46 protein-coding genes (1 of these 46 running past the window's edge) are annotated in these 57,671 nt (G+C 67.6%); 20 read left to right on the top strand and 26 right to left on the bottom strand.

Annotation, left to right across the window (positions count from 1 at the left end; translation table 11 throughout):
- Positions 1 to 656, top strand: the 3' portion of a protein-coding gene (penR, locus tag ACTRWB_RS37345; protein ID WP_446904869.1) for a beta-lactamase transcriptional regulator PenR. The gene continues 235 nt to the left of window position 1, outside the view; 656 of the gene's 891 nt are visible here — the last part of the coding sequence; its start codon lies beyond the left edge, outside the window; its stop codon occupies positions 654 to 656.
- Positions 657 to 1,156: 500 nt separating this feature from the next.
- Here the strand turns inward: penR and ACTRWB_RS37340 are convergent, their stop codons facing one another.
- Together ACTRWB_RS37340 and ACTRWB_RS37335 are read right to left on the bottom strand one after the other, a co-directional pair.
- Positions 1,157 to 1,408 (bottom strand): hypothetical protein, encoded by a 252-nt coding sequence (locus ACTRWB_RS37340; RefSeq protein ID WP_048245793.1) that lies wholly within the window; start codon positions 1,406 to 1,408, stop codon positions 1,157 to 1,159.
- A gap of 161 nt (positions 1,409 to 1,569) precedes the next feature.
- Positions 1,570 to 3,792, bottom strand: coding sequence for an amylo-alpha-1,6-glucosidase (locus ACTRWB_RS37335; protein WP_446904868.1), 2,223 nt, complete (start codon positions 3,790 to 3,792; stop codon positions 1,570 to 1,572).
- A 134-nt stretch (positions 3,793 to 3,926) separates the two neighbouring features.
- On the opposite strand from ACTRWB_RS37335, the gene ACTRWB_RS37330 reads away from it, so the two are divergent.
- A complete protein-coding gene (locus ACTRWB_RS37330; protein ID WP_446904867.1) occupies positions 3,927 to 4,250 on the top strand; it encodes a hypothetical protein in 324 nt (107 codons plus the stop codon).
- Positions 4,195 to 4,692 (top strand): DUF2946 domain-containing protein, encoded by a 498-nt coding sequence (locus ACTRWB_RS37325; RefSeq protein WP_446904866.1) that lies wholly within the window; start codon positions 4,195 to 4,197, stop codon positions 4,690 to 4,692. Before ACTRWB_RS37330 ends, ACTRWB_RS37325 begins: the two co-directional genes overlap by 56 nt.
- A gap of 1,363 nt (positions 4,693 to 6,055) precedes the next feature.
- On the opposite strand, the gene ACTRWB_RS37320 is transcribed toward ACTRWB_RS37325, so the two are convergent.
- On the bottom strand, positions 6,056 to 15,586 hold the full coding sequence (locus tag ACTRWB_RS37320) for an autotransporter-associated beta strand repeat-containing protein (protein ID WP_446904865.1): 9,531 nt from the start codon (positions 15,584 to 15,586) through the stop codon (positions 6,056 to 6,058).
- Here ACTRWB_RS37320 and ACTRWB_RS37315 point away from each other — a divergent pair.
- Positions 15,585 to 15,725 (top strand): hypothetical protein, encoded by a 141-nt coding sequence (locus ACTRWB_RS37315; RefSeq protein WP_164992049.1) that lies wholly within the window; start codon positions 15,585 to 15,587, stop codon positions 15,723 to 15,725. The genes ACTRWB_RS37320 and ACTRWB_RS37315 overlap by 2 nt on opposite strands.
- Before the next feature lie 593 nt (positions 15,726 to 16,318).
- Here ACTRWB_RS37315 and ACTRWB_RS37310 read toward each other — a convergent pair.
- Both ACTRWB_RS37310 and mreB read right to left on the bottom strand, forming a co-directional pair.
- A complete protein-coding gene (locus ACTRWB_RS37310; protein WP_446904864.1) occupies positions 16,319 to 16,978 on the bottom strand; it encodes a YdcF family protein in 660 nt (219 codons plus the stop codon).
- Between the two features lie 228 nt (positions 16,979 to 17,206).
- Entirely contained in the window at positions 17,207 to 18,241 is a 1,035-nt protein-coding gene (mreB, locus tag ACTRWB_RS37305; protein WP_048245785.1) for a rod shape-determining protein, read from the bottom strand.
- Positions 18,242 to 18,511: 270 nt separating this feature from the next.
- Here mreB and ACTRWB_RS37300 point away from each other — a divergent pair, with 270 nt between their 5' ends.
- A complete protein-coding gene (locus ACTRWB_RS37300) occupies positions 18,512 to 20,923 on the top strand; it encodes a patatin-like phospholipase family protein (protein ID WP_446904863.1) in 2,412 nt (803 codons plus the stop codon).
- A 51-nt stretch (positions 20,924 to 20,974) separates the two neighbouring features.
- Here ACTRWB_RS37300 and ACTRWB_RS37295 read toward each other — a convergent pair whose 3' ends face one another.
- Both ACTRWB_RS37295 and ACTRWB_RS37290 read right to left on the bottom strand, forming a co-directional pair.
- Positions 20,975 to 22,105 carry an ATP-binding protein gene (locus ACTRWB_RS37295; RefSeq protein WP_419688939.1) on the bottom strand — a complete coding sequence of 377 codons (1,131 nt, stop codon included), beginning with the start codon at positions 22,103 to 22,105 and terminating at the stop codon, positions 20,975 to 20,977.
- A 64-nt stretch (positions 22,106 to 22,169) separates the two neighbouring features.
- Positions 22,170 to 22,880: a response regulator gene (locus ACTRWB_RS37290; protein WP_048245782.1), complete on the bottom strand. Its 711-nt coding sequence runs from the start codon at positions 22,878 to 22,880 to the stop codon at positions 22,170 to 22,172.
- Between the two features lie 219 nt (positions 22,881 to 23,099).
- Here ACTRWB_RS37290 and ACTRWB_RS37285 point away from each other — a divergent pair, with 219 nt between their 5' ends.
- Positions 23,100 to 24,014, top strand: a complete 915-nt coding sequence (locus tag ACTRWB_RS37285) for a glutaminase (RefSeq protein WP_048245780.1) — start codon at positions 23,100 to 23,102, stop codon at positions 24,012 to 24,014.
- A gap of 169 nt (positions 24,015 to 24,183) precedes the next feature.
- Here the strand turns inward: ACTRWB_RS37285 and ACTRWB_RS37280 are convergent, their stop codons facing one another.
- The 4 genes from ACTRWB_RS37280 to ACTRWB_RS37265 all read right to left on the bottom strand — a co-directional run bounded on the left by ACTRWB_RS37280 (position 24,184) and on the right by ACTRWB_RS37265 (position 27,296).
- Positions 24,184 to 24,741 (bottom strand): hypothetical protein, encoded by a 558-nt coding sequence (locus ACTRWB_RS37280; RefSeq protein WP_446904862.1) that lies wholly within the window; start codon positions 24,739 to 24,741, stop codon positions 24,184 to 24,186.
- Between the two features lie 853 nt (positions 24,742 to 25,594).
- Positions 25,595 to 25,960, bottom strand: a complete 366-nt coding sequence (locus ACTRWB_RS37275; RefSeq protein ID WP_446904861.1) for a hypothetical protein — start codon at positions 25,958 to 25,960, stop codon at positions 25,595 to 25,597.
- Positions 25,961 to 26,134: 174 nt separating this feature from the next.
- The gene (locus tag ACTRWB_RS37270; protein WP_446904860.1) at positions 26,135 to 26,536 is read right to left on the bottom strand and encodes a hypothetical protein; all 402 of its coding nucleotides are present in this window, start codon (positions 26,534 to 26,536) and stop codon (positions 26,135 to 26,137) included.
- Between the two features lie 358 nt (positions 26,537 to 26,894).
- Positions 26,895 to 27,296 carry a hypothetical protein gene (locus tag ACTRWB_RS37265; RefSeq protein ID WP_446904859.1) on the bottom strand — a complete coding sequence of 134 codons (402 nt, stop codon included), beginning with the start codon at positions 27,294 to 27,296 and terminating at the stop codon, positions 26,895 to 26,897.
- A 549-nt stretch (positions 27,297 to 27,845) separates the two neighbouring features.
- Here ACTRWB_RS37265 and ACTRWB_RS37260 point away from each other — a divergent pair.
- The gene (locus ACTRWB_RS37260) at positions 27,846 to 28,361 is read left to right on the top strand and encodes a hypothetical protein (RefSeq protein WP_446904858.1); all 516 of its coding nucleotides are present in this window, start codon (positions 27,846 to 27,848) and stop codon (positions 28,359 to 28,361) included.
- A 104-nt stretch (positions 28,362 to 28,465) separates the two neighbouring features.
- Here ACTRWB_RS37260 and ACTRWB_RS37255 read toward each other — a convergent pair whose 3' ends face one another.
- The gene (locus ACTRWB_RS37255; RefSeq protein WP_446904857.1) at positions 28,466 to 28,852 is read right to left on the bottom strand and encodes a VOC family protein; all 387 of its coding nucleotides are present in this window, start codon (positions 28,850 to 28,852) and stop codon (positions 28,466 to 28,468) included.
- 185 nt (positions 28,853 to 29,037) lie between these two features.
- Here ACTRWB_RS37255 and ACTRWB_RS37250 point away from each other — a divergent pair, with 185 nt between their 5' ends.
- Both ACTRWB_RS37250 and ACTRWB_RS37245 read left to right on the top strand, forming a co-directional pair.
- Entirely contained in the window at positions 29,038 to 29,694 is a 657-nt protein-coding gene (locus tag ACTRWB_RS37250) for a cysteine hydrolase family protein (protein ID WP_446904856.1), read from the top strand.
- A 180-nt stretch (positions 29,695 to 29,874) separates the two neighbouring features.
- Positions 29,875 to 30,828 (top strand): fatty acid desaturase family protein, encoded by a 954-nt coding sequence (locus ACTRWB_RS37245; RefSeq protein ID WP_446904855.1) that lies wholly within the window; start codon positions 29,875 to 29,877, stop codon positions 30,826 to 30,828.
- A gap of 33 nt (positions 30,829 to 30,861) precedes the next feature.
- Here the strand turns inward: ACTRWB_RS37245 and ACTRWB_RS37240 are convergent, their stop codons facing one another.
- Genes ACTRWB_RS37240 through ACTRWB_RS37230 form a run of 3 tightly spaced genes read right to left on the bottom strand, consistent with a single transcriptional unit; the run spans position 30,862 to position 34,539 of the window.
- Complete coding sequence (locus tag ACTRWB_RS37240; RefSeq protein WP_446904854.1) at positions 30,862 to 31,989, bottom strand: Rieske 2Fe-2S domain-containing protein; 1,128 nt, start codon at positions 31,987 to 31,989, stop codon at positions 30,862 to 30,864.
- A 13-nt stretch (positions 31,990 to 32,002) separates the two neighbouring features.
- Positions 32,003 to 33,601 carry a GH3 family domain-containing protein gene (locus tag ACTRWB_RS37235; RefSeq protein ID WP_446904853.1) on the bottom strand — a complete coding sequence of 533 codons (1,599 nt, stop codon included), beginning with the start codon at positions 33,599 to 33,601 and terminating at the stop codon, positions 32,003 to 32,005.
- Positions 33,601 to 34,539: a fatty acid desaturase gene (locus ACTRWB_RS37230; protein WP_446904852.1), complete on the bottom strand. Its 939-nt coding sequence runs from the start codon at positions 34,537 to 34,539 to the stop codon at positions 33,601 to 33,603. The genes ACTRWB_RS37235 and ACTRWB_RS37230 overlap by 1 nt, the downstream gene beginning before the upstream one ends.
- A 95-nt stretch (positions 34,540 to 34,634) precedes the next feature.
- Between ACTRWB_RS37230 and ACTRWB_RS37225 the strand changes: the two genes are divergently transcribed.
- A complete protein-coding gene (locus ACTRWB_RS37225; protein ID WP_446904851.1) occupies positions 34,635 to 35,522 on the top strand; it encodes a metal-dependent hydrolase in 888 nt (295 codons plus the stop codon).
- Here the strand turns inward: ACTRWB_RS37225 and ACTRWB_RS37220 are convergent.
- The gene (locus ACTRWB_RS37220) at positions 35,429 to 36,166 is read right to left on the bottom strand and encodes a hypothetical protein (protein ID WP_446904850.1); all 738 of its coding nucleotides are present in this window, start codon (positions 36,164 to 36,166) and stop codon (positions 35,429 to 35,431) included. The two genes, ACTRWB_RS37225 and ACTRWB_RS37220, sit on opposite strands and share 94 nt — an antisense overlap.
- 85 nt (positions 36,167 to 36,251) lie before the next feature.
- Between ACTRWB_RS37220 and ACTRWB_RS37215 the strand changes: the two genes are divergently transcribed.
- A complete protein-coding gene (locus tag ACTRWB_RS37215; protein ID WP_446904849.1) occupies positions 36,252 to 36,542 on the top strand; it encodes a hypothetical protein in 291 nt (96 codons plus the stop codon).
- Here the strand turns inward: ACTRWB_RS37215 and ACTRWB_RS37210 are convergent.
- Positions 36,530 to 37,645 (bottom strand): hypothetical protein, encoded by a 1,116-nt coding sequence (locus ACTRWB_RS37210; protein WP_446904848.1) that lies wholly within the window; start codon positions 37,643 to 37,645, stop codon positions 36,530 to 36,532. The genes ACTRWB_RS37215 and ACTRWB_RS37210 overlap by 13 nt on opposite strands.
- Before the next feature lie 9 nt (positions 37,646 to 37,654).
- The gene (locus ACTRWB_RS37205; protein ID WP_446904847.1) at positions 37,655 to 38,365 is read right to left on the bottom strand and encodes a hypothetical protein; all 711 of its coding nucleotides are present in this window, start codon (positions 38,363 to 38,365) and stop codon (positions 37,655 to 37,657) included.
- 62 nt (positions 38,366 to 38,427) lie between these two features.
- Here ACTRWB_RS37205 and ACTRWB_RS37200 point away from each other — a divergent pair, with 62 nt between their 5' ends.
- Positions 38,428 to 39,888, top strand: a complete 1,461-nt coding sequence (locus tag ACTRWB_RS37200; protein WP_446904846.1) for a fatty acid desaturase — start codon at positions 38,428 to 38,430, stop codon at positions 39,886 to 39,888.
- 67 nt (positions 39,889 to 39,955) lie between these two features.
- Here ACTRWB_RS37200 and ACTRWB_RS37195 read toward each other — a convergent pair whose 3' ends face one another.
- The 3 genes from ACTRWB_RS37195 to ACTRWB_RS37185 form a co-directional block, all read right to left on the bottom strand.
- Positions 39,956 to 40,687 carry a ribonuclease T2 gene (locus ACTRWB_RS37195; protein WP_193099994.1) on the bottom strand — a complete coding sequence of 244 codons (732 nt, stop codon included), beginning with the start codon at positions 40,685 to 40,687 and terminating at the stop codon, positions 39,956 to 39,958.
- Positions 40,688 to 40,933: 246 nt separating this feature from the next.
- On the bottom strand, positions 40,934 to 41,512 hold the full coding sequence (locus ACTRWB_RS37190) for a hypothetical protein (protein WP_129515522.1): 579 nt from the start codon (positions 41,510 to 41,512) through the stop codon (positions 40,934 to 40,936).
- A 94-nt stretch (positions 41,513 to 41,606) separates the two neighbouring features.
- Positions 41,607 to 43,010, bottom strand: coding sequence for an HdeD family acid-resistance protein (locus tag ACTRWB_RS37185; protein ID WP_446904845.1), 1,404 nt, complete (start codon positions 43,008 to 43,010; stop codon positions 41,607 to 41,609).
- Positions 43,011 to 43,359: 349 nt separating this feature from the next.
- Between ACTRWB_RS37185 and ACTRWB_RS37180 the strand changes: the two genes are divergently transcribed.
- The 7 genes from ACTRWB_RS37180 (at position 43,360) to ACTRWB_RS37150 (ending at position 50,947) form a co-directional block, all read left to right on the top strand.
- Positions 43,360 to 44,001, top strand: coding sequence for a hypothetical protein (locus ACTRWB_RS37180; protein WP_446904844.1), 642 nt, complete (start codon positions 43,360 to 43,362; stop codon positions 43,999 to 44,001).
- A 51-nt stretch (positions 44,002 to 44,052) separates the two neighbouring features.
- Entirely contained in the window at positions 44,053 to 44,610 is a 558-nt protein-coding gene (locus ACTRWB_RS37175) for a helix-turn-helix domain-containing protein (RefSeq protein ID WP_446904843.1), read from the top strand.
- A gap of 79 nt (positions 44,611 to 44,689) precedes the next feature.
- Positions 44,690 to 45,271, top strand: coding sequence for an HD domain-containing protein (locus ACTRWB_RS37170; protein ID WP_446904842.1), 582 nt, complete (start codon positions 44,690 to 44,692; stop codon positions 45,269 to 45,271).
- A gap of 55 nt (positions 45,272 to 45,326) precedes the next feature.
- On the top strand, positions 45,327 to 46,055 hold the full coding sequence (locus tag ACTRWB_RS37165; protein ID WP_446904841.1) for a class I SAM-dependent methyltransferase: 729 nt from the start codon (positions 45,327 to 45,329) through the stop codon (positions 46,053 to 46,055).
- A gap of 285 nt (positions 46,056 to 46,340) precedes the next feature.
- Complete coding sequence (locus tag ACTRWB_RS37160; protein ID WP_129515528.1) at positions 46,341 to 47,534, top strand: efflux RND transporter periplasmic adaptor subunit; 1,194 nt, start codon at positions 46,341 to 46,343, stop codon at positions 47,532 to 47,534.
- 2 nt (positions 47,535 to 47,536) lie between these two features.
- On the top strand, positions 47,537 to 49,561 hold the full coding sequence (locus ACTRWB_RS37155) for a MacB family efflux pump subunit (protein ID WP_446904840.1): 2,025 nt from the start codon (positions 47,537 to 47,539) through the stop codon (positions 49,559 to 49,561).
- Between the two features lie 12 nt (positions 49,562 to 49,573).
- Positions 49,574 to 50,947: an efflux transporter outer membrane subunit gene (locus tag ACTRWB_RS37150; RefSeq protein WP_446904839.1), complete on the top strand. Its 1,374-nt coding sequence runs from the start codon at positions 49,574 to 49,576 to the stop codon at positions 50,945 to 50,947.
- Positions 50,948 to 50,977: 30 nt separating this feature from the next.
- Here ACTRWB_RS37150 and ACTRWB_RS37145 read toward each other — a convergent pair whose 3' ends face one another.
- Positions 50,978 to 52,516, bottom strand: a complete 1,539-nt coding sequence (locus ACTRWB_RS37145) for an MFS transporter (protein ID WP_193099984.1) — start codon at positions 52,514 to 52,516, stop codon at positions 50,978 to 50,980.
- A gap of 178 nt (positions 52,517 to 52,694) precedes the next feature.
- Between ACTRWB_RS37145 and ACTRWB_RS37140 the strand changes: the two genes are divergently transcribed.
- Positions 52,695 to 53,615, top strand: a complete 921-nt coding sequence (locus tag ACTRWB_RS37140; RefSeq protein WP_446904838.1) for a LysR family transcriptional regulator — start codon at positions 52,695 to 52,697, stop codon at positions 53,613 to 53,615.
- Between the two features lie 40 nt (positions 53,616 to 53,655).
- Here ACTRWB_RS37140 and ACTRWB_RS37135 read toward each other — a convergent pair whose 3' ends face one another.
- The 4 genes from ACTRWB_RS37135 to ACTRWB_RS37120 form a co-directional block, all read right to left on the bottom strand.
- Complete coding sequence (locus ACTRWB_RS37135) at positions 53,656 to 54,795, bottom strand: enoyl-CoA hydratase/isomerase family protein (RefSeq protein WP_446904837.1); 1,140 nt, start codon at positions 54,793 to 54,795, stop codon at positions 53,656 to 53,658.
- A complete protein-coding gene (locus ACTRWB_RS37130; RefSeq protein WP_446904836.1) occupies positions 54,792 to 55,583 on the bottom strand; it encodes an enoyl-CoA hydratase in 792 nt (263 codons plus the stop codon). Before ACTRWB_RS37130 ends, ACTRWB_RS37135 begins: the two co-directional genes overlap by 4 nt.
- Positions 55,580 to 56,503, bottom strand: coding sequence for a 3-hydroxyisobutyrate dehydrogenase (mmsB, locus tag ACTRWB_RS37125; protein WP_446904835.1), 924 nt, complete (start codon positions 56,501 to 56,503; stop codon positions 55,580 to 55,582). Before mmsB ends, ACTRWB_RS37130 begins: the two co-directional genes overlap by 4 nt.
- Positions 56,500 to 57,671, bottom strand: a 1,172-nt coding sequence (locus tag ACTRWB_RS37120; protein ID WP_446904834.1) for a CoA-acylating methylmalonate-semialdehyde dehydrogenase, incomplete at its 5' end; no start/stop codon positions are given. The genes ACTRWB_RS37120 and mmsB, both read right to left, overlap by 4 nt.

The raw sequence follows: 57,671 nt of genomic DNA, 5'->3' as shown, positions 1-57,671 counted from the left end.
TCAGCCGTATCGAGACGGTGCTCAAGCAGTTCGACGGCGGGCGTTTCCGCGAGGTGCTGACGCTCGGTGTCGTCGGCACCTTCGCCCTAGGCTGGCTAATGCCGCGGTTGAAGCAGTTCGGCGATACGCACCCGTTCGTCGAGCTGCGGCTGCGGACCAACAACAACGTCGTCGATCTTGCCGCCGAGGGTCTCGACTTCGCGATCCGGTTCGGCGAAGGCAACTGGCCGGCGACGCGCAACGAGCGCCTGCTCGACGCGCCGCTCACCGCGCTGTGCGCGCCCGAGATCGCGCGGCGCCTTGCGCAACCGGCCGATCTCGCGAATGAAACGCTGCTGCGCTCGTACCGCACCGACGAATGGCTCGGCTGGTTCGACGCCGCGCAGCTCGAACCGTGGACGGTCAACGGGCCCGTGTTCGATTCGTCGCGGCTGATGGTCGAGGCCGCGATGCAGGGCGCGGGCGTCGCGCTCGCGCCGGCCTGCATGTTCTCGCGCGAACTGCAGCTCGGCCTGCTCGCGCGGCCGCTCGACATCGACGTGCGCGTCGGCGGCTACTGGCTCACGTCGCTGAAGTCGAAACCGCTCACGCCTGCGATGACACTCTTTCGTGACTGGATCGTGACCGAGGCGGCCGACACGGCGCCGATCGAGTGACGCGCGCCGCGTTGTTGTCCACAGAAAGTGTTGGCAAGGATGTGGATATCCTGGGTACCCGGGGCCTAACTCGTTGATCGCGCACGAATTAACGTGCCGACGCACGTATCGGGCAGCCCGTCTGCACGGGCTTCGCGCGCCGGTCGCCGCATGCCGGATCCTCAACTGTCGCGACGCAATCGATTGCAAGTTGTCCACAGATTTTGTTGGCAAGCCTGTGGATATCCCTCAGATCCAGCGCGTAACACATTGATACAAAAGGGGATTCGATACGGGGACCTTGACCGGTCACCGACGTGGCAGCGCAAGGGCTTTTGCACGGTGCGTGCGGCACGCCCGGCCCGGCGCGCGCAGGTTCTCCACAGATTGTGTTGGCAAGCTTGTGGATATCCTGCGCATCGGCCACCTAACTCATTGAGCGCACGGGGTTTTGTGCTTTGTCTGCGGAATCGGGCAGCGCCGGCGCGGCCCATGCGGCAAGCGCCGGCGCCATCCGTGCATCAATGTCGTTCGAGCCCACCGCGCAATTCGCTCGCCTTGTCGCGCAGCGCCTCGTAACCCGAGCGCGCATGCTCGGGCAGGTCGGGATCGCCGATCAGTGCGCCGAGCGTTTCGATCAGGCTGAACAGGATGCCCTTCGCCGCGCCGACCGCGATGCTCTGCGATTCGATCGACTTGTGCAGGTGGTCGACCGCCGCTTCCAGATTCTCGAGCTTCTGCTCGCCGTCGTCGGGCCGGTTGTCGGTCGTCATCGTCTACCTCCGCATCGTTCAAGGGTCATGTCACGATTCTATGCCGCTGCGCGCGAACATGGCGCGACATCGCGCAATGTCCGCGCAGTGCCGCACCAGGGCCTGTTCCCGCTAATAACGCACGTTCCCCTGTTTGGAAAAAATCATTCGTGGGGCTGGCCCTAAAGCACCGCGACCACCTTCACGCGGCCCGGCTGCTCCGCCGACGCGACGACCTGGCCATCGACGCGGCGGAACGTCAGCGATACGGTTTCGTCGCCGACGCGCAGCGCGTCGATCCGCAGCCAGTCGACGCCTTCCGGCAGTGTCGGGCGCTCGACGCGCACCTCGTGGCGCGTCGCGTCGATGCTCACGCCGAGGCACGCCTGCAGCATCATGAACGGCGCGCCGGCCGCCCACGCCTGCGGCAGGCAGGCGACCGGATACGCGGTCGGCGGTTCGCCGCGCCGGCGCGGGAACCCGCAGAACAGTTCCGGCAACCGCATCTCGAAGCTCACCGCCGCCTCGAACAGCGCGCGCAGCAGGTTCACCGCGGCCGTCTTGTCGCCGTAGCGCGCAAGCCCGCGCGCGATGAGCGCATTGTCGTGCGGCCATACCGAGCCGTTGTGATACGCCATCGGGTTGAAGCGCGGCTGGCCGGCCGCGAGCGTGCGGATGCCCCAGCCGGTCTGGAACAGCGCCGAGCCGAGCACGCCGGCGACCGCCGCGCCGCGCTCGGCGTCGGGCAGCCCGAACGCGAGCAGATGGCCCGCGTTCGATGCGAACACGCGGCACAGGTCGCCATGTCCGTCGAGCGCGATCCCGTAGAAATCGCCTTCCGGCATCCAGAACAGCGCGTCGACCTGGTCGCGCAGCGTCTTGGCGCGCAGCGCGTAGCGCGTGGCGTCGGCCGCGTGGCCGCGCCGGTGCGAGCACATCGACATCGCATCGAGCGCCGCGCACGCATAGGCCTGCACTTCGACGAGCGCAATCGGCCCGTCCGGGAAGCGGCCGTCCGCATGGAACACCGAATCGTGGCTGTCCTTCCAGCCCTGGTTCGCGAGGCCGCGCTCCGACGTGCGCTGGTAATCGAGCAGTCCGTAAGGATTGCGGTCGCACTTGTCGATCACCCATTGCGCGGCACGCTCGAGCGCGGGCCACAGCTCGTCGATCAGCGCGTCGTCGCCGGTGCGCTCGACATACGCGCCCGCGAGCACGATGAAGAGCGGCGTCGTGTCGACACCGCCGTAGTACAGCGCGAACGGCACCTCGCCCGTCGCGGCCATCTCGCTGCGGCGGAACTCGTGCATGATCTTGCCGGGCTCCGCATCGCGGAACGCGGAGGTCTCGCGCGCCTGGTGCTCGGCCAGGAACCGCAGCACGCCGCGCGCCAGCGACGGCTGCAGCCACAGCATCTGCAGCGACGTGATCACCGCGTCGCGGCCGAACGGCGTCGAGAACCACGGAATGCCCGCATACGGGTACGGCCCCGTGTCGAGCTGCGTGGTGAGCAGCCCGAGATCCGCGAGCGAACGGTCGAGCCACGCGTCGAACAGCGGATTGCCGGTGTTCACGCGCGCCATCGACTCGCGCCGCGCGCGCATCTCGCGGTGCACGCCGACGAGCGCGGTGCGCAGCGCGACGCGGCCGCAGCCCGGGCTTTCGGCATGCGCCGCGCCGAGCGTCGCGTCGACGGTCAGGTAGATCGACACGCACGCCTGCGCGGCGATCGTCAGCGTGTAGTCGGCACGATCGACCGACAGCGCATCGGGCGCCGGCGAGAAATACACGGTCACGTTGCGCTCGACGCTGTCGAGGCCGTCGTAACGCAACCGCACCGCGCCTGCGTCGACGCGCGGCGCCACCACGGTGCCGCGCTTCGGGCGCTGCGTGCCGCGCACCTCGAACATGTCCTTGAAATCGGCCGCGAACGACAGCGACAGCGGCACCTCGGCTTCGCTCGCGCCGTAGTTCGTCAGCGTCAGCGCTTCGTAAAGCACGTCGCCGGCGAGCACGCGCATCCGTTCGATATGGATCACGCCCTCGGGCGTTTCGTGGCCGCCGAGCGGCGGCAGCGGGCGGTTCGTCAGGTGGGCGGTAAACGACGCGTTGTCGGCGCTCGTCGCGCCCGACAGCAGCGACGGCGCGCGGCCGCCGAACGTCAGACGCCATTTCGACAGCACGCGCATGTCGTCGACGAACAGGCCGTCGTCATGACCGCCGATGTCGCCGAGCGCGTCGCTGACCACGAACGCATCGCCGGATTTCAGCACGTACTGGTTGTTGCGCGCGAGTGCCTGCGGATCGGTCTCGGGCGCGATGAATGCGGGGCCCGACGCTGAGGTCGGGGCAGCGGGCGCGACCTGCGGCGCCTGCGTCGTCGTGGCTTCGGCGTGATTCGGCATCGATGCTCCTGTGTCGAGGCGCAACGCGCGGCGCGCGTCGCGTGTTTCGCACAGGATAGGCCAGAACCGATCACGCGTGCAGCGCCGCTCCAGCGCGTCATTGAGATTCTGTTGACATTGATGGCCGGCCCGCCGTGCGTCGCGAAGAATGGCGCCCTGTTCAGCGACGCCGAGCCGACGCGGCCGTTCGTCATTACAAGACTTCTACCCACCCCATGCAATTCGTTCACTACAAAGACCGCGAGTACGGCGTATTCGCCGTTCAACGCGCCAATCAGCGCTGGGACGGTGTCTACGAACTCCGTACGCGCCATCCCGCTCCGCCACGTGTGCGCCGCTTCATCGTCGCGTCGATGTTCGGCTTCGATTCGAAGCTGAGCGCGATGCACGACGCCGAGCGCAATGCGCGCGCCGATATCGACCACGGCCTCGGCTGCGATCCCCGCACCAGCGACTGACCGTCGCCCTGCCGTGACCGTGCCCTCGTCGCTGTCGTCCGTCGCCCGCCCGATGCGTCGTGCCGCGTGGGTCGCCATCTTCGCCGTACTGCTGAATGCGCTCGCGCCGGCGATCACGTCGGTGCAGGCAGCCTGGCGCGACGACGCGGAAACGACACGGGCCGTGCTGCAACTCGTGCATCTCGCCGACGAGAGTCATGGCGCGCACGCGGATCATGCCGGCACGCCCGCGCACGATACCGGCGCGCACCACGAGCACGGCGACGATACATGCCCGTTTTGCCATGTTCACGCCGGAAGCTTCGGCCTTCCGCCCTTGCCACCGCAAGCGGTGCCCCTCCTCGCGTTCGCCGAACGGCCCCCGGTCGCACGCGCGCGGATGCTTCGTCATGTGCCGCCGTGGCCGCACGCGTTCTCGCGCGGCCCGCCGCAGGCCGGTTGAATTCACGGCCGCGCGGGCGTTCGTTCCGGTCTCGCGTTATCCGGCTGCACGGCGGCTTCTCGCCGCCGCGCACGGGGCACGCCGCGCGCAGTTCATTGCATGCACGAATCATCCATAGGAATCCAAATTGTTTACTCATCGCTTTCCGGCGTTCACGCGCCATGCTCTTTCGGCGGCAACGGCCGTCGCCCTCTCCGCCGGCTTCGCCGCGACGCCCGCCATCGCGCACGAGTCGCCCGTCGCCGGCCTCACGCCGGACAGCCACGCGCCCGCCGGCGTCATGTATGACCACATGCACAAGAAAGGCGGCTGGATGATCGGCTACACGTACTCGCATCAGAACACCGGCGGCGCCGTGAAACGCGACGGTCGAAGCGTCGACGATCATGCGCTCGCGATGGCCGGCTACACGATGAAGCCGACCGGCATGCAGATGAACATGCATATGCTGCACCTGATGTACGCGCCCAGCGACGCGTTCAACCTGATGGTGATGCCGATGTACATGGACATGCCGATGACGATGCAGGGACTGTCCGGCGGACACGGTGGACACGGCAGGCACGGCGGCGGACATGGGACGGGCGGTGGCGAGATGTCGCACGGGGCGTCCGGGCTCGGCGACACGGTCGCCGCAGGCCTGTTCCGGCTGTACGACGACGGCCGTCATCACCTGCATGCCGGCCTCGGCATCAGCATGCCGACCGGCTCCGTGTCGCGCCGCAACGGGGACGGCACGTTCGCCCACTACGGGATGCAGATGGGGACCGGTACCTGGGATGCGATCCCGAGCATCACGTATACCGGCCAGATGCAGCGCTGGAGCTGGGGCGCGCAGGCGCTCGCGCAGTTACCGATGCAGCACGCAAACCGTTCGGGCTACCGTGTCGGCAACCGGTTCGAGGCGAACGCCTGGGGTGCCTTCCGGCTGACGCCGTGGCTGAGCGCGTCCGCGCGCCTGAACTACACCGCGCAAGGTGCGATCCGCGGCACCTACGACGGCCCCGTGCACGTCGCCAGCCCGGACGATCTGCCCGGCAACTATGGCGGCCGCGTGCTGAAGGTCGGCGCGGGCCTGAACGCCGTATTCCGCTCCGGGCCGCTCAAGGGGCACCGGATCGGCGTCGAGTACCTGACGNTGCCCGGCAACTATGGCGGCCGCGTGCTGAAGGTCGGCGCGGGCCTGAACGCCGTATTCCGCTCCGGGCCGCTCAAGGGGCACCGGATCGGCGTCGAGTACCTGACGCCCGTCACGCAGAACCTCAACGGTTATCAGCTCGAGCAGCGCGCTGCGTTATACGCCAACTGGTCGATCGCGTTCTGATGGCCGGGGCGGCGGGCCTGCCCCGCCGCCCCGCGCCGGTCAGAACTTCCACAGGATGTTGCCGAGCACCGCGTTGTCGCGCACGCCGCTGCCGTACTGGCCGCTGTACGTGAGGCCGAGCGTCAGGCGCTTCGTGATGTTCGCGTCGATGCCGGCTTCGAGCACTGCGCTGTCGCGGGCAATCGGCACGCCCGACACCTGGAACGACGTGCCGCCGCCCGCGAACGTGAACGCCGACGACGGGTGCACATTGCCGAACGCGTGCCGCCAGCCGACCGTCCCGCGCGCGGTGAACGTACCGCTCGCGATCGAGCCGATCTGCGACGCCGCGCGCAGGCCGAGCGTCGAGAAGCCGACGTGGGTCGTCTCGCCGCCGGCGCGCAGCGCGGCCGCGCCACCGCTTTCCGTATAACCATCGGTATGCAGGTTCACATACGCGATGCCCGCGAACGGTTCGATCGCGACGGGCCCGACCGGCAGCGCGTAGCCGACTTCGCCGAACACCTGCGCCGAATTCGCGTCGTAGCCGGCCGAGTCGTGATCCGAGAAGCCCGCGAAGCCCGGATTACGGTCGCTGTTGATCCGGTACCACGTGTACGACGCGCCGCCGCGCACACCGAGCGCACCGTACTGCGCGCCGCCGTACAGCGACAGGTAGTAGCTGTTCACCGACGCCGACGAGCTCTGGTCGTTGTCGAGCGAGCTGTGCGTGACGCCCGCGGCCAGACCCGCACGCCACTTGTCGTTGAGCGCCATGTCGGCACCGGCGATGAAGCCCGTCATGCTGCGGTTGATCGTCGACGCGTTGCCGTCGCCGGTGAGCCGGCTGCGGCCGCCGAACGCCTGCCCCCACACGACCGGCTGATAAGGCGTGCCGCCGTAGCAACCGTCGCGCGAACCGATCCGGCGTTCCGGCGGCAGCGTCGGGTCGACCGCGCCGGCCGTGTTGTCGCCGCACAGCGCGGCGCCGCCCGACGACAGCGCGGCGAGCGGGCCCGATCCGGGCGCGAGACCCTGGCGAACGCGATCGGTCACCGCATCGCGCACATAACGACTGTCGAGCAGCAGCATGCTCTTCATGCTCGCCTGCAGTTCGCCGTCGAGCAGCCCGTACGCACGGCGCGCGGTGCCCGCGTCGGTCGTCAGCACCGCGTCGTACAACGGGTTGCCGGCGCCGAGCCCGCCGAGCGCGGTCGCAACCGAACGCTGGTTGGGCGTCGTTGCCACGTCGGGCAACGAGGTGCCGTTCTGGAGCAGTTCAAGGTACACGTGGTTCTGATCGTAGGTCAGCTTCGGCATCAGGAACGCGTAGTTCGCGTTCACCTGGCTGAACGCGCCCTGCACGCCGGACGACGCAGTCAGGATCGTGTAGGTCGTGCTCGGCTGGTAGCCGCTCTGGTTCGCGAGCACCTGCACGGTGCCGCCGTTCAGCGCCGCCGTGCCGCTGGCCGCGAGGCTACCGCTTTGCTGCGGCGTGGCCGCGACCCGGAACGTCGAACCCGGCTGGAACGTGACGTTGCCGGACACGTTCAGCGCCGCGCCCGGCTGCGATGCGGCCGCCGTCGCGCCGCCCTGCACCACGAGGCCGCCGATCGTGCCGGTGCCCGTCAGCGTCGCGCCGTTCTGCACGGTCACGATCGACGGGCCGAGCGAACCGTTGACGGCGAGCGTGCCCGCGCTGACCGTGGTCGGGCCGCTCAGCGTGCTCGTGCCCGTCAGCGTCAGCTGCCCGCTGCCGGCCTGCGTCAGCGAACCCGTGCCGGAGATCGCGCCGCCGAACGACAGGTTGTCCGAGCGGTTGAAGACCAGTGCGCCCGCATCGGCGACGTTGCCGGCGATGCTGCCCGACGCGCCGCCGTTGCCGATCTGCAGCGTGCCGCCGGCGATCGTCGTGCCGCCCGCGTAGTTGCTCGTGCCGGTCAGCACGAGCGTGTCGCTGCCGCTCTTGGCCAGCGCGCCGGCGCCCGTCAGCGTGCCGCCGAAGGTGCCGCCGCCCGCGACCGTGAGCGTGCCCGTGCCGGTGTCGAGCGTGCCGTTCGCCGCACCGCTCAGCCCGTCGAGCGTCACGTTCGTGCTGCCGAGCGCGAGGCTGCCGCTGTTCAGCGTGAGGCCGCCGGTGCCGAGCGCCTGGCTGTTGCCGAGCACGAGCGAGCCGCCGTTGACCACCGTGCCGCCCTGGAACGTATTGCTGTTGTTCAACGTCAGCGTGGCCTGGCCATCCTTGACGAGACCGCCCGCGCCCGACACGACGCCCGACAGCGTCAGGTCCTGCGTGCCGCCGATCGTTGCATTCGCATTCAGCGTGACCGCATTCGCGAGATTGACCGCGCTCGTCGTGTCGAGCGTGCTCGCGGCACCGACCGTCACGGCGCCCGTGCCGAGCGCGCCGTTGCTGCCGAGTACGAGCGTGCCGCCCGCGACCGTCGTGCCGCCGCTATACGTGTTGTTGCCCGACAGCGTCTGCGTACCGGTGCCGCCCTTCACGAGTGCCCCCGTGCCGCCGATCGTGCCGCCGAACGACGTGTTCGCCGCGCCGCCGAGCGTCAGCGTGTTGCCGCCGAGCGCAACCGTGGTGCCTGCGACACCGGCGAGGCCGCCGATGGTCTGCGCGCCGGCACCGAGCGTGAAGCCCGCGCCGGACGCCGCGAGGTTGACGGTCGTCGAGCCCGCGAGGCTGCCGCCCGTGCCCATCACGAGGTTGCCCGCGTTGATCGTCGTCGTGCCGCCGTACGTGTTCGCACCCGTCAGCGTCGTCGTGCCGCCGCCCTGCTTCACGATGCCGCCCGTGCCGCCGATCGCGCCGCCGAACGTCTGGTTCGTGCCGTCGCCGAACGTCAGCGTGGTGCCGCCGAGCGCGACGGTCGAACCTGCCACGCCACTCAGCGCGCCGATCGTCTGGTTCGCGCCCGCGGCACTGACGTCGAGCGATGCGCCCGCGCCGTTCACGTTGACCGCGCCCGTCGCCGCAAGGCTGCCGCCTGCGCCGAGCGCCAGCGTGCCTGCATCGATCGTCGTGCCGCCCGTGTACGTGTTCGCACCCGTCAGCGTTTCGGTGCCCGCGCCGGTCTTCGTCAGCGCACCGGTGCCCACGACCGACCCGCCAAACGTCGCGCTGCCGCCGCCGCTGCCGAGCGTCAGCCCGTTCGCGCCGAGCGTGACCCTCGAACCCGCCACGCCACCCAAGGTGCCGATCGTCTGGTTCGCACCGGACGTGCTGATGTCGAACGTCGTGCCCGTGCCGCTCAGGTTCACGGCACTGCCCGCGGCGAGACTGCCGCCCGCGCCGAGCGCGAGCGTGCCGCCGGCGATCGTCGTGCCGCCCGTGTACGTGTTCGCACCCGTCAGCAACTCGGTGCCGTTACCCTGCTTCGTCACGCCCGCGGTACCCGTGATCACGCCGGCAAACGTCTGGCTCGCCGTGCTGCCGAAGGTCAGGCCGTTGCCGCCCAGCGCGACCGTCGAGCCGGCCGCGCCCATCAGTGCGCCGATCGTCTGGTTCCCCCCCGCGCCGCTCAGGTCGAGCGTCGTGCCCGCGCTGCCGAGGTTCACGGTGCCCGACGACGCGATGCTGCCGCCAGCGCCGATCGCCAGCGTGCCGCCGGCGATCGTCGTCGTGCCCGTGTACGTGTTCACGCCGGTCAACGTTTCCGTGCCGCTCCCTTGCTTGACGACCCCACCCGTGCCGGCGATCGTGCCGCCGAACGTGCCGTTCGTGGCGTTGCCCAACGCCAGCGTGTTGGCGCCGAGCGTCACGTTCGAGCCGGCCACGCCGTTCAGCGCACCGATCGATTCGTTGCCGGCCGCGCTGATGTCGAGCGTCGTGCCGTTGCCGGTCAGGTTCACCGCGTTGCTTGACGACAGGCTGCCGCCCGCACCAATCGCCAGCGTGCCGCCCGCGATCGTCGTGTCGCCCGTAAAGGCGTTCGCGCCCGTCAGCGTTTCGGTGCCGCTGCCTTGCTTCGTGATCCCGCCCGTGCCCGTGATCGAGCCGCCGAAGGTCTGGTTCGTGCCGTCGCCGAACGTCAGCCCGTTGCCGCCGAGTGCGATGTTCGAACCGGCCACGCCGCTCAACGCACCGACCGTCTGGTTCGCGCCCGAACCGGAAATGTCGAGCGTTGCGCCCGCACCGGTCAGGCCGATCGCACCGGTGGCCGCGAGACTGCCGCCCGCACCGATCGCCAGCGTGCCCCCCGCGATCGTCGTGCCGCCCGTATACGTGTTCGTGCCCGTCAGCGTTTCGGTGCTGGTGCCCTGCTTCGTGATGCCGCCTGAGCCGCCGATCGTGCCGCCGAACGTACCGTTCGTACTGCTACCGAGCGTCAGGTTGTTCGCGCCGAGCGTCACGTTCGACCCGGCCACGCCATTCAGCGCGCCGATCGCCTGATTGCCGCCCGCGCTGATATCGAGCGCCGTGCCCGTGTTCGCGAGATTCACCGTGCCCGTCGACGCGAGGCTGCCGCCCGCGCCGATCGCGATCGTGCCCGCATTGATCGTCGTGCCGCCTGTATATGTATTCGCGCCGGTCAGCGTTTCGGTGCCGCTGCCTTGCTTCGTGACGCCAGCCGTACCCGTGATTGCGCCGCCGAAGGTCTGGTTCGTCGCGTCGCCGAACGTGAGCCCGTTACTGCCCAACGCAACCGTCGAGCCGGCCACGCCGCTCAGCGCGCCGATCGTCTGAATCGCGCCCGAACCGCTGATGTCGAACGTCGCGCCTGCACCGCTCAGGGTCACGGCACCGCCCGTCGCAAGACTCCCGCCCCCGCCCAGCACGAGCGCACCGCTCGCGATCGTCGTGCCGCCCGTGTACGTGTTCGCGCCCAGCAGCGTTTCGGAGCCCGTGCCGGACTTCACGATGCCGCCCGTGCCGCCGATCGTGCCGCTGAACGCGCCGTTCGTCGTGCCGCCCAGCGTCAGCGTGTTGCCGCCGAGCACGATGCTCGAGCCGCCTGTGCCGTTCAGCGTGCCGATCGACTGGTTGCCGCCCGCACTGATGTCGAGCGCCGTGCCCGCATTCGCGAGATTCACGGTGCCCGTCGACGCGAGGCTGCCGCCCGCGCCGATCGCGATCGTGCCGGCATTGACCGTCGTGCCGCCCGTATACGTATTCGCGCCGGTCAGCATTTCGGTGCCGGCGCCCTGCTTCACGATGCCGCCCGTGCCGCCGATCGAACCGCCGAACGTCTGGTTCGTCGCGGTACCGAAGGTCAGCGTGTTGCCGCCGAGTGCGATGTTCGAACCGGCCACGCCGCTCAGCGCGCCGACCGTCTGGTTCGCGCCCGCCGCGCTGATGTCGAAGCCGGCACCCGCACCGGTCAGGCTCACGGCGCCGCCCGTCGCGAGCGAGCCACCCGCGCCCAGCGCCAGCGTGCCGTTCGCGATCGTCGTGCTGCCCGTGTAGGTGTTCGCCCCCGTCAGCGTTTCGGTGCCCGTGCCCTGCTTCGTAACGCCGGCCGTACCCGTGATCGCGCCACCGAAGGTCTGGTTCGTGCCATCGCCGAACGTCAATCCGTTGCCGCCCAATGCAACCGTCGTGCCGGCCACACCGCTCAGCGCGCCGATCGTCTGAGCCGCGCCCGAACCGCTGACGTCGAACGTTGCGCCCGCACCGCTCAGGGTCACGACGCCGCCCGTCGCAAGGCTGCCGCCTGCGCCGAGCGCCAGCGTACCGCCCGCGATCGTCGTGCCGCCCGTGTACGTGTTGGTGCCCGTCAACGTCTCGGTGCCCGTGCCCGACTTCGTGATCGCGCCCGTGCCGCCGATCGTGCCGCCGAAGGTGTGATTACCGGCGTCGCCCAGCGTCAGGTTTTTCGAGCCGAGATTGACCGCCGAGCCGGCCGCACCCGCGAGGCCGCCGATCGCCTGCGGCGTGGTCGACGCGCTGACGTCGAGCGTCGTGCCCGCATTCGCGAGATTCACCGTGCCCGTCGCCGACAGCGAACCGCCTGCGCCAATCGCGAGCGTGCCCGCGTTGACCGTCGTGCCACCTGTATACGTATTCGCGCCGGTCAGCGTTTCGGTGCCGCTACCTTGCTTCGTAACACCCGCCGTGCCCGTGATCGAACCGCCAAACGTCTGGTTCGTGCCGTCGCCGAAGGTCAGCCCATTGCCGCCCAGCGCAACCGTCGTGCCGGCTACGCCGCTCAGCGCGCCGATCGTCTGAGCCGCGCCCGCCGCGCTGATGTCGAAGCCGGCACCCGCCCCGGTGAGGCTCACGGCGCCGCCCGTCGCAAGGCTGCCGCCCGCGCCGAGCGCCAGCGTACCGCCCGCGATCGTCGTGCCGCCCGTGTACGTGTTCGTGCCCGTCAACGTCTCGGTGCCCGTGCCCGACTTCGTGATCGCGCCCGTGCCGCCGATCGTGCCGCCGAACGTGTGATTACCGGCGTCGCCCAGCGTCAGGTTTTTCGAGCCGAGATTGACGGCCGAGCCGGCCGCACCCGCAAGACCACCGATCGCCTGCGGCGTGGTCGACGCGCTGACGTCGAGCGCCGTGCCCGCATTCGCGAGATTCACCGTACCGGTCGCCGACAGCGAACCGCCAGCGCCGATCGCCAGTGTGCCCGCGTTGACCGTCGTACCGCCCGTGTACGTGTTAGCGCCGGTCAACGTTTCAGTGCCGGTGCCCTGCTTCACGATCCCGCCCGTGCCGCCGATCGAACCGCCGAACGTCTGGTTCGTCGCGGTGCCAAAGGTCAGCGTGTTGCCGCCGAGTGCGATGTTCGAACCGGCCACACCGCTCAGCGCGCCGACCGTCTGGTTCGCACCTGCCGCGCTGATATCGAAGCCAGCACCCGCCCCGGTGAGACTCACGGCGCCGCCGGCCGCAAGACTGCCACCCGCACCAAGCGCCAGCGTGCCGCTCGCAATCGTCGTGCCGCCCGTGTACGTGTTCGTGCCGGTCAGCGTTTCGGTGCCGCTACCTTGCTTCGTAACGCCGGCCGTACCCGTGATCGCGCCGCCGAACGTCTGGTTCGTGCCGTCGCCGAAGGTCAGCCCGTTGCCGCCCAGCGCAACCGTCGTGCCGGCCACGCCGCTCAGTGCGCCGATCGTCTGAGCCGCGCCCGAACCGCTGACGTCGAACGTTGCGCCCGCACCGCTCAGGTTGACGGCGCCGCCCGTCGCAAGGCTGCCGCCTGCGCCCAGCGCCAGCGTGCCGCCCGCGATCGTCGTGCCGCCCGTGTACGTGTTCGTGCCCGTCAACGTTTCGGTGCCCGTGCCCGACTTCGTGATCGCACCCGTGCCGCCGATCGTGCCGCCAAAGGTGTGATTACCGGCGTCGCCCAACGTCAGGTTTTGCGAGCCGAGATTGACCGTCGAGCCGGCCGCGCCCGCGAGGCCCCCGATCGCCTGAGGCGTGGTCGACGCGCTGACGTCGAGCGTCGTGCCCGCGTTCGCGAGATTCACCGTGCCCGTCGCCGACAGCGAACCGCCAGCGCCGATCGCGAGCGTGCCCGCGTTGACCGTCGTGCCACCCGTATACGTATTCGCGCCGGTCAGCGTTTCGGTGCCGCTGCCTTGCTTCGTCACGCCGGCCGTGCCGGTGATCGAACCACCAAACGTCTGGTTCGTGCCATCGCCGAACGTCAATCCGTTGCCGCCCAATGCAACCGTCGTGCCGGCTACGCCGCTCAGCGCGCCGACTGTCTGAGCCGCGCCCGAGCCACTGATGTCGAACGTCGCGCCCGTGCCGCTCAGGTTCACAGCACCGCCCGCCGCAAGACTGCCACCCGCACCGAGCGCCAGCGTGCCGCCCGCGATCGTCGTACCGCCCGTGTACGTATTCGCGCCGGTCAGCGTTTCGGTGCCGCTGCCCTGCTTTACGATGCCGCCCGTGCCGGCGATCGAACCGCCGAACGTCTGGTTCGTCGCATCGCCCATCGTCAGCGTGTTGCCGCCGAGTGCGACGGTCGTACCGGCGACGCCGCTCAACGCGCCAACCGTCTGGTTCGCACCCGATGCGCTGATATCGAAGCTGGCGCCCGCGCCGGCGAGGTTCACGGCGCCCGTCGCCGCAAGCGAGCCGCCCGCGCCCAACGCCAGCGTACCCGCATTGACCGTCGTGCCGCCCGTATAAGTGTTCGCGCCGGTCAGCGTCGTGGTGGCCGCCCCGTTCTTGGTCAGACCCCCGGCCCCGGACACGACGCCCGACAGCCCGAGGTTATTGCTGCCGCCCAATGTGAGGGTCGCGCCGGTATTGATCGCGATGTTGTTGCCGACCGTCATCCCGGCGTTGGTATCGAGCGTGCCTGACCCGCCGACGGTCAGCGTGCCCGTGCCGAGCGCGGCGCCGTTGCCGAGCACGATGCCGCCGCTGTTGAGGTTGGTGCCGCCCGAGTAGGTATTCGCGCCGCTGAGCGTCAGCGTGCCCGTGCCGTTCTGCGTCAGGCTGCCGCCACCGTTGATCGAGCCGGACAGCCCGAGATTGTTGCCGCCCTGCACCGTGAGCCCGCCCGCGCCGAGCGTCACGTTGTTGCTGAGGTTGACGGCCGAGTTGGCGCTCTGGAGCGCCCCACCGTTGCCCGTGATCGTGCCGGTGCCGAGCCCCGCGTTGTTGTCGACGATCGCGACGCCGCCGCTCAGCGTCGCGTCCTGCGCGGTGGACGCACCGGTCAGCGTCCACGTACCGCTGCCGACGTCCAGGTGCTGGAAATTGATGTAGTTGGTGCTGTTGATCGAGCCGGTCGCCGGCCCGCCGCCCTGCTGCTGCAGGTTGAGCGTGTTGTTGCCGCCCGCGCCGCCGTCGACGACGCCCGTCGCCGCGACGTTGAGCGTGTTCGGGCCGACCGTGATGTTGAACGCGCCGCCGGTGCCGCCCGCCGTGTTGACCGACGAGCCCGTCACGGCATTGAACGTGTTGTTGCTGTTCGCGCCCATCGACACGCTGCCGTTGATCGTGCCCGAGTTGGTAAACGTATTGCCCTGCCCGGGCGTGCCGTTCGAGCCGAACGATACGCGGCCGTTGATCGTGCCGCTGTTGTTCATGTTGACCTGGCCGCCACCGTATGCGGTGACCACGGGCGCGTCCGCGCCGACGAGGGTCGCACCGACCAGCGGGTTGGACCCGATCGTGCCGGTGTTTGTAATGTTCGACGTGCCGCCCGTGCCGTTCTGGACCGACAGCGCCATGCCCGTCACGCCGCTGATCGCCACGCCGGTCGAGCCGTTCATCGTGCCGTTGTTGACGACGGTGGTGTTCGCGCTCGCCGACGCATTGCCGACCACGGCCCCGCTCGACAGCACGCCGAGGCCCGAGCCGAGTGCGGACGGATCGATCGTGCCGTTGTTGGTCAGCGTGACGCCGTTGCCAGTCAGCGACATCGCGGTGCCGCCGACGCCGAGCAGTACGCCGACGCTCGCGCCGGGGTTGACCGTCGCGTGCACGTTGTTGGCGCTGTTCGAGTAGCTCGGCTGCAGCGGGTTCGCGATGCCGGAACAGGTCACCGTCGTGCCCGCCGTGCTGCAGGTCGCATAGGCGGGAACGATGCCTGCGCCGGACAGCGCCAGGAAAACACCCGTAGGCAACAGCAGTCTCGGAAACGGCTCACCGGCTTTTCTCGAACGCGCAAGATTCATGCTTTTCCTCGATTTTGGTTTTGGATTTGATATTGGTATTGCCGTTGTACCGGACGGCATACAGCAGAGAATCACGGACAAAAGCGTGCCCGCCGGCGGTCGCGATGCGACGTCGGCTTATTCATCGATGGCGGGTTGATCGGCCCTGGATTGCGGACGCGTAACTAGTCGAATGACATGACGGTGGCCCCCTGTTTTTCTGCAGCGACTTTCTGGTTGATTTGATTACTGCCCTGCTTTTGTCAGACAAGGCTATATCAAAGTCCCGCCATTTTCCAGTCGATGTTTACCCATTGGATCAAGGGTCAACGAGCATGTATTTTTTACCCGCCAACGCAGGTCGGGCCGTCGCATTCGCAGGTTTTTCGCCTGCTTGTTTTGATCTTTCTCAAAAACGTCGAAATCAACGAATCCGAGAAAATGTGGATTTACGATCTCGACACAATGCAACCGATTATTGCACCGCAATATCTTCACTCCGATAAATTGCCGACACCGATAATCAGCGTCCGTTTAATAATCAAATACGAGCCGGGTTTCTGCGTGCACGGCGAAATCGCTGCGATTTTCGCGTTGCATCGAACCTGAAACGCGAATCGTTATCGCTTGTCCGTGCAACTATTACTGGTAAGGCCGGCGAGAAAAAAGGAACGCTGCCGCCGGCGTGAAGCGGCAGGAAATCGGAAGGCGGAGAAAATCAGGCACCGGAGGCGTTCACCCCCGTGCGCCACATCAGGAAAACAGGCTCATCAGGTACAGCATCGGCCGGAACGAAATCGGCCGCGCGTCGGGATTCACCCACAGACGCAGCGCATACACCGCGTAGGCCGGCACTTCGCGCCAGCTCGAATAGACATCGCGCAACTGGAAGCGGCGTGGATACGCGGCGAAGATGTCGGCCCGCGCGATGCCGACGCGCTCGAACGCAAGACGCGCCCGTGCGAGGTGGTAATACTGGCTGACGATCAGCACGCGCGACAGCCGGTGCGCCTGCAGGTACGCAAGTGTGTGCTGTGCGGTTGCAAGCGTGTTGTCGCCCTGGTCGTCGACGGCGATCCGGTCGGCCGGCACGCCGCGCGCCACGAGATAGTCGCGCATGGCCGTCGCCTCGTTCAGCCCGGGCCCGTCGATCGCGCCGCTGACCAGAAACGCCGGGCACTGCCCGGTGCGGTAGCAGCGCACGCCGACGTCGAGCCGGGCCGCGAGCACGGGTTTCGGCGCACCGGTATCGTCGAGCGCGTTGCCGAAGATCACGGCGACGTCCGCCGGTTGGCTCGGCATCCGCATCCCGTACGCGACGAGCGCGACGGCCGCGGCGACCCAGATGCACGCGATGAGGGCCAGCAGGCGGCCCGTTCGGGCCGCGAAGCCCCGTTTGGTGTGGTATTTCAAGGTTTTCGGTCTCTCAGGTCGTCGGGCGGATCGGCCAGCCCGGCCCCGGATGGGCGCGTAACGCTAGCACGGCGCGCTCGCGCGTGTCCACGCGGCGGATCGACGACGGCCCGTGGTCGCGCGGTCGGCAACATGGCCGCCGCAGCGCGCTCGACAAGGAACCGGTCATCCGGAGATCGAAAGAATGTGAATGGCCGCGCCGCGATGCGCGCCCTGGCCCGCGCCGAATCAGTCGACCGGGCACATCGTGAGCCGCCCCATCGCCTCGCCGGCGCCGCGCACCGCGCAGGTGGCCGGCTCGTCGGCGATCCGGGCCACCAGCCCCGTCTCGTCGTACAGCAGGCGTTCGAGGTCGGCGAGCAGCGCGCCGCCGCCCGTCAGCACCACGCCGCGATTCGCGATGTCGGTCACGAGTTCGGCCGGCGCGTTTTCCAGCACCGACTTCACCGCGCCGATCACCTGCTTGAGCGGCGCGGCCAGCGCGTCCGCGACGTCGTGGTTGGACAGCTCGACCGAGCGCGGCAGGCCGTCGCCGATGCCGCGCCCGACCGCGCGCGTCGACGTGCGCGGCACCGCGCTGGTGGCCGAACCGATCGTCTTCTTCACGTGCTCGGCCGTCTGCTCGCCGAGCAGCACGCCGTACAGGTTGCGGACATGGTTCACGATCGCCGCGTCGAACTGGCTGCCGCCGACGCGGATCGCCTCGCGGTAGACGATGCCGCCGAGCGAGATGACCGCGACTTCGGTCGTCCCGCCGCCGATGTCGATGACCATCGAGCCGACCGGCTCGGTCACCGGCAGGCCCGCGCCGAGCCCGGCAGCCAGCGATTCCTCGATCAGTTCGACATCCGATACACCGGCCGCGAACGCGGCCTCGCGGATCGCGCGGCGCTCGACGGCCGTCGCATCGGACGGCACGCACAGCGTGACCTCGACGCGGCGGCTGAAGCGCGAGCGCGTGCGCGACATGTCGATGAAGCTGCGGATCATCTGCTCGGCCGCGTGCGCGTCGGCGATCACGCCGTGCCGCATGGGCCGCACGGCTTCGAGATGCCCCGGTTCGCGGCCGAGCAGCGCTTTCGCGAGTTCGCCGACCGCCTCCAGCGTCGGCCGCGCGTCGGTCGCGCCGGCCTTGCGGAAGCAGACGACCGACGGCTGATTCAGCACCACGCCGCGCTCATGCGTGTAGATCTGCGTACTCGCCGTTCCAGGGTCGATCGCAACGGGTTGCGCAAACAACTTTCCGAACAGCGGTGTCGACATATCAAACCTTTGTGAGCGAACGGGCCGGGACGGCCGCACCGCATTCCCGCGGCGTGTCCACGCCGCCCTATCACGAGCTTAGCGGCAAATCGTTCCGATACTTTAGGCAATTCCGATGATTTTTTCGCGACGCAATTGTCAAAAATACCATTCTTGACGTTTCCGGCTACGCAACGGCCTCTCGCGTCTCGCCTGTAAAACACGGTAATCTCTCGGTCTTGCCTGCTCCCGGCAGGCCTCAGACGCCCGATCACGCCAGTTATTTCCACCATGACAGCGACCGTTTCCTTCCGCTGGGCGCGGGTGCGCCCGCTCTGCACGACGCTCGTCGCCTTCTGGTGCTGCACGGTCGCCGCGCAACCGCTGCCGGCCACCGCCACCGCGCCCGCCTCCGCTGCACCCGGCACGCCGGTGGCTGCAGCCCCGACTGCCAACGCCCCGACGCCGGCCGCCACGCACGATTGCACGGCCGACGGCGGCCCGGCCGGCCGCCCGTCGATCGGCCTCGTGCTGTCCGGCGGCGGCGCACGCGGCTATGCGCACCTCGGCGTGCTGAAGGTACTCGAGGAAAACCGCATCCCGGTCGACTGCATCGCGGCCACCAGCATGGGCGCCGTGGTCGGCGGCCTGTACGCGAGCGGGATGGCCGCCGCCGAGATGCAGAAGCGGCTGTCGGAGGTCAACCTCGCGGATATCGCGTTCGACGTGACGGACCGTGCGGACCTGCCGCAAACGAGCCGGGAAGACGAGCGCCTGTACATCAACGGGCTGACGCTCGGCTTCGGCAAGAACGGCGTGAAGGCACCGGTCGGCCTCGTACAGGGCAACCGGCTGCAGGCGCTGCTCGCGAACTGGACGGCCGCCGTGCCGACCAACCAGCCGTTCAACCGCCTGCCGATTCCGTACCGCGCGGTCGCGACCGACCTGCAGACCGGCCAGATGGTCGTGCTCGATCACGGCTCGCTGCCGCTCGCGATCCGCGCGAGCATGGCGATGCCCGGCCTGTTCGCGCCGGCCGAGATCAATGGCCGCGCGCTGGTGGACGGCGGCCTCGTCAGCAACCTGCCGGTCGACACCGCGCGGCAGATGGGCGCAAACGTCGTGATCGCCGTCGACATCGGCTCGCAACTGCGCCCGCTCGACGCGCTCGCGTCGCCCGCCGACGTGATGCAGCAGATGGTCGGGATCCTGATTCGTCAGAACGTGTCGGCCCAGCGCCAGCAGATCACCGCGAACGACGTGCTGCTCACGCCCGCGCTCGGCTCGCTCGGCTTCACCGATTTCCAGAACGCACGCCAGGCCATCTCCGCCGGCGAAGCAGCGGCAACCGCCGCGCTGCCACGCCTGAAGCGCTACGCGCTCAGCCCCGAGGAATACGCCGCCTACCGCTCCGCGCACGCGCAGCCGCTGCCGCCGCCGGTCCGGATCACGCGCATCGACATCAAGACGAGCGGCGGCGTGCCGAAGCGCGTCGTCAGCGACGCGCTGCACGTGAAGCCCGGCGACCTCTACGATCCGCAGACCGTCAGCCAGGATCTGCTCGGGCTGACGACGGGCGGCAACTTCGAGAGCGTCACCCAGCAGGTCGTAAGCCACGGCGACGACAACGTGCTCGAGATCAACGCGCGGGAAAAATACTGGGGACCGAACTTCCTGCTGTTCGGCCTGGGCATGTCGAGCAGTTCGACCGACGAGGGCGGCTTCCGCCTGCATGTCGGCTACCGGCGTCCGTGGCTCACCGAATCGGGCCTCGAGTTCCGCGCGGATACGACGATCGGCAGCGACCTGCAGTCGGCACGCGTCGAATTGCGCCAGCCGCTGTCGATGGCGTACGGCGTCTATGTGTCGCCCTACGCCGAATACCAACGCCGCTACGCGAACCTGTACGACTCCACCGGCGACGTGAAGATGACGCAGTACCTGATGCAGACCGCGCGCGCCGGGATCGATTTCGGCCTGCCGATCGCGCGGCTCGGCGATTTCCGGATCGGTCTCGGTTACGTGACCGGGCACGGCTCGCCGACCTACAACCTGCCGCTCGACTTCGGCGACGGCCCGCAGTTGCTCTGGCCAAGCTTCACGTCGCAGGCACTGGTTGCGCGCGCGCGGCTCGTCATCGACCAACTCGACGATCCGATGTTCCCGCGCAAGGGCTACTACACCGAACTGCGCGTCGAGCGCTCGCTGGTATCGCGCAACGGCGAATCGGCGCAGGACTTCGCCGACGGGGTCACCGACGCGCCGTACACCGAGATCTACGGCAAGGCGATGATCGCGCAGCAGTTCGGCCGGCACAGCTTCAGCGCGACGGTCGAAGGCGGCAAGAGTATCGGCGGCACCAACCTGATCAACGCGTTCAACTTCACGCTCGGCGGCTTCCAGCATTTGTCCGCCTATGCGGCCGACCAGTTGAACGGCAACGAACTCGCGTACGCGCAGGTGACCTACATGAATCAGTTGATGACGTTCAACGCGTCGCCGATCAAGGCGCTGTCGGTGGGCGCCAGCGCGGAAGTCGGCAATGTCTGGTCGAGCGGGGTGAGAGTCGGCGGCGGCGCGCTCAAGCAGAGCTATACGTTCTTCACGAGCCTGTCGACCGCGTTCGGGCCTGTCTACATCGGCGTGGCGCTCGCGCCCGCCGGCCGCCGCAACTTCTACCTGCAGCTCGGCCGCACGTATTGAGCGCGCGCTGCCGTCGTTGCTGCCGAGGCTTCAGCCTCGTGCAGCGACTCGCTAGACCGGCCAGCTGATCTCGAAGCGCGCGCCGCCGAGCTCGACCGGATCGACGACCGCGATCCGGCCGTTGTGCGCATGGAGCACCTGTCGCGTGATCGACAGGCCGAGCCCGTAGCCGCCGGTGCGGCGGTCGAGGCGCACGAACGCGTCGAAGATCCGTTCGCGCTCCTGCTCCGGCACGCCGGGGCCATCGTCCTCGACAAAGATCCCGATGTTGCCGTGCACGAGCGAGATCCCGACGACGATTCGCGATTGCGCATACTTGCTCGCGTTGCGCAGCAGGTTGCGCATCGCATACGACATCAGCCGCCGGTCCATCTTCACGCGCAAGTCCGACTCAAGCGCGATGCGCGCCTCGATCGTGCGCTCCGGATACAGCAGCTGCGCGTCCTTGATCTGGTGTTCGAACCACGCGACGGGCGCGGTCATCTCGAGGTTCGACTGCAGCGAGCTGTATTCGAGCCGCGCGAACGTGAGGCTCATGTCGATCAGTTCCTCGAGCTCGGTCACGTCCTGCGCGATGCTCTCGAGCGCGCCCTGGTATTCGGCCGCGGAAGCCGGCTCGCGCAGCATCTCCAGCGCGAAGCGCACGCGCGCGAGCGGCGTGCGCAGCTCGTGCGAGATGCCGTTGGTGAGATCGCGCTGCGCGGCAATCAGCCGCTCCATGCGCATCGCGAGCGCGTTCAACGTGCGCGCCAGCGGGCCGATGATCACGCTGTGCGATTCGCGCGCGCGCGTGTTGAAGCGGCCGCCGGTGAAGTCGATCGCACGTTCGCGCACCATCACGAGATCCGACCAGACGGGCCGCATCCACCGGTAGGCCGCGAGCGCGGGCGCGGCGAGCACGAACGCGATCACGATCCAGATGTCGCCCGGCAGCGAGTCGAACGAATGCCACACGACCTGCGGCGACAATTCGACGCACAGCGCGAGCGCCGGCACCAACGCGGTCAGCAGCACGAGGCCGAGCAGATGCAGGTAGGTGCGCACATAAAGGCGCGACCAGCTCGGGATGCGGTCGGCGCGCGTATCGGTCCACGCACGGCGGAAATGCAGCCAGCGCCATTTGACGTAGCGCAGCGTCGGCAGCGGCGGTGCATCGGGGTGCGAACGGGTTCGTCGGATCATCGTGGTTCCCGTCTAGCGGGCGGAATGCCCGCGCGGGACGTGACGGCGTCGCACGAAGGCGGCGTCATTCCCACGCGTGTTTGCTGAATTGATAACCCTTGCTGCGGATCGTCTTGATCCGCTGCGGGTTGCTCGCGTCGTCGCGCAGCTTGCGGCGCAGCTTCGAAATGCGCCCGTCGATCGTGCGGTCGAGGCCGTCGAATTCGACGCCGCGCAACTGCAGCATCAGGTCGTCGCGACTGACGACCTCGCCCGCATGGCACACGAGCGCCCACAGCAGGTCGAATTCGGCCGACGTCAGATCGGGCGTGCTGCCGTCGGGCAGCACGACGGTGCGGTCGGTGCGGTCGATCGAGAACTTGCCGAACGCGTAGCGTTCGGGTTGCTGCGCGTTGCTCTCGGTCGTGCGCACGGGTGCGCGGCGCAGCTGCGCCTTGATCCGTGCGAGCAGGATGCGCGGCTCGACCGGCTTGTGCACGTAGTCGTCCGCGCCGAACTCGAGGCCGAGCAGCTCGTCGAACGGCTCGTCGCGCGCCGTCACCATGATGATCACGCCGTCGTACTGCTTGCGCGCCTCGCGGCAGATCTCGAAGCCGTCCTTGCCCGGCAGGTTCACGTCGAGAATGACGAGATCGGGGCGAATGGACAGGATCGCCGGCACCGCGGCGTCACCGTGCAGCACAGTGTCGACTTCATAGTCGTTCTTGCGCAGGTAGCCGGCGATCAGCGTGGACAGGCGGGTGTCGTCTTCGACGAGCAGGATGCGAAAAGGCATGGGCAGCGGTCGGTTCATCGGGGAAGCCACGGCGGCGCCGGCTGGTGCCGGGCACCGGCCATCGGCCGAAACGTACCGCATGATACTGCGCCTGCCGCTCGTCCGTTTGCCGGTCTCAAAAATAAGGGCGCGATGCTGGGCGCGCTTGACGAATCGGCGCCGAAACGGTTCCATACGGGCTCGCCGGAATCCGGGCCGCGCACCTACCCGCCTGACGTTATGAATTACCAGACGATCCTCGAACGCATCCACACCGAACTCGCCCCCTGGATTGGCCAGGGGCGGGTCGCCGACTACATTCCCGAACTCGCGAAAGTACCCGCCGACAAGTTCGGGATGGCCGTCGTGACACTCGACGGACATGTTTACACGGTCGGCGACGCGCACGAGCGTTTTTCGATCCAGAGCATCTCGAAGCTGTTCGCGTGCACGCTCGCGTTCCAGATGCTGGGCGACGCATTGTGGGAACGGGTCGGCCGCGAACCGTCCGGCAACGCATTCAATTCGCTGGTCCAGCTCGAAAGCGAGCGCGGCAAGCCACGCAATCCGTTCATCAACGCCGGCGCGCTGGTCGTCACCGACGTGCTGTGCCGCCGCTTCGTGAAGGCCGAGACGGCGCTCGTCGAATTCGTGCGGCGGCTGATCGGCACCACCGACATCGACTACGATTCGCGCGTCGCGCTGTCGGAGCTGCAGCACGCGGAGCGCAACCGCGCGATGGCGCACTTCATGGCGAGCTTCGGCAACATGCAGATGCCGCCCGATACGGTGATCGATGCGTATTGCCGCCAGTGCGCGATCACGATGAACTGTGTCGAGCTCGCGCGCGCTGCGCTGTTTCTTGCCAACGGTGGTGTCGCGCCGGCGACCGGCGAGCGGGTGGTCGATTCGAGTTCCGCGAAACGCTTGTCGGCGTTGATGCTGACTTGCGGTACGTACGATGCGGCGGGAGATTTCGTGTACCGGGTCGGGTTGCCGGCGAAAAGTGGCGTGGGTGGCGGGATCGTTGCGGTGCTGCCTGGTGAGATGGCCGTGTGTGTTTGGGCGCCAGGGCTCGATGCGAACGGGAACTCGTTGGCGGGGACGTTGGCGCTGGAGTGGTTGACGACTTATACGGGAAGGTCGATTTTCTGAGGGGGCGAAGTCAGGCGGGCCTCATCTGGCGCGACGGCGGCAGGTGGATATCGGCACACTCAGTGGAGAATTCGTCATTCGGCAGTAATCGACCTATTACGGCCTCTCCAGGAAGTTTTCATTGCATGCAGCAAAAAGGCGCTTGTGGCGATCATGCCTGGTTTTGTGGTCAAATCCAAACGCCTAACGGAAGCACGCGGCGCAACTCATCGCATCTGCGATCCACTTCCGCCATCAACTTTGTGACGATGCGATGGATATCTTTCAACTCGGCACGTCGAAACGGCACACGCGCAACACGGAAAATCGCGCCGCCTCCGTCTGGATACAGCTTCAAATAGATCTCTGACCTGTCAGCGTCCGAATGCGCCACCTCGCGGTTCCGCATAATTAATAGGTAGTCGTGAATCTCACGTTGCCTTGAGGTCAACACCCTGAGGAGTGAACCGGGAACTGAACGCTCTGCGAACTTTGATTCGCCACGAGTATTCACGAATGGCCGGGCATATGTCACCACTAGCGCGGTCGTAAGAGCCATCAACAGCGCGCTTGGTGGATCTCGCCGAGGTAGAGGTAAACGAGCATGCAACAGCTCTTCAGTCGTTGCCTTGGCTTCATCAAGATCGTTATATGAAAGATGAAGCCTGCGATAGAGGCGCAGCGCAGGTTGCAACTCTGGAGCTACCGCGACACGATCCAATTCGTCAGATTCTTCCGCAATGCTCATTTAGATAAATCCAAAATTTTTCTCAAAGCAGACAACAGCCACGACTCCTGTCGAATAGTGGTTGCTAATGGCAGACTATTGACGCAGGCGTTCGGTTTTAACCCGGGTGGAGCAGGTCTTCCTCACCGCCCTAAAAAATCGGTTCACCACATATCTACCAACTACCCGACTACTCGGTTCTTCGTGAATCGTACGTGTAGCGCAAACGCGCGGTGCCTCAGATTCTGCGGAAAACCTCGGTTCTGGGAAATCTCTCGTAGTATGTCGTCGATCTCGTCATCAACGGCTAGACCTTGCTCCAACCAACCAATCGCAAGGTCACACCAATACGAAGTGGGCCATCGTAGCCCTGCCACGACGACTTCGCGAGCAGAATCAATGCTCGACGAGAATGCAGCCAAGGGACGCTCAAGCGGCTTGACTATTGAAGGCGATTTCATCTGAGAGCTTGCTCAACCTGGTTGAGGAGATCACGTACAAAGCGAGTCTGAGGGATTGTCGCCAATATAGGTATCCATGTCGATTAACCGTATGTAGCCGATCCCGGACGCCAAAGACGGCACGGTACTCGCCCGTCTGATCGATGCTGAAGGAACCACATACGAGTTTATATTTCCCGAGTGCAAGCACGTTGGCGCTGGAGTGGTTGACGACTTATACGGGGCGGTCGATTTGTTGAGGTGGCGAAGTTAAGCGCAACTCATTCTTTGCACCGGTGACAGATCAATTTGGCACGCACCAGCACACTGCACGGGAATTCGTCCTTTGGCTGCGATCGACCCTGAACGTCCCTGCTGGCCACCCGGAGCAGTCGTTCGCTATCGTTACATACGCTTCCACGAATCGCTTCGACTCACTCGAACTTGCCGAGATCCACGTCTTCTTTGACGAATTTCCCTGTTGACAGGAGTGCCTGTTCGATGTCCGCGACGATGGACCCGTTGTTGATCGACGCGGTGACGAACAGCCCCCAGATATCGTCGTCTATTTCATAGTGGCCCCGAGCATACGCCCAATAGCTGAAATAGCGGTCCTGAGACAATGCGACCCGGGGATCGTCGAGGCCGTCCGGATGCGGGACCTGAACAGCATGCAGTGCATCTCGCAGGATCGCGGCGACGCTTGGGAAATCAACGGCGCGATGATCTTCAAGTACCTCGACCAGAAGATTGCTACCGTGAAATACCGGCCGAACGCGGAATCTAATCCGATTTGTCATGACTCGTTTGTCTGTTTCCGTGCACCGGTGTCAACCGACCGCTTCTGGCCGCGCCCTGACGCTGGGGCATGTAATGGTCGCGAGCTCCCGTTGTCCATGCGCTTCATGCAGCGTAGCCACACCTGGGAGCCTTTTTCCATTTGGCCCGGTGGGTTCAGAAAGTCAGCGGATAAGCTATCCGAAAACCCGAGCCCATACCGCCCGAAGGCGTCGCGCGCGGTCTTCGAAGAGATATGAGGCCGCCAGCGTCAAGAGACCTGAAATTGCACCCGTCACGATGTGCTCGACATAGGGGATACGGTAGTGACTCGTGTGCGAGTAGGCGTCACCCAACGTTGTCAGGGCGCCAACGACCAGTGCATTGCCGTATCGATGCGCGTAGAGTTTCGCCGCCGGCGTGAAAGTCAAAAGTACAGCCAGGAGTCCAGTAAGCAGACCTGTATGAAATGCAATGGTCCAGTGGGCAAGGCTCATGATATTGCCCCAGCTCCCCGGCATGCAGGTCATGCATGCACTGGTCGGCTGCCAGAAACGCTGGATAAACAGTCTGACGCGGTGCTTCCACTCGGTTGACATGATGCCTTCCCATCAATACTGTCGTCACGGCCGACGCCGTCACACGTATCGTTGAAGCCGTTTCCAAACCCTTTAACGAGCTTGCCGACCTCGTCACAGATGGGTTGGCTGTGCGCCGTAGAGGCCGAGCAATAACTTGGACATGGGGGAATACTACTCCACGATTGGACGGCCTCTGTTTCGACCGAGACCGGAATTCAACTCTTGCCTTGCGTCTATCGGTGCGGTCCCGTCCACGACGGGTATCGAACGATGCGCTTCCGCGCGAAGTCGACGTCCGGTATCGACCCAAAGGGGACTTCCATGTGCTCCAGGGAGCGGCCGTTCAAATGCCTAGAGGGGAATCACTCCCTCTTACTCAGTTGTTTCGGGATACAAAACCTACTGCGGTCTCTCGGACGAGTGGGGACTTCGCAGTGGCTGCCAGTTCACGCAATGTGTCGAGTAACGAAATGCCATCAACTTCTCGTCTCCCTGTATTTAGTAGTCGGCCAACCATGCAGACGCCGAACTCGCTGGGCTGTCGCGCGATGGATCGAAGAAGCTCCGGCTCATAATTCGGCAGCGATTCGAGTCCGTGGAGAACGCCCCATATCACGCCAGAACCATCCTCCTCTGGGTAGCGCTCAAACACGCTCAGAAGTTCCGGTATCGCCTGTTCAGGGTGTCCTGCCTGCCAGAGCTCGGTAAGGAGCAAATCCAAGACAAGCCAGTTATCCCCTTCAGGGATGAAGGTAGCGATGTCGTGAGCGATATCCACGGTGGTTCGAGGCATAGAAAAGCGCTGTGTCATCATTCGCTTGAGAAATCTGGGGCGATCTCGACCGTCCGTGCATGGCCGGCCAGTCGAGAAACGAAATCGCACACCAACGAACACTTTGGGACGAAGAACTTCGGCGGCTGTAATGGGCGTTGCGGCTTCCCTGCCTGCATTCTCTTCAATCTTGATGTTCCCACATTCTCATTGGGTTGCTTCGGATCGACAACAATCCAAATCGATCACAATCATGCGCCTTGAACGACCGCTTCTAGCCGATCCCGGACGTCAAAGGCGGCGTGGCGCTCGCCCGTCCGGTCGGTACCGAAGGAATCACATGCTAGTTTATATTTCTAGAGTGCAAGCACGCTAGCGCTGGAGTGGCTGACGACTTATTCGGGCCGGTCAATTTTCAGAAGCAGCGAGCTCAGGTGCGACTGCTCCGGCACAACGTCAGCAGGTCGAAATCGGCGCGCGCCGGTACGCTCAATGGAGCATTCGCCCTTCCATTACTCACACTTATTGCCCAGCGCGCCCACGGATATCCTAACGATGCATTTGAATTTGCTGACGCTGACTCGCGGTGTTCAAGCGGGTGTGCAGATCCGGCCGCGCTGGCCCGCGCGGCACGTCCGCGTGGATGCGCGCGTCCTCGGTAAGCTGCAGGCGATCCAGGCCGAGTTGCCCGCACAGATCAACCTGATCCTGACGCGAGGCTACGAGCCGCAAGCGTCCAGCCTTGGTTTTGCTCGTCGCCGGTTTCGCGCACTGGGAATCGGCGTGTTCCGCGTGCTCTATCCCGCCCGATGCGACGAGTTGGCCGATATTTTCGGAAGCAACGGACACGATGTCGATGGAACGCATATCGACGTTTCATTTGGTTTGAATGGTCGTCGCGTACTGATGTTGCCTCTGGGCGTATTCACGCCGCCTTTCTGGCAGCGGCGTCGCGTGCGGCAATGCGCTTCGGCCCTGGCGCAGCTCCATGCCGCGCTGATACGGCAAGGGTTTCAGATTCACCGTAACGCAACGGAAAGCTTGCAGATTCATTGTGATCTGGCGCATTAGCGGAGATCCGCAATCGTTCGAAGTTGTGCAAACCCGGTCGTCGAAGGTGGCATGGCGGTCGATCTTTTGACGCGACGCACCGAAATCAGGCGCGACTGCGGCCGTCATTCAGCCTGCGCAAAATTCAACTCGACACCATTACCCACCGGGTCGCTGAAGAATATCTGGACCTGGCCCGTAAGCGGAACGTACTCACGCGTATATGCGACTTTGGCTTCGATCAAATGAAGCGTCATGTCCTCGACGTCCGCACATGAAAAAGCGACGTGATCGAACGTATTGACCGTATGCGACGGGCGAGATTCGTCCGGTCGCGCCTCCGTCAGATGCAGCACGTCTTTCGTGCCGGCGTACAACCAGTACCCGAAGCTCTTGAACGGCGGGCGATACCCTTCCCGCAGGCCGACGATGTTCACGTAGAAGTCCCGGAGCACGTCGAGCGTCGACCGATCCGCGCGAAGGTTGTAGTGATTGAATCCGGTAATCGGCATGAAATATTGCTCGCGTCGTTACGCCCTGGAATAAGATCGCTTCTCACCGGGCGTTGGTTGGCACCCCGGGAATTGCACGCCAGTATATTCCCGGCGTGCGGCGATGTGATGCCGACGCGATTGACCACGCATACGAACAGATCGATTTTCCGAACTACCGAACCGACTACGAGAGAACGTCATTCATGAATCAGGAAAACGTATCGCATATCTCGATGGCAACCCGCACCAACACAGGCGACAACGGCAACACACACACTGAAAGCACGGCGCCCCGGATTCCGGCCATCGAACCATCGAAAACCGCGTTGCTCGTCATGCATTACCAGACCGACATCCTCGGACTCTTTCCGTCGGTCGCGCCCGAATTGCTCGCCAATACGCGCCGGCTGTGCGACGCGGCGCGGGCCGGCGGCGTCGGCGTCTGGTTCGCCAATCTCCGGTTCAGCCCCGGTTATCCGGAAGTCAGCCCGCGCAACAAGAACGGGCAAGGCATCAAGCAGCTCGGCCTCTTCATCGACGACGGCCCGTCGCCGGAGCTGGGCCGGCAGGCCGACGAGCCGCTGATCGTCGCGCACCGCGCCAGCGTGTTCTTCGGTACCGATCTGGAGGCACGGCTGGTCGCGCAAGGCGTCGATTCGCTGATCATGGTCGGCATCGCGTCGACCGGCGTGATGCTGTCGTCGATCGGCTACGCGAGCGACGCGGACTTCCGCCTGTATACGGTCAAGGACTGCTGCTACGACCCGGACCCGGTGGTCCACGAGCATCTGTTCTCCACCGCGTTCGATTCGCGCACGACGGTGCTGTCGTTCGCGGACGCATTGCGGCTGCTCGGGTAACGAACCGGCAGCCTCGCCCGGAACCGCCCGCGCAAAAACGGCTTACCGGGCGGTTCCGATGCCCGCCCGAATGAGATCGAGCCGGCCAGGAACTGCTCGCGCTCGTCGCCCAAAACCGGTGTATATTGCCGACCGATATGCCTGCATGCGCGCCGTCGACGGCGCGCCCGACCTCACCGAATGCCCAGCCCATCCGCCCTGCCGACGCCTGCCGAGTTGAACCGCACGCTACCGTTCGCGGCCGGCGCGCGGCCGTGGCGGCTCGTCCGTTATGCGTGCATTGACTGGCTCGGCATCCTGCTGTGCTGGGCTGCGATCCGCCTCGTGCCGAATCCGTTCGTCTATGTCGCCGCCGTGCTGCTGATCGCGGGCCGGCTGCAGGCATTCGGCGTGATCCTGCACGACGCGTGCCATATTCCCGCGCGGCGCATGACGCTGCCGCTCGCGCTCGTCGAGGCGCTCGCCGGCTGGACGATCGGCTCGTCGATCGCCGCGATGCGCTATCACCACCTGCGCCATCACCGCGCGGTTGGCACCGCCGAAGATCCGTACCTGCACCGGCTGGCCGCACGCGGCGGCTGGGTGCAACGCGCGATGATGTTGCGCGGCGCGCTGCTGCCGGTCTGGTGGCCGCTGCGCGCGCTGATGGCGCCGCTCGCGCTCGCATGGCCCGCGTTCCGGCCGTGGTACGCACGCGGCTTCATGCAGGACCGCTCGCGTCAGGATCTGCGCCGTCACCCCGAAGTCATCGCATGCGCGCGCGCCGACCTGCCGCATTGCGCGGGTTATCTGCTCGCGATCGCCGCCGTCGTGCACTGGGATCTGCCGTTCTTCACGTACTACGGACTGCCGTGGATCGTCGGCGGCATCATGAACGCGAACCGCGTGCTGCTCGAACACGACCACGTCGAGATCGACGAACGCTCGCCGGAATCGATCTGGCGGATGACGCGCACGATGACGTTCGGCTGGATCGGCAAGCTCGTGCTGTATCCGCGCAACATCGGCTATCACCAGGTGCATCACGCGTATCCGGCGCTCGCGCTCGAGCACCTGCCGGCCGTGCACCGCCATCTGACGGACGGCATCGCGTTCGCGCCGCCCCGGCCGGACCCGGCCGGACCCGCGCGCTAGACGTCCCTCATCGCGCGGCCACGCATGCCGCGCCTACAGTTCGAACCGCATCACCTTCTCGCCGCATTGCTCGGCCGGCAGCGGCTCGCCGCGCTTCACCGCGTCGAGCAGCCGGTCGATCGCGACATGCACGATGTCGGCGCGCACGTTGTGCGGACGGAACCCCGGCGCGTTATCGAGGCCCTGCCGGTGCGCGCGCATGATCCGCACGTCCTGCTGGATTACGAGGTGCGTATACAGGTTCAGCAGCGGCCGCAGCGCACGCAGCATCCAGCGCGGCAGCCGGAAGCGATATGCGATGTAGGTGTAGACACGCGAGCGGCGCGCATCGATCGGCGTGATCTGGCTGACGATCAGGAACCCGGAACGCTCGCCCCACAGGTAATCGCAGCGCGTCACGTTCGGTGCGATGAAGCGATCGACGTGCGCGAGCGGCACGCGATCGGGGTTCGTGAGCCAGTCGAGGCAGAAGCCGATCTTGTCGTCGCCGTCGTGGTAGGTGACGGCGACGCTATCCGGCGTCGCCGCGACCGTCGCTTCCATCGCCTGGCCGCGGCTGCTGCGGAAAATCCCGTCGTGCACGAACACCGTATGCGGCACGTCCATGAAGTTCTGCGCGAGCATCGCGATGTCGCCGTCGAACGTGTTGACCATGTAGTACGACTGCCACGGCGCGGCGTCGCGGAACGGCATCCGGAAGATCGCGCGCGCCGACGGGTCGCCGACGCCGAGATACACCCACACGAGCCCGTCAAGCAGTTGCACGGGCAGCGTGCGCTGCCGGAACGGATAACGGCCGACCGTGCCGGTCGGCCGCGTGCCGTCGATGCTCGGCACATGCACGACCTGCCCTTCGCCGTCGTAGCGCCAGCCGTGATACGGACAGACCAGCGCATCGCCGTCGACCTTGCCGGCCGACAGGCGCGTGCCGCGATGCACGCACTGGTCGATCAGCGCGGCAATCCGGCCGTCGCGCTGCCGGAACAGCACGATGCCGGTGTCAAGAATCCGGACGCCGAGCGGCTTGTCGCGCGGAAGTTCGCGTTCGGTGCACGCGACGAACCATTGCTCGTGCAGGCCGTCGGCCGGCGGCACGGGTTCGTGCGCATGCGTCGCGTCGCGCGACGGGCAATCCTGCCCGCATCCACGGGGTTCGGTCATGTCGTTCATTGGATCATTCATCCGTCATCGCGAGCAGCGCGTCGGCCACCGGCAGCCGCGTCACGAGCACGCACGGCTTCACGTCGCCCGCACGGATGCCGGCGCGTTCGGCCGCATGCTGGAGCAAGTCGCCGAGCCGCGCCGGCGATCCGCCCAGCCGTCGCACGCGCAGCGGGCCGAGCTGGCCGATGCGGCGTGCATGTGCGTAATGGAACGCCTGCGCCAGCGCCGCTTCGACGGCCGCGCATAACGCGTCGGCTGCGTCATCGCCAATCTCGCCTGCGATGCACAGCACATAGTGCGGCAGCGCTTCCCGCGCGGCGCACGGAACGATGCATGCACCGACTTCGCCGTGCTGCGCGCGTGCCTCATTCAGCGCATCGGCCGCAATCTGCTCGTCGAGCTTCTCGCCGACGAGATCGACGCTCGCCGCCGCGCGTCCGACGAACGCAATGCGCGGCGTGCGCGCGGTCATGCCGACCACGCGGACACGATCGCCGAGCGCATAGCGCATGAGCCCGCCGCCCGTGGTCAGCAGAACCTGTGCTTCGTCGCCGGGCCTCAGCCCTTCGGCGTTACACACGCTGCCGTCGTCGCGCACGAATTCAAGGTAGTGGCTGCCGATCGCGAGCGGGCAGCCGTCGCCCGCGCCGAACGGAATGCTGGCGACGCCTTCGGTCGCGAACAGCCCCTTCGGCAGCCATTGCACACCCGGGAATCGCGTACGCAACGCATCGGCGTAGTGCTGGCTCGGGCCGTCCAGCCAGCAGCTCACGGCAGCCAGACGCGGCCACAGCGCGCGGCAATCGCCGTCCGCGGTCGCACGGCGCAGCGCCGCACGGCGCGCGGCCGGCAACGACGCATCGACCCATGCAAGGTCGCGCGCGCCGTCGGCATCGTCGCGATCGAACAGCGGACGCAGCACGCTCGTCAGGAACGTCGGGCTCCACACGCTGATGAACGCGAGCGTTTCCTCGGCGACCAGCGCGCGCAGCGTCTCGCGCCGCCACGTCGACACGTCGCCGGTCAGCGGCGGCACCAGCAGCGTCGACGCGAGCGCGGCCGCGCTGCTGTCGCCGAGGTAATCGAGATCGCTCGCCGAGCCGACCGGAATGCCGTTCGGTGCAACGCCGGGCGCCTGCAGCGGCGGCGACATCGACCAGTACGCGCGCCCTTCCCCGAGCGCCGGGCACGCGCGATGCAGGTCGGCCAGCCATACGATCATCGCGGCCTGCAGTTCGCGCAGGAACGCGGGCGTGTACGGAATCAGCTTCTGGCGCGCAGTGCTGCCGCTCGTCCGTTCCAGGAACACCGGGCGCTCGGCGGTCAGCACCGGATCCGTCTCGTGCGACACACGTTCGAGCCACGGCAGGAAATCGGCGGCCGCATGCACGGGCACGCGCTCGCGGAACTGCGCGGGGCTGTCGATCCGGTCGAAGCCGAAGCGGCGTCCGAACGCCGTATCGCGGTTCGCGGCGAGCAGCGCCATCAGCCGTTGCGCCTGTGCGTCGCCCGGCGCTTCGAGGCTGGCCAGCCAGCGGTCGACGTCCGGCCGCGCGGCGCGCGCGAACGTGCGCCATGCGTCGGCCGGGCTGCGGGCGGAGGCGTCCATCAGAAATAGGTCTTGTCGAGTTGCGCGAGATCGTCGGGCAGCCGGCGCGGCGGCACGAAGATCGTGAGCCAGCCGTACCACAGCGGTCGTGTCTCGCGCTGGTCCGATGCCGCGTGCATGTCCTGCCAGCGCAGCGCGGGCCGGCGATGATGCGTCAGGTTGTAGTTGAAGTTCAGCAGCAGCCAGCGCACGGGTGTCGGCGCGCGCATGTTGTACGTGCCTTCGACGACGTCGAGCGGCGTGCGCATGTGGTACACCCACTGCAGCGACGACCACGAGAACGCGAACGCGACATACGCGATCAGCACCGTCGACGCCGACCAGTCGAGCAGCCGGCCGGCCAGCAGCCACGCGCCGACGGCGGCCAGCGTTTCGTAGCGGATGCGGCGGAAGTCGTCCGTCGTGAATTCCTTGAAGGCGGCCGCGTAGGTGTTGTCGTCGCCGCGCGCGGCAAGCCGCTGCATCGTGCGGCCGGGCACCAGCGCGAGCACGAAGCTGCCGACGAAACTGCCGAGCCAGATGCCGCCGAGGATCGCCGCGTAGTATTCGATGCGCTTGCGCAGCAGCGATTCGTCCGCCGTCGCGAAATCGGCGCGCTCGGCGCGCGTGCGGTTGCGCACGTGATGGCCGAGATGGTTCACGTGAATGAGCGTCGCGGCTGCACCGAACATCGTGGAAGCCCACCACATCATCATATAATTCGCGATCGGCCGGCGATGCCCGAACCCGTGAAAGGTTTCGTGCATCATCGAGAACACGCCCTGCATCACGAGGCAGAACGGGATGAGCACGAGCCACTTGATCGCGCCGGCGCTCGTATGCGAGAGCCAAGTGAGCGTGCCGGCCCACACCATGCTCTGCAGCGCGAGCACCAGCAGGTTCGCGCGATCGTAACGTCGGGTCTGCGCCGCAGCGGCCTGCGCGCTCGGTCGGTTCATGGCTCGGAATGGCGGTTGTTTGCACGGGAGGATACAACAGATGCGTCAGCCGCCGATAACGGCCCGCGCCCCGTCCCCGACGGGGCCGAACTAGCATGCGTCCGTTTCGCCGCGGCCCCGCCGCCAACGCCGCGTCGCGCATGCCGCCGCGCGACGTGCACTTCGCGATCAACGCGCGCATTCCGCGCTTCTGGTATCGCGGCACCTGCCATGTCACGCGCTTCTTCGACGCGTTTTCCGTGATGTTCCCGCTCGGCGAGCGCTTCTTCATCGAAAGCGTGCGGCCGTTTCGCGACCGCGTCGGCGGCGATGCGTCGCTCGCGGCCGACGTCGATGCGTTCGTGCGGCAGGAAGCGTCGCATATCCGCGTGCACCGGCTCTACAACGCGCGCCTCGCGTCGCAGCGCGTGCCGGTCGACGCACTCGAAGCGCTGCTCGAAAAACGCCAGCGCAATGCCGCGCGCCAGGTATCGCCCGTCACGCGGCTCGCGCTGACGGCGTGCCTCGAACACTACACGACGATCCTCGCGCACCGCCTGCTGAGCGACCCGGCGATCCTCGACGGCGCCGATCCGACGATGGCGGCCGTGTGGCGCTGGCATGCGATCGAGGAAACCGAACACAAGACCGTCGCGTTCGACGTGTTCACGGCGGCGATGCCGAACGCGGCGCGGCGCTATGTCGTGCGCTGCGCGGCGATGCTCGGGATCTCGGTCTACTTCGTGGTCGACCTGATCTTTTTCGTGCACCGCCTCGTCGCGGTCGACGGTCAGACGTGGAATGCGCGCGGCTGGCTGCAATTGCTGCGCTGGCTGTTCGTCGCGCCGGGCATCTTCACGCGCGTGATGCCACTGTGGCTGGCGTGGTTCTCGCCGCGTTTCCATCCCGATCACATCGACAGCGACGCTGCGCTGCGCGCGGCGCGCATCGCGCTCGAACCGTATCTGGCCACCTCCGAACGCGAACCGGAGTCGCATGCATGACGCGCGCGCCGTGGACGCCCGACGGGTTCGACGACTGGCGCCGACACTATCCGGCGACCCCGTTCGCACGAGCTGAAGCGCCCCTCGACCGGACCGACGCGTTCATCGACGGCTGGACGCGGCGTACCGCCCGCCTGCCGCTGACGACGACAATCGTGCTTGTCGCCGGCCTGTATTCGGAATGGCTGCCCGGTTGCAATCGCGGCGCGCGGCAGACGCTCGGCGCGGCCGGCTATCGCGTGCTGACGGTGCCCGTGCGTTCCGCGCGCGGCGTGTTCGATCAAGGTGCGCATATCGGAACGTACCTGCGCACGCACCTGCCGGCCGGCGGCGAATTCGTCGCGCTCGCGCACAGCAAGGGCGGCATCGATACGCTCGCCGCGCTGGTCGGCGACCCGGCGCTGTCGGCGCGTTGCGCGGGCACCGCGCTCGTGCAGCCGCCGTGCGGCCCGTCCGCGATCGTCGACACGATCTTCCGTCACGGCGTGCCGCCGCACGTGGTCGCGCCGTGGCCCGACCGAATCGCCCAGCGCCTGCTGCGCACGCGCTGGGCGAACGCCGGCACGCGCGACATCAGCAGCCGGCGCGATCCGCGCGTCGGCGCGATGCTCGCGGCGCTGCCGCGCGACCTGCATCTCGTGCATGGCGTGAGCTGGTCCGTCNCCCCGGGGGGGGCCCCACGCCGGCACGCGCGACATCAGCAGCCGGCGCGATCCGCGCGTCGGCGCGATGCTCGCGGCGCTGCCGCGCGACCTGCATCTCGTGCATGGCGTGAGCTGGTCCGTCGAAGCGTCCACGCGCTTCGATTCGCACCATGGGCGGCTGAACGGCCATCGTCCCGGCTGCGCGCACGACGGGCAGTTCTATCTCGAACATCAGGTGATGGCCGGCATCCCGCAAATCTGCCTGCCGCGGCTCGATCACGGCCAGCCCGTGCTCGGCGGGCTCGGCTTCGACGCCGGCCGCTTCTGGCTCGCGTTCGCCGACCTGCTGCACGTCACGCGCGGTCAGACGAGGTAGATCTCGAAGCCCGGCACGCGGCCGGCCAGCAGGCCGTCGATCGGCTCGGCCGGCTCGCCGGTCGACAGCGTATAGAGATCCATCGGCGTACGCGCCGCGCGATAGCGCGCGAGCGCCGGCCATAGCGGATCGCCGTCGTACAGGCACAGCTGCATCAGCGCATGACCGTTGCGCACGCGCAGCCACGCGGCATCGAGCAGCGCCGCGAACACGGAGGGATCGCGGTCGCGCACCTGCAGGTGCGTCAGGTAGACATCGCGCAGCGGCTCACCGGGTGCTGCGATACGCGGGCGGCGCAACGCGGGCGCAAGCGCGTTGAATGCGACGCGGATCGCCTGCAGCGGCAACGGCAGCCGTTCGAGCACGATCCGCTTGATGTCGCCCGCGTCCCACGGCGCGACGCAGCCAAGCACGTTGCCGCGCGCGTCGAGCGCCAGCAGGAACGAACCGATGCCGAACGCCGGCCACGTGTCGAGCCGACGCGCGAACTCGTCCGCGGAAAACACGCTGCCGAACGACTGGCGGCGCGATTCGGCATCGAGAAACGCGCGCAGCGCGTCCGCGTGATGCGGCTGCGCGTCGACGATCCGGACGCCGGGCGCGTTGCGCGGCGCGGACGACAACCCGCGCTGCGCGTAGACCGACACATTCTCGTAGCCGTGCCAATGAGAAAAGCGCAGCCGGTTCTCGCGCCGCGACCGCGCAAGCGACTGCACCGCGAGCCGGTTGTCGCGAATCATGCAGCAGTACGCGTGCTGCACGCCGGCTTCGGTGCGCAACGTCGCGAAGCGGTCGCGCACCGAGTCGGTCCACTCGCGCGACAGGCGCCGGTCGGGCATCAGGCGCAGATCGCCGAGATAGGCGACCGGCTGCGCGCGTTCGCCGAGATAACCGTCGCGCACGACGAGGCTCGCGAGCCCCTTCAGCGCCGCCTGCTCACCCTCCGCGAGCCATACCTCATGATGCGGCGCGTGGCAGCGATGCAGCGCAAAGTAGTCGGGTGCGCGGTCGAAGCGCAGCGGCAAGCTGCCCTGCATCGCATGGCGGGCCTGGAAATCGAGGATGCGCGCGTTGTCGGCCGGTTGCGCGAGACGGATCCGCATGCGCGCGACTCACGCGCCGTCGAACAGCCGGCGCGCGAGCGGCCGCAGGTTCGACGCGGACAGTTCGCACAGGCACACAAGCTCGTCGCCTTGCGCATAGCCGGGGTTGCGGGCAAGGAAGTAGTCGACGTCGGTGAGCCGCCGGTGCGCAACCGGCACCTCCGCGAGCGTGGGTGTCAGCCGGCCCTGCGGCGAGTCGAACGACAAGAGGCCGGTGGCCGGATCGTACGCGTGCCCGTAGCGGCTCGCGGCCAGGTGATCCATCAGGTCCTGCGTCGCCGGTGCGGTCAGGTTGTCGGCACGCGGCGCGTAGTCGCGCGCGAACGCGCGCAGGTAGCGATAGGTGCGATGCCCCTTGCAGATCAGGAACCAGTACAGCGGCACGGCGGGCGCCTGCCGCCATACGTCGCCCGCGTGGCGGATCCACGCGAACGCGAGATGCTGCGTGCCCCAGTGAGCGGGATCGATGATCGTATCGCCGGAAAAGATCACGCGGATCGATGCGTCGCGCCAGTGCGTCTCGTATTGCTTGAGCGTCGAGAAGCCCTGGATCGCGCCGCCGCTGTCGCGCAGCACGATGCAGTGCGTCTTGTCGCCGAGGTCGCGGTCGAACTGCGCACGCGCCGTGTCGCAATAAGACGCCGCATACAACGAGAACATCCGGTCGATGTCGTCCGGGCCCAAGGCCGCACGTTCGACGGCAGTGGCACGCAACTCCATCGGGGCACTCCTGCAAGACTGAACACCTTGCTATGATAGCCCGTTACCCGCCCGCTCCCGCCATGTCCCAGGTCCTTTCCCGCCAGGATGCGAACGACACGCCGATCGCCCGGCCATGGCTGCTGCTCGTCGCCTATCTCGTCGTGACGGGTGCGCTCTACCGCTTCGTCACGCACATGCCGCTCGGCCCGGTTACGCCGATTTCGGCGAGCGCGTTCGATCGCGCGATTCCGCTGCTGCCCGGCACCGTACCGCTCTACCTGAGCTACCTCTTCGTGATGCCCGTGCTGGTATGGCTCGGCCGCGGCCGCGCATGGCTGCTGCCGGCGTTCTTCGCGGGCGCGCTCGCGGCGGGTCTTTGCCTCGTATCCCATCTGCTGCATCCGACCGCCGTCGCATGGCCGGCCGCCGATAGCGGCTGGATCGCGTGGCTGCAACGAATTGACACGCCGCTTGCCGCGTCGCCGAGCGGGCATGTCGCGCTGCCGGTCGCGATCGCAATCGTGCTGCTGGCGCGGCGACGGCGAACCGCCGTGCTGTTCGTCGCGTGGAGCGCGCTGCTGATGGTGACGGTGCTGACCACCGGCCAGCATCGCGCCGTGGATGTCGCATGGGGCGGCGCGGTCGGCATCGCGGCCGGCGCGGCGACGCTCGCGTTGCTGCGCGCGAACGCCGACCTGCGCACGATGGCGGCCGCGCTGCTCGAATGGGCGTGCATCGTCGTTGCGATCCGCGTGGCCGTCGTGCTCGGCGCGTGGTACCTGTATGCGCTTGCCGTGCTCGTCGTCGCGACGCGGCAGCACGCGCTGTTCATCCTGTATCACGACGCGGCCCACTATCACGTCACGCGCCGCCGCGGGATCAACGACTTCCTGATCAACCTGGCGATCGGCGTGCCGGGGCTCGTGCCCGTCGAGTTCTACCGGCCGCTGCATCTCGCGCATCACCGCCATCTCGGCACCGTGCAGGATCCCGAGCGCCAGTTCCTCTATCACGACCAGCCATGGCGATTCCGGCCGCTCGATGCATGGCCGCTCGCGCGGCAGTTCCTCGGCGATCTGTTCGTGCTGAACATGGTGCGCAACATGGCGGCGTTCCGGCGCGCGGGCGGGCAGAACACGCGGCTCGGCCGACCGTTTCAGGCGGCCGCGGCGGGCTGGGTGGCGATCGTCGCGCTGCTCGTGTGGGCCTGTTCCGCGCGGACGATCCTGTTGGTCGCGGCGCTGTGGTTCGCGCCGCTGCTCACGCTGTCGGTGCTGCTGCAGAAGATCCGCAGCATGGCCGAGCACAGCGGCGGCCCGCATGCGACGCCGGGCTGGGCCGACTGGACGTATTCATGGCGAACGGGATGGATCGGCCGCGTGTTCGTGTGGCCGTATCACATCAACCTGCATCTGCAGCATCACCGCAATCCGGCGGTGCCTTGGCATGCGTTGCCCGACACGGTCGCGGGCGACGAGCATCAGCTCGACGCGCCGGAACTGGCCGGGCTGCTGTGGTCGGGCATTCCGCCGAAGCGGTGACCGGCAACGACGTGCGCGATGTCGCGCATGCCGATGCAGGTTGGACAGCACCGACCACCCTCCCCCGTTACTTCGCGATATACACGCCCGACGTCGGGCACGTGCCCTGCGTATTACCGTCCGTCACGAGCGACGCGGCGCTCGGGAACTGCGTGGTCGCGCTCGTCTTCACCGCGATCCACGCTTCGGTGAAATAGCTCACGCCATTCGTCTTCGTGCACTTCAGCGACACCGCGCTGCGCGTATTGCTGCCGAACGCGCCTTCGAACGCGGACAGCAACTGGTTGCGCGTCACCGTCTTGCCCGCGTTCGCCTGCAGGTACGCGTTGAACGACGTGTTGCCGAGCCGGCTGATCATGCCGGCCGCCTGGTTCCAGTACGCATCGGGCGACGCCGAGTCCGAACAGGTGCCGTGCTTGAACCATTCGTGCTTGTCGAGGCACGACGCGACGCCCGGCATGTACGTCGACAGCGTGTTGCGAGTCGCGCTGCTGATCGGGTACGCATCCATGCTGCACCACTGGTGCGCGTTGTCGAGGTCGATGTCGCTCTGCGGCACACCGCAGTAGAACGGCTGGTTGCCGTCATAGCGGTTCGGCCACAGCCCATGCAGCGACAGGCTCGTCGCCGCATACGTGCCGGCGAGGTTCGTGCATTCGGGCGTGTCGTGCGACGCGCAGAAGCCGGGCTCCCACGACGCGGCGAGCAACAGGTAGTCGTAGCTGGACTGCGCGGTGGCGTGCAGCGAGGCGGATGCGACGGCGAGTGCGGCAGCAGCGCGGGCGAGCGTCTTGAGCATGGCGTTTCCTCGGAAAAGGCTTGCGGTCGCGGGATGCGCCGCAAGATTGTCGAATGTCTGCCCGCGATTGTTGCAACCGCAACGTGGCACGAATGTGAAGGTGGCCGAATTATGTGCGGTGACGCGGTCACACGCTGGCGCGCCACTCGATACCCGAGCGGAGCGCGGGGGCAGGAACCGATTCCGCGTCCTGTCCGCTACCGCACACCGTTGACGCGTGCCGCCGTTCGGGCAGCACGCCGTCGCTCACGATCCGGCGCCCAGTTGCGTGCACGCACGCGCCGAGGATTCGGGGCCTTCGAGCGCGAGGATCTGCCATACGCCGACGCTGACGCGCTGGCGCGCCGCCGGCGACGCATCGGCCAGCAACGCCTCGACGCGCGGCGCCGCGTCCGGTGCCTTCTGCTTCAGCGCCGCGTGATGCCGCGCGCGCGACGCCGGCTCGGATTCGTAGACGTCGCACAGGCGCACCATGCCGGCCAGCCCCGCGAGGTCGTCGTCCTTGTCGATCGCGGCCGGCTCGACGGGCACGAGCCCCTTGCGCTCCGCCGCAGGCAGCTTGTCGCGCGCGCCTTCGTCGATCGACGTGGCGGCCGCCGGCGGCAGGCCGCCGATCGCCGCGACGATCCGGCTGCCCGCGGCGATCATGTCACCCTGGCACTCGATCTTCTCGTCGGCCGCGACGTTCGAGCAGAACGACACCGAAGTCCGGTACACGTCGTTGCTCATGCGCGGCACTTCGTCCTCGGCCGCATGCGCGAGGCCGGCGCTCGCCAGCGCCAGCGAAACGGGAATCAGGATGCGGAAAGCGCTCGTCTTGTTCATTTTTATTCGTCTGTGGGTTTTTATAACGGGCAACATCGCCGGGCCGTAAAGTGGCTAGCCCTGCGGCGCCAGGCCCTCGTCCGGCGCCACGCGATCACTTCATCGACGCCGCCTCCGATCCGCCGGACGACAACGCCGCGCTGTCCTGCTCGCGCCACGCGCGGCGCGACGCCATGATCGCCTTCACCGCCGAGCGCGCAACCTTCCACCACGCGAACGGCCGTGGGTCGGCGAGCATGCTGAGCGCGCGCGCATAGTCGAGCGTGAGCCCGGGCGTCCATGCCATCGTCACCGCGCGCTTGCGGATCTGCGCGGCGACCCACAGCTCGGGCGTGAGCAGCAGCCGCACGAACGCGCCCCATCCGGCACCCTTGCCCTTCAGCCGCCACACCGCGCCGTCGAGCGCCGCTTCGAGCGCGTTCGACACGGTGCTCGAGCAGTTGCGGTGCGTGAGGTTGTACGTCACGTTCTGCCGGTACGATGACCAGAATGCCTCCAGCTTCGCCGGATCGTAGTTGCGGATCCGGACGCGCACGGTGGACGGGCACCACGCGTTCGACTCGGTCGCGTAGTCGGGCTGGAACAGGCCTGGCACGTCGTTTTCACGGGTTGCGCGCAGGATACGCGTGAATTCGTCCGGAGAACGATCGATCTCGACACCCGGATACAGGCTGATATAGATGCCCTCCGGCGACTCCAGCGCCGCATGTCCGGTCGAGATCACGCCGTTGATGTCCACCGCCGCGATGTAGCGGTCGATCACCGGATAGCGCTGCGCTTCGGCCTTCGACGTGCCCGCCGGTGTCCACACGTGCACGGTGAGCGCATGCTCGCCGTCGGCCGGCGGGCCGTCCCATTCCGATTGCGCGAAACGCGGCCGGTCGCGCGCATCGTCGAGGTCGGGCGCGAGCGCCGGTGCGGGCGACGTCGCGAACGCGGGATTGCGCGTGAGCCGCCGCACGCGCGCGGCGAGACTCAGCATGTGCATCCCGCCGAATATCAGCAGCAGCCCGAGGCAGTACGGGACGGTACCCACGTAGTGCGTCGGGTACGGCTGGAAGAAGAACACCGCCAGCAGGATCTCGACGACACCCCACGCGAACGCGACGTTCCAGCGGCGATAGCGCACCATCCATGCGGATGTGCACTGCAGCAGCCCGTCGACGAGGAACAGCGTGCCGAAGATCATCGACAGCAGGAAGTGGCCGTGGTGATGCCCCGCAAATACGAGCCCCGCGGCCACCACGACCACGATCCCCTTCACGTAGCGCAGGATGCGCTGCCCGCCGACGCCGCTGCCAGCCACCGCGAGCGTCGCGAGCCCCTCGATCAGGAACAGCCACGCAAACAGCTCGATCGGGAAATGCAGCGCGCCGTCGAGCGCGTCGACGAAGATGACGACGCCCGCGACGACCCACAGCCAGCCGAGCACGGTCAGCCCGCGCCAGCGGGTGCGCAGATATTCGATGCCCAGCAGCAGCAGGATCAGTCGTACCATCGCGCCCTCGTGTCATTTTTCGGGAAACGCGCGGCCTCGCGTTTCCTGTCGTGTCGACCGCGCGTCGTGCCACGCATCGGTCGGCTGGCGGCAATACGGGCCGGCGAATCATGCCATCGACATGACCGATCGCGGCCGGCATGTGCCGCTCTCGCCGAATAATAAGATATGGCGGAGCCGGTTGAAAGCCTGAAGAAAACGTTTTCGGCGGGCCCGCGGCGCCTGATACGGTGCAATCGGTAATGCTGCCGTGGCAGATTTCCCGTTCGACAATGCACGGCGGATACGCGAGAATCCGGCTTCCGAGGGCGAAAGCCTCTGAACCGCACCAGACGGGACTACAACAAACATGAACGTATCGATCACACGCCGGCGCCTGCTGGCCGCCGGTTTGGCCGCGAGTTGCGTCGCGCTGTCGGGCTGTTTCACGCCGAAGCTGTACGAGGACGACGCGTACAGCGAGGACGTGTCCGGATTCATGATTACCAAGGACGGCAAAAAGCTGGTTGTCCTGGGCACGCGCTACCACTACATCTTCGACCTGCCGGCCCAATTGCGGCCGGTGCTGCAGTCCGGCTATCGGACATCGCTGCGCACGACGTTTATCGGCTTTCATGCGAGCGGCGGCAGCGTCACCGGCCACTACCGGATCGTCTTGCCGAAGGATGCGTCGGACGACGATCGACAGGCCGCTGCCGCCGATGGATTCACCAGTGCGCCGGCCGGGCTCGTGCTCGAAGGCGACATCAGCGGCAAGCGCTATTCGACGGAAGGCTTCGCCGCGCAGGACAAGGCGGCCACGCAGCCGTTCAACCGGCCGTACTCGATTTACGTCAAGCAATCGCCGTCCGCCCTCGGCATGGGGCTGCGGATTCTCGCCACGCCGGTCACGGTGGCCGCCGACGGCGTGCTCGTGCTGGGCGGCGTTGTCCTGGTTCCCGTCGCGCTCGTCGTGCTCGAAGCGCAAGGCGGGTTCCACTTCCATCCGTAGCCGGCGTACCGCGCACGTCAGCGCGACGGCCGTATCGAGCGGAGCATCGCCATGACCGCATCACCGCTTCACACGCCCCCGCTCGGCCCGCAACTGAAGCGCTGGCGCCTGCTGCACCGCGTGAAGCAGAGCCACGCCGCCGAGCTGTTCGGCGTCACGCAATCGACGATCTCGCGCTGGGAGGCCGGCATCCAGCAGATGTCGACCGACGAGCGCGCGACAGCCGAGCGGCTGCTCGCCGCGCACCTCGATTCCGCGGGCGACCACGCGCTTGCGCGGCTCATCGCGGGCAGCGCGGGCCGCATGCATCTCGTGTGCGACCTCACGCACCGCCTGCTCGCCTCTTCACCCGCGCGCGCGGCCGAGTTCTCGCAGCCGCTGCCGATGCTGCTCGGCACGTCGCTGTGGCGCTACGCGACGCCGGAAATCGTTCGTATGGAAACCGCGCTCGACACGCTCGGCTGGCACGACCACGCGGGGCCGCCAAGCGTCGAGTTCGACACCGGCGCGAATGCGTCGCGCGTCGTGCCGATCCGCGGCAGCCGGTGCCGCTGGACGCGGATGACGCTGTCGGATGGTTCGGCCGCGCGACTCGTCGAGACGCTGTAGCGCGCCGCGCATATTTCATGCGTGGACGCATTGCGCGCGGCCGGCTTACGCTTGCCTGCTCATCGCAAGGACTCCGATCATGAACCCCGATACGATCCACGCGCGGCTCGCTTTCCTGCGCGAAGCCGAACGCCTGAAGGATGTGCTGCGCAGCGGCCACACGTCGGCCGGACGCGCGGAAAGCACGGCCGAGCACAGCTGGCGGCTGTGCCTGATGGCACTCGTGTTCGCCGACGCGCTGCCCGGCATCGATACGCTGAAGCTGCTGAAGCTGTGCGTCGTCCACGATCTCGGCGAGGCGCTGCACGGCGACATCCCCGCGATCGAGCAAGCCGCGCACCCCGACAAAAGCGCGCACGAGCGCGACGATCTGCTGACGCTGACGGCGCCGCTCGATCGCACGCTGCGCGACGAGATCGTCGCGCTGTGGGACGAATACGAGGCAGCCGCGTCGCCGGAAGCGCGCGCGGCGAAGGCGCTCGACAAGCTGGAAACGATCCTGCAGCACAACCAAGGCAGCAATCCGCCCGATTTCGACTACGCGTTCAATCTCGGCTACGGCCGGCGCTATACCAACGCCGCGCCGCTGTTCAGTGCGATCCGCGATATCGTCGACGCCGATACGCAACGCAGGATCGACGCAGGCAGGCACCCCGCGTAAGCTCGCGGTGTCGGGTGCGCGGCACCGCGCGCCCTGCTCGCCCGAGGCCTTCCGCATGACGCAAAATATCTACGACGACCCGGCCTTCTTCGAAGGCTACAGCCGCCTGAACCGCTCGGTCCACGGCCTCGACGGTGCGCCCGAATGGCCCGCGCTGCGCGCGCTGCTGCCGGACCTGCGCGGCCGCAACGTCCTCGATCTCGGTTGCGGCTACGGGTGGTTCAGCCGCTGGGCAGCCGACCAGGGCGCGGCAAGCGTGCTCGGCGTCGACGTGTCCGAACGCATGCTCGAACGCGCGGCGTCGACCGCATCGCACCCGGCGATCACGTACCGCCGCGCCGACCTCGAAACGCTCGCGCTGCCGGATGCCGCGTTCGATCTCGCGTACAGCTCGCTCGCGTTCCACTACATCGCGCACCTCGACACGCTGCTGCGCACACTCCATCGCGCGCTCGTGCCGGGCGGACGGCTCGTGTTCTCGATCGAGCATCCGGTCTACACGGCGCCGCGCCGGCCCGGCTTCGTCGTCGATGCGCAGGGCAACCGGTGCTGGCCGCTCGACGGCTACCAGCGCGAAGGCGAACGCGTGACCGACTGGCTCGCGCCGGGCGTCGTCAAGCAGCACCGCACGCTCGGCACGCTCGTGAACCTGCTGATCGGCAGCGGCTTCACGCTCACGCACCTGGACGAATGGGGGCCGACGCCGGAACAGGTCGCAGCAATGCCCGCGCTCGACGAGGAACGCGACCGGCCGATGATGGCAATCGTTGCCGCGCAGCGGTAACGCGGATCTCGGCACACGTGCGCCTTCGCTCGCTGCCTTCACAGATCGCAACAATGACGCCGTCGCCTCCCCGCTCCGGCGCGGCATTCGCACAATTCAGCACAATTTCCACACGATTTGTCGTGAATTCCTCGCTTACCATGAGCGCCTGATTCGAATCGGCACGCCCGCGCGATGCGTACGCGGATTCCGTCGCGGGCAACGCGCCCGACATGCGACGCCGACCGGATCGTCCCGGTCGGCCGCACGCATCGCCGGCGCCCGCTTCATCCTCGCTGCGCTCTCATGACTCAGAAGACCCATCGCCGCCGGCGCATCGTGCTGGCTTCCCTCGCCGTCGTCGCGATCGCCGTCGGTGTCACGCTGAAAGCCTGCGCACCCGACAAGCATCCGCAGTACCTGTCCGCGCCCGTCACGCGCGGCGATCTCGAGAACGCGGTGCTCGCGACCGGCGCGCTGCAGGCGTTCAAACAGGTCGACGTCGGCGCGCAGGTGTCGGGGCAGTTGAAGACGCTGAAGGTGAAGCTCGGCGACAAGGTCGCGAAGGGCCAGTGGCTCGCCGAAATCGATCCGGTGATCTCGGAAAACGCGCTGCGCCAGGCGCGCGCCAGCGAAGAAAGCCTGCGCGCGCAGCAGCAATCGACCGCCGCGCAACTGACGCAGGCGGAACTCGCGTTCCGGCGCCAGCAGGCGATGTTGCCCGACGATGCGACGTCGCGCGAATCGTTCGAGGCCGCGCGCGCGACGCTCGACGTGCAGCGCGCGACCCTCTCGTCGCTCGCCGCGCAGATCCGCTCGGCCCGCATCCAGATCGAAACCGCGCAGGCCAACCTCGGCTATACGCGCATCGTCGCGCCGATCGACGGCGAAGTCGTCGCGATCGTCACGCAGGAAGGCCAGACCGTGATCGCGCAGCAGCAGGCGCCGGTGATCCTGAAACTCGCGGATCTCGACACGATGACCGTGAAGGCGCAGGTGTCGGAAGCCGACGTGATCCGCGTGAGTGCCGGCCAGACCGCGTATTTCACGATCCTCGGCGAACCGGACAAGCGCCACTACGGCAAGCTGCGCGCGATCGAGCCGGCGCCGCAAAACTTCGCCGACGCGCAGAGCGCGCTCGGCGGCGGCGCGGGCGGCGGCTCGAAGCCGAACTCGGCCGTGTTCTACAACGCGCTGTTCGAAGTGCCGAATCCCGAGCATCGGCTGCGCATCTCGATGACCGCGCAGATCAGCATCGTGCTCGGCAACGCGCGCAACGCGCTCAGCATCCCGGCCGCCGCGCTCGGCGAGAAGCACAAGGACGGTACCTATGCGGTGCGCGTACTGCGCGCCGACGGCAGCACGGAAACGCGCAAGGTTCGCATCGGCATCAACAACAACGTGCGCGTCGAGGTGCTGGCCGGCCTGAAGGACGGTGAGCGCGTCGTGATCGGCGAAGCCGCCGCGGACGAACACGCGCCGCTGGCGGACGTGGTGTGACGATGAGCCAGCCCCTGCTGAAACTCTCGAGCGTCACGCGGCGCTTTCCGGCCGGCGACAAGGACGTCGTCGTCCTGAACAACGTCAACCTGTCGATCCAAGCGGGCGAGATCGTCGCGATCGTCGGCGCGTCCGGTTCCGGCAAGTCGACGCTGATGAACATCCTCGGCTGCCTCGATCATCCGAGCGAAGGCACCTACACGGTCGGCGGACGCGACACGCACATGCTCGACAGCGACGAGCTCGCGCAGCTGCGCCGCGAGCACTTCGGCTTCGTGTTCCAGCGCTATCACCTGCTGCCGCACGTCGACGCGGTCGCGAACCTCGAAATGCCCGCGATCTATGCGGGCACCACGCGCATGCAGCGGCACGAACGCGCACGCGAGCTGCTCGCGCGCCTCGGGCTCGCGGATCGCGCGCACCACCGGCCCGGGCAACTGTCCGGCGGCCAGCAGCAGCGCGTGAGCATCGCGCGCGCGCTGATGAACGGCGGCCAGGTAATCCTCGCCGACGAACCGACCGGCGCGCTCGACACGAAAAGCGGCCAGGACGTGATCCGCATCCTGCACGAGCTGAACGCGCTCGGCCATACGATCGTCATCGTCACGCACGACAAGGACGTCGCGCGCCACGCGCGGCGCATCATCGAGATCAGCGACGGCGAGATCGTCGCCGACCGGCCGAATCGCCACTATGCGGAAGCCCTCGCGGAAGCCGGCATCGGCACGGACGAAGCGACGGACGGCACGCCGTCCGCAGGCGAAAGCCACGACACGCCACCGCCCGCCGACGCCGAAACCGGCACGCGCACGCGCCGCTTCGCGGCCGGCACCGGCCGCTTCGCCGAAGCCTGCCGGATGGCGTGGATCGCGCTCGTGTCGCACCGGCTGCGCACGCTGCTGACGATGCTCGGCATCATCATCGGCATCACGTCGGTCGTGTCGATCGTCGCGATCGGCGAAGGCGCGAAGCGCTACATGCTCGACGAGATCGGCAGCATCGGCACGAACACGATCAACATCTATCCGGGCACCGACTGGGGCGACAGCCGCGCCGACACGATCCAGACGCTCGTGCCCGCCGACGTCGCCGCGCTCACCGAGCAGCCGTACGTCGACAGCGCGACGCCCGAAACGTCGCGCACGCTGCTGCTGCGCTACCGCAACGTCGACGTCAACGCGCTCGTGAGCGGCGTCGGCGACCGTTTCTTCCAGGCGCGCGGAATGCGTTTCGCGCTGGGTGTCGCGTTCGACGAGGATTCCGTGCGGCGCCAGGCGCAGGTCGCCGTGATCGACCAGAACACGCGCCGCAAGCTGTTCGGCGCGACGCGCAATCCGGTCGGCGAAGTGATCCTGGTCGACAACGTGCCGTGCGTCGTGATCGGCGTCACGGCCGACAAGAAGAGCGCGTTCGGCAGCGTGAAGAGCCTGAACGTGTGGGTGCCGTACACGACCGCGAGCGGGCGCCTGTTCGGCCAGCGCTATCTCGACAGCATCACCGTGCGCGTGCGCGACGGGCAACCCAGCGCCGCCGCCGAGAAAAGCCTCGAGAAACTGATGACGCAGCGCCACGGCCGCAAGGACTTCTTCACGTACAACATGGACAGCGTGGTCAAAACCGTCGAGAAGACCGGCCAGTCGCTGACGCTGCTGCTGTCGCTGATCGCCGTGATCTCGCTCGTCGTCGGCGGGATCGGCGTGATGAACATCATGCTGGTGTCGGTCACCGAGCGCACGCGCGAAATCGGCATCCGGATGGCGGTCGGCGCGCGCCAGTCCAACATCCTGCAGCAGTTCCTCGTCGAGGCCGTGCTCGTCTGCCTGCTCGGCGGCACGATCGGCATCGCGCTGTCGTTCGGGCTCGGGGCCGTGTTCTCGATGTTCGTCGCGCAATGGAAGATGGTGTTCTCCGCCGGCGCGATCGTGACGGCGTTCGTCTGCTCGACGCTCACCGGTGTGATATTCGGCTTCATGCCCGCGCGCAACGCGTCGCGGCTCGATCCGATCGATGCGCTCGCGCGCGACTGACGGAGCCCTGCCATGACGTTTTCCTCACCGCTTCGCCGCCTCGGCGCATTCGTATGTACCGCCGCGCTGCTGGCCGGCTGCACGGGCGCCCGCCACGCACCGCTGCCCGCCGTCGCGATGCCCGCGAACTGGGCGGCGCCGGTCGCGGCCGACGCGCCGGCCACGACGCGCGACTGGTGGCGCAGCTTCGGCGATCCGCAACTCGACCGGCTGATCGACGACGCGCTGCGCGCCAACAACGACCTCTCGATCGCGGCGATCCGCGTGTATCGCGCGCAACTGCAGGCCGGGCTCGTCGATACGAACCTGACGCCCACCGTGTCGCTCGGCGCGAACGGCGCCGTGTCGCGCACGCTCGATACGCACCAGATGAGCCGGTCGAGCGGCGTCACCGGTTCGCTGAGCTATGAAATCGACCTGTGGGGCCGGCTGGCCGCACTGCGCGACGCCGCGCGCTGGGAAGTCGACGCGACGGCCGCCGATCTCGAGGCCGCGCGGTTGTCGCTGATCGGCACGACCGCGTCGCTGTACTGGCAGATCGGCTATCTGAACCGGCAGATCGCGCTTGGCGACGCGAACATCGCGTATGCGGCGCGCACGCTCGCGATCGTCCGGTCGCGGCACACGGCCGGCGCCGTGTCGGGGCTCGATCTCGCGCAGGCCGAACAGAACCTGTCCGCGCAACGCGCCGCGCAGACGCAACTGATCCAGCAACGCACCGAGAACCGCCACGCGCTCGCGATCCTGTTCGACCGGCCGCCGCAACAGCTCGCTGCCGAACCGTCGGCGCTGCCCGACGCGCCGCCGCCGGAAGTGGCGGCCGGACTGCCGGCCAGCCTGCTCGGCCGGCGCCCCGACCTGCGTGCGGCGGAATTCCGGCTGCGCGAATCGCTCGCACAGGTCGACGCGACGCGCACGAGCTTCTACCCGACCTTCACGCTCACCGGCAGCGCCGGCACGTCGAGCACGAGCCTCGAGCGCGTGCTCGCGAATCCGGTCGGCACGCTCGGGCTCGGCCTCGCATTGCCGTTCATCCAGTGGAACACGATGCAGCTGCAGATCAAGGTGTCGAAGTCGCAGTACGAGGAAGCGGTGGTCGGGTTCCGCCAGCGGCTCTACACGGCGCTTGCGGAAGTCGAGAATGCGTTGTCGGCGCGCGTGCAGCTCGAACGCGAGGCCGAGCAGCGCGCACTGTCGCTGGCGCAGGCGCAACGTGCGGAGCAACTGGCCGCCGCGCGGTTCGCGGCCGGCGCGACCGCCGTGCAGCCGTGGCTCGACCAGCAGCAGGTACTGAGGAACGCGCAGAGTGCCGACGAACTGACGCGTCTGAACCGGCTCAACAACCAGATGACGCTCTATCGCGCGCTCGGCGGCGGGACGTCCTGACCGGCGGGCAAGCGCGCCGGTCAGCGCGCGTCATTCGCACACGGTCGCCCCGCGCCGCGCCGGCGCGAACGCCACCGCGCTCGCGGTCGCGAGCACGGCCACGCCCACCGCACCGTACACCATCACCCAGCCGAACCCGTGCACGAGCGCCGCGTGCAGCGCCGCGCCAGTCGGGTCGGCCTGCGCGAGCGCCGGTGCGATCTGCTGCAGCCCGTCGGTGCGGCCCGACGCGATCTCCTGCGCGAGCCGGCGCAACGCCGCGTCGCCGATCGTGCCCGCGACACCGGCCTTCAGGCTCGCGACGATCCCCGCGACCAGCACGAAGCCCATCGCCGCGATATTCAGCGCGAGCGAGATCATCCGCGCGCTCATGTCGATACCCGATGCCATCCCGGCCCGCGAACTCGGCACCGCACCCGTCGTCGTGTTGGTGACGGGCGTGTTCGTGAGGCCGAGCCCGATGCCGGCGATCACGCAGCCGGGCAGCATCGTGAGCCAGCTCGCGTGGTCGGCCGCGCTGCCGAGCCGCATCAGCGCGAAACCGGCCGCGATCGTGAACAGCCCGCCCGGGATCACGACGCCCGGCCCGTAGCGCAGCGCGAGCCGCTCGCCGAACGGCGGCGCGACCAGCGTCGGCAGCGTGTACGCGAGCAGCGCGAGGCCGGCCGTCACGCTGTCGTAGCCAAGCGCGACCTGGAACCAGATCGGCAGGTAGATCATGAACGGCCAGAAGCTGAAGTTCATCCCCATCGAGCCGAAGATCGCGCCGGTGAACGCGCGGATCCGGAACACGGAGAAGTCGAACATCGGCCGCGCGCTGGCGCGTTCCGCGACGAAGAAGCCCACGAGCGCCAGCACGGTCGCGCCGAGCACGCCGAGGCCGGCCGCGCTCGTCAGCCCGAGCGCCGCGCTCTGCGTGATGTAGAACGCGAGGCCGAGCACCGCGAGCGACAGCGTGACGATACCCGCGACGTCGAGCGTGCCCGCATGCGGATCGCGAGATTCCTGCACCGCGCCGCCGATCAGCGCGAGCGCGATCGCCGCGAGCGGCGCATGGACGAGGAACACCCACGGCCAGCTTGCCAGCGCGACGATCGCGCCGCCGACGATCGGCCCGAAGCCGAGCCCGATCCCGAACACGATCCCCCAGATCCCGAACGCACGGCCGCGCTCGCGGCCCTCGCGGAACTGGTGCGACAGCACGGCAATCTGGCAGATCAGCATCGCGCCGCCGCTGGCGCCCTGCAGCAGCCGGCCCGCGACGAGCACGGGAACGTTCGGCGCGAGCCCGCACAGCAGCGACGTCGCGCCGAACAGCACGGTGCCGATCACGTACACGCGCTTGCGGCCGAACCGGTCCGCGAGCGTGCCGGCCGCCATCAGCACCGTCGTGCACGCGATCGTGTACGCATTCATGATCCACTGCATGCCGTTGAAATCGCCGTGCAGCACGTGTTCGAGCGTCGGCAGGATCACCGGCACGCTCGAGATTTCGAGGCCGAACATCAGCGACGTGAGACAGACGGCCGCGAGTGCGACCGCATTCCTGCGGGAGTCGGATAGCGTCATGCGTATTGCGCCGCGGCCCGGCGACAGGCCGCGCGCCTCCAGTGAGAGGGGTTCGCTGCGTGCGGCCGGCAACGCACGCTGAACGGGAATCGGTACTATAGTGAGAATTTCCCTCCTCATTGACGCACGTATTTCGCGGAACTGGGGAATCACAGGACCCAATCAGCGCAGACTTGCGATGACCGACAGACTCGACGGTGTGACGACCTTCGTCCAGGTGGTGGAATCGGGCAGCTTCGCGCTCGCCGCGGCGCGGCTCGACATGACGCGTTCGGCGGTCGGCAAGGCGATCGCGCGGCTCGAGAAGCGGCTCGGCGCGCGGCTGCTGCAGCGCACGACGCGCAGCCAGAGCCTGACCGACGACGGCCAGGCGTACTACGACCGCTGCGTGCGCGCGCTGTCGGAACTGGAAGCGGCGGAAGCCGATCTCGACTGCGGCCGTAACGAAGCGCGCGGCAAGCTGCGGCTGAGCGTGCCGCTCGCGTTCGGGCACCACTGCGTGACGCCCATCGTGCTCGACCTCGCGCGCACCTATCCGCACCTGCGGATCGACGTGTCGATCACCGACCGCTTCGTCGATCTCGTCGAGGAAGGCATCGATCTCGCGGTGCGGATCGGTACGCTCGCGGACAGCACGAGCCTCGCGGTGCGGCGGCTCGGCACGCAATACGGCAGCCTCGGCGCGGCGCCGTCGTATCTCGCCCGCTACGGGATGCCGAAGTCGCTCGACGATCTGAAGAACCACCGGACGATCGCGTATTCACGTTCGGGCGTGCCGCAGCCGTGGGACCTGCGCGCGCCGGACGGCTCGACGGTGCGCGTCGACATGCAGCATCAGCTGAGTTTCGACGACGTGCAGGCAATCGCGGCGGCCGGCGCGTCGGGGTTCGGGATCGCATGGCTGCCGAGCTGGCTGCTCGATCACTACGTGCAGCGCGGCGAGATGACGGTCGTGCTCGACCGCTGCTTCGTCTGCGAAGGCGACATCCACGCGATCTGGCCGAAGACGCGCTACCTGCCGCGCAAGACGCGTTGCGTGATCGACGCGCTCGCGCAGGCGGTGCCGCCGATGATCGAGCGCCGCGAAGAAGTGAAGTGAGAGGAAATGAAACCGACGCGCCGCGCGGCGCGTCGGGCCATCACGCCCCGCCGAGATCGACGAGCGGATGCGCGAACAGCTTCCACGGCGACGTCAGGAAATGCCGCACGCGTTCGGCGCGCACCTCGACGAGCGACGCGGGCGCCCAGCGCGGCTTGCGATCCTTGTCGACGAGATGCGCGCGCACGCCCTCGCAGAAATCGCCTTCCTCGATCGCGCGCGCGACGATGCCGAGCTCCATCCGGAACGATTCGGCCAGCGTCATCTGGCAGCCGCGCAGCAGCGCCTCGCGCGTGACGGACAGCATCGTCGGCGAGTGGCTTGAAAGCGCGTCAAGCGCCGCCTGCAGCCATTGACGGTGCTCGCGCGTCAGCTCGTCGCGCGCGAGATCCTGCGTGAGCGTCGCGACGATCCGCTCGACGGTCGAGCGCTTGTCGAAATGACGGACGATCCACGGCATCTGGCTGTCGAGCGCCGCATGCGGCACGACGTTGCACGGCGGCTCGAACACCTTGCGCAGCGCCGGCAACGCATCGCCGTCCCACTTGACGGACTCGATGCGCGTCTCGAACGTGTCGAGCCACGCGGACGGCACGCACAGATCCGCGAGCTTCGCGCTCAGCGCGTCGGCCCCCGACAGCATCGCGCCGGTTAGCCCCACGTACAGCTCGAGCTCGACCGGCATGCGCGACAGGAAATGCGTCGCGCCGACGTCCGGCACGAGACCGATGCGCGTCTCGGGCATCGCGATCTTGCTGCGCTCGGTCGCGACCCGCAGCGTTGCACCTTGCGCGAGCCCCATGCCGCCGCCCATCGTCACGCCGTCCATCAGCGCGACCACCGGCTTCGGGAACGTGTGGATCGCGTAGTCGAGCCGGTATTCGTCGACGAAGAACGGCAACCAGGTCTCGCGCTGCGCGACCATCCGGTACAGCGCGCGCACGTCGCCGCCCGCGCAGAAGCCCTTCTCGCCCGCGCCGCGCAGCACGACCGCGACGATCTGGTCGTCGTGACGGCAGCGCTCGAGGAGCGCGGCCAGCTCGCCGATCATCGCGTACGACAGCGCGTTAAGCGCGGCCGGCCGGTTCAGCGTGATCAGCGCCACGCGGTTCACCACGCGAAACAGCACCTCGGATGCGGGTGCCGCGACGGTGTCGTGAGTCGTGACCGGCGTGCTCATCGTTGCGGCTCTCCATCGGTGTGCCACTGCGGCGCGCGCTTGCCGAGAAACGCGGCCACGCCTTCGCGCGGATCGTTCGTCTCGAACAGGTCGACGAAGCGTTCGCGCTCGACCGCGAGCGCCGCGCTGCGCGGCACGCCGCGGCGCGCGAGGCCGATCAGTTCCTTGCTGTATGCGACCGCGTGCGGGCTCTGCCGCGCGACGTTGCGCGCCAGTGCCAGCGCCGCATCGCGCGCCGCGCCGCTGTCGACCACGTCCTCGACGAGGCCGATCCTGAGCGCCGTCGCCGCGTCGACGCGCGCGCCGGTCAGGATGATCTTCTTCGCCCAACCTTCGCCGACGAGCCAGGGCAGCGTCTGCGTACCGAGCCCGCATGGCAGCAGGCCGACCGACGGCTCGGGCAGCGCCATCTGTGCATGCGTCTCGGCGATCCGCAGGTCGCACGCCAGCGCGCATTCGAGGCCGCCGCCCATCGCATAACCGTTGATCGCCGCGATCGTCACGACGCGTGCGTCGTGCAGCGCCTCGAACGCCGCGCCGAAGCGCGACGCCATCGCACGCGCGACCGCGCGATCGCCTTCGGCGAACGTGTTGAGATCGGCGCCCGCGCTGAAGAACTTCGGGCCGTCGCCGGTGATCACCAGCGCGCGCACGCGCGGGTTCGCATTCAGTTCGGCGACGGTTTCCTGCAGTTGTTGCAGGCCGTCAGCGGTAAAGGCGTTCGCGGGCGGACGCTTGAGCGTCGCGCACGCGATCGCGCCGTCGTCGACGTAGTCCAGTTCGATCATTTCCCGTCCTTCTTCGTTGCCGGTTGGTACAGGCGGATCACCGCCGAGAAATCGAGCTGCCCGTCGCCGCGGCTGCTCATCGTCTGGTACAGCTGCTGCGCGAGCGCGCCGAGATAGACGGGCTGGCGCGCCTGCTTCGCGGCGTCGTTCGCGAGGCCGAGATCCTTCAGCATCAGGTCGGTGCCGAAACCGCCCGAGTAGCCGCGCGACGACGGCGCGGTGTCGATCACGCCCGGATACGGGTTGTAGGTGTCCGAGCTCCAGCAGCGGCCCGTCGACGTATTGACGATGCCGGCCAGCACCTTCGGATCGATGCCGAGCGCAACGCCGAGCGACATCGCTTCCGACACGGCCGCCATCGAGATGCCGAGCACGAGGTTGTTGCAGACCTTCGCGACCTGCCCCATGCCCGTCGCGCCACAATGGACGATGTTCTTGCCCATGCCCGCGAGCACGGGCTTCACGCGCTCGAAATCGGCGTCGCTGCCGCCGACCATGAAGGTCAGCGTGCCGGCCGCCGCGCCGCCGGTGCCGCCCGATACCGGCGCATCGACGAACGCGCCGCCGTGCTCGCGCACCAGCGCACCGAACGCCTGCGCGCTCGCCGGGTCGATCGTGCTCGAATCGATCACGGTCGCGCCCGCACCGAGGCCGGCCAGCACGCCGTTCTCGCCGGACAGCACCGAACGCACATGCGGCGCGGCCGGCAGCATCGTGATCACGAACGTCGCGCCCGCTGCCGCGTCGCGCGGCGACGCCGCCACCTGCGCGCCGGCGTCCTGCAACGCGCGCAATGCGTCCGCGCTGAGGTCGAACGCGTGCACTTCATGGCCCGCTTTCAGCAGGTTCAGCGCCATCGGCGCGCCCATGTGGCCGAGGCCGATAAAACCGATTTTCATGTTCGTGTCCTCCCGGCTCAATGCAGCCGGATCGTCGTATTCACCGGGCCGGCCGTCGTGTCGTCGTCGAACCAGCGCGCGGTGACCGTCTTCGTTTGCGTGTAGAACTGCACGACCTGCTTGCCGTACGGGCCGAGATCGCCGAGCTTCGAGCCGCGCGAACCGGTGAAGCTGAAGAACGGCACGGGCACCGGAATCGGGATGTTGATACCGACCTGGCCGATGTCGATCTCGCTCTGGAACTTGCGCGCGGCCGCACCGCTTTGCGTGAACAGGCCCACGCCGTTGCCGAACGGGTTCGCGTTGACGAGCGCGATCGCGTCATCGAGCGTGTCGGCTTCGAGCACGACCAGCACCGGGCCGAAGATTTCATGCGTGTAGACCGACATGTCCGTCTTCACGCCGGAGAAGATCGTCGGGCCGATGAAGTTGCCGTGCTCGTAGCCGGGCACCGCCACGCCGCGGCCGTCGAGTTCGAGCTTCGCGCCTTCCTCCACGCCCGCTTCGATCAGCGACAGGATGCGTTCCTTCGCGGTCTTCGACACGACCGGGCCGACGTCGGTGCCGGCTTCCGCGCCCGCATTCACCTTCAGAAGCTTCGCCTTCGCGACGAGATCGGGCAGCCAGTCGCGCGCTTCGCCCACCAGCACCGCGACCGACGTCGCCATGCAGCGCTGCCCTGCCGCGCCGAAGCCGGCGCCGACGAGCGCATTGATCGTCTGCTCGCGGTTCGCATCGGGCAGCACCACCGCGTGATTCTTCGCGCCCATCATCGACTGCACGCGCTTGCCGTGCGCGCTGCCGAGGTTGTACACGTGCGTGCCGACGGCAGTCGAGCCGACGAACGAGATCGCCTTCACGAGCGGATGCGTGCAGATCGCGTCGACGACTTCCTTGCCGCCGTGCACGACGTTCAGTACGCCTTTGGGTACGCCGGCCTCGATCGCGAGCTCGACGAGCTCCATCGTCGACATCGGGTCCTGCTCGGACGGCTTCAGCACGAACGTGTTGCCGCACACGATCGCCATCGGGAACATCCACAGCGGAATCATCGCGGGGAAGTTGAACGGCGTGATGCCCGCGCACACGCCGAGCGGCTGGCGCAGCGTGTAGGTGTCGACGCCGCCCGCGACGTTCTCCGCGAATTCGCCGAGTTGCAGCGAGCCGATCGAGCACGCGTGCTCGACCA

This window comes from Burkholderia sp. YIM B11467, from assembly GCF_052952715.1.
This window is presented reverse-complemented; position numbering and strand designations above follow the sequence as displayed.

Bases quoted from the DNA above. Each gene is read 5' to 3' on its own strand.
- ACTRWB_RS37340 (WP_048245793.1), bottom strand. From the start codon at position 1,408: ATGACGACCGACAACCGGCCCGACGACGGCGAGCAGAAGCTCGAGAAT.
- ACTRWB_RS37335 (WP_446904868.1), bottom strand. From the start codon at position 3,792: ATGCCGAATCACGCCGAAGCCACGACGACGCAGGCGCCGCAGGTCGCG.
- ACTRWB_RS37325 (WP_446904866.1), top strand. From the start codon at position 4,195: ATGCGCGCGCCGATATCGACCACGGCCTCGGCTGCGATCCCCGCACCA.
- ACTRWB_RS37315 (WP_164992049.1), top strand. From the start codon at position 15,585: ATGCTTTTCCTCGATTTTGGTTTTGGATTTGATATTGGTATTGCCGTT.
- ACTRWB_RS37320 (WP_446904865.1), bottom strand. From the start codon at position 15,586: ATGAATCTTGCGCGTTCGAGAAAAGCCGGTGAGCCGTTTCCGAGACTG.
- mreB (WP_048245785.1), bottom strand. From the start codon at position 18,241: ATGTCGACACCGCTGTTCGGAAAGTTGTTTGCGCAACCCGTTGCGATC.
- ACTRWB_RS37300 (WP_446904863.1), top strand. From the start codon at position 18,512: ATGACAGCGACCGTTTCCTTCCGCTGGGCGCGGGTGCGCCCGCTCTGC.
- ACTRWB_RS37295 (WP_419688939.1), bottom strand. From the start codon at position 22,105: ATGATCCGACGAACCCGTTCGCACCCCGATGCACCGCCGCTGCCGACG.
- ACTRWB_RS37290 (WP_048245782.1), bottom strand. From the start codon at position 22,880: ATGCCTTTTCGCATCCTGCTCGTCGAAGACGACACCCGCCTGTCCACG.
- ACTRWB_RS37285 (WP_048245780.1), top strand. From the start codon at position 23,100: ATGAATTACCAGACGATCCTCGAACGCATCCACACCGAACTCGCCCCC.
- ACTRWB_RS37280 (WP_446904862.1), bottom strand. From the start codon at position 24,741: ATGAGCATTGCGGAAGAATCTGACGAATTGGATCGTGTCGCGGTAGCT.
- ACTRWB_RS37275 (WP_446904861.1), bottom strand. From the start codon at position 25,960: ATGACAAATCGGATTAGATTCCGCGTTCGGCCGGTATTTCACGGTAGC.
- ACTRWB_RS37270 (WP_446904860.1), bottom strand. From the start codon at position 26,536: ATGTCAACCGAGTGGAAGCACCGCGTCAGACTGTTTATCCAGCGTTTC.
- ACTRWB_RS37260 (WP_446904858.1), top strand. From the start codon at position 27,846: ATGCATTTGAATTTGCTGACGCTGACTCGCGGTGTTCAAGCGGGTGTG.
- ACTRWB_RS37255 (WP_446904857.1), bottom strand. From the start codon at position 28,852: ATGCCGATTACCGGATTCAATCACTACAACCTTCGCGCGGATCGGTCG.
- ACTRWB_RS37250 (WP_446904856.1), top strand. From the start codon at position 29,038: ATGAATCAGGAAAACGTATCGCATATCTCGATGGCAACCCGCACCAAC.
- ACTRWB_RS37245 (WP_446904855.1), top strand. From the start codon at position 29,875: ATGCCCAGCCCATCCGCCCTGCCGACGCCTGCCGAGTTGAACCGCACG.
- ACTRWB_RS37240 (WP_446904854.1), bottom strand. From the start codon at position 31,989: ATGACCGAACCCCGTGGATGCGGGCAGGATTGCCCGTCGCGCGACGCG.
- ACTRWB_RS37235 (WP_446904853.1), bottom strand. From the start codon at position 33,601: ATGGACGCCTCCGCCCGCAGCCCGGCCGACGCATGGCGCACGTTCGCG.
- ACTRWB_RS37230 (WP_446904852.1), bottom strand. From the start codon at position 34,539: ATGAACCGACCGAGCGCGCAGGCCGCTGCGGCGCAGACCCGACGTTAC.
- ACTRWB_RS37225 (WP_446904851.1), top strand. From the start codon at position 34,635: ATGCGTCCGTTTCGCCGCGGCCCCGCCGCCAACGCCGCGTCGCGCATG.
- ACTRWB_RS37220 (WP_446904850.1), bottom strand. From the start codon at position 36,166: ATGCACGAGATGCAGGTCGCGCGGCAGCGCCGCGAGCATCGCGCCGAC.
- ACTRWB_RS37215 (WP_446904849.1), top strand. From the start codon at position 36,252: ATGCTCGCGGCGCTGCCGCGCGACCTGCATCTCGTGCATGGCGTGAGC.
- ACTRWB_RS37210 (WP_446904848.1), bottom strand. From the start codon at position 37,645: ATGCGGATCCGTCTCGCGCAACCGGCCGACAACGCGCGCATCCTCGAT.
- ACTRWB_RS37205 (WP_446904847.1), bottom strand. From the start codon at position 38,365: ATGGAGTTGCGTGCCACTGCCGTCGAACGTGCGGCCTTGGGCCCGGAC.
- ACTRWB_RS37200 (WP_446904846.1), top strand. From the start codon at position 38,428: ATGTCCCAGGTCCTTTCCCGCCAGGATGCGAACGACACGCCGATCGCC.
- ACTRWB_RS37195 (WP_193099994.1), bottom strand. From the start codon at position 40,687: ATGCTCAAGACGCTCGCCCGCGCTGCTGCCGCACTCGCCGTCGCATCC.
- ACTRWB_RS37190 (WP_129515522.1), bottom strand. From the start codon at position 41,512: ATGAACAAGACGAGCGCTTTCCGCATCCTGATTCCCGTTTCGCTGGCG.
- ACTRWB_RS37185 (WP_446904845.1), bottom strand. From the start codon at position 43,010: ATGGTACGACTGATCCTGCTGCTGCTGGGCATCGAATATCTGCGCACC.
- ACTRWB_RS37180 (WP_446904844.1), top strand. From the start codon at position 43,360: ATGAACGTATCGATCACACGCCGGCGCCTGCTGGCCGCCGGTTTGGCC.
- ACTRWB_RS37175 (WP_446904843.1), top strand. From the start codon at position 44,053: ATGACCGCATCACCGCTTCACACGCCCCCGCTCGGCCCGCAACTGAAG.
- ACTRWB_RS37170 (WP_446904842.1), top strand. From the start codon at position 44,690: ATGAACCCCGATACGATCCACGCGCGGCTCGCTTTCCTGCGCGAAGCC.
- ACTRWB_RS37165 (WP_446904841.1), top strand. From the start codon at position 45,327: ATGACGCAAAATATCTACGACGACCCGGCCTTCTTCGAAGGCTACAGC.
- ACTRWB_RS37160 (WP_129515528.1), top strand. From the start codon at position 46,341: ATGACTCAGAAGACCCATCGCCGCCGGCGCATCGTGCTGGCTTCCCTC.
- ACTRWB_RS37155 (WP_446904840.1), top strand. From the start codon at position 47,537: ATGAGCCAGCCCCTGCTGAAACTCTCGAGCGTCACGCGGCGCTTTCCG.
- ACTRWB_RS37150 (WP_446904839.1), top strand. From the start codon at position 49,574: ATGACGTTTTCCTCACCGCTTCGCCGCCTCGGCGCATTCGTATGTACC.
- ACTRWB_RS37145 (WP_193099984.1), bottom strand. From the start codon at position 52,516: ATGACGCTATCCGACTCCCGCAGGAATGCGGTCGCACTCGCGGCCGTC.
- ACTRWB_RS37140 (WP_446904838.1), top strand. From the start codon at position 52,695: ATGACCGACAGACTCGACGGTGTGACGACCTTCGTCCAGGTGGTGGAA.
- ACTRWB_RS37135 (WP_446904837.1), bottom strand. From the start codon at position 54,795: ATGAGCACGCCGGTCACGACTCACGACACCGTCGCGGCACCCGCATCC.
- ACTRWB_RS37130 (WP_446904836.1), bottom strand. From the start codon at position 55,583: ATGATCGAACTGGACTACGTCGACGACGGCGCGATCGCGTGCGCGACG.